Source organism: Streptomyces sp. NPDC020362 (assembly GCF_040642095.1).
In the GTDB taxonomy this organism is placed as follows: domain Bacteria; phylum Actinomycetota; class Actinomycetes; order Streptomycetales; family Streptomycetaceae; genus Streptomyces.
Genome location: NZ_JBFAET010000015.1, coordinates 1 through 57,029, shown reverse-complemented (window position 1 = coordinate 57,029; position 57,029 = coordinate 1). Strand labels below are relative to the sequence as shown.

General features: G+C 71.7%; 51 protein-coding genes, 1 pseudogene and 1 riboswitch (1 of these 53 running past the window's edge). Of the genes and pseudogenes, 32 read left to right on the top strand and 20 right to left on the bottom strand.

The features are described from left to right. A protein-coding gene (locus AB0H32_RS09375; protein WP_361116743.1) for a neutral zinc metallopeptidase crosses the window boundary here: on the top strand, positions 1–327 show its final stretch. 564 nt of this gene lie to the left of the window's left edge; 327 of the gene's 891 nt are visible here — the last part of the coding sequence; its start codon lies beyond the left edge, outside the window; its stop codon occupies positions 325–327. A gap of 67 nt (positions 328–394) precedes the next feature. Next, positions 395–805 carry a VOC family protein gene (locus tag AB0H32_RS09370; protein ID WP_361116740.1) on the top strand — a complete coding sequence of 137 codons (411 nt, stop codon included), beginning with the start codon at positions 395–397 and terminating at the stop codon, positions 803–805. A 25-nt stretch (positions 806–830) separates the two neighbouring features. On the opposite strand, the gene AB0H32_RS09365 is transcribed toward AB0H32_RS09370, so the two are convergent. From AB0H32_RS09365 to AB0H32_RS09355, 3 genes are all read right to left on the bottom strand, one after another. After that, positions 831–2,150: a hypothetical protein gene (locus AB0H32_RS09365; protein ID WP_361116737.1), complete on the bottom strand. Its 1,320-nt coding sequence runs from the start codon at positions 2,148–2,150 to the stop codon at positions 831–833. A gap of 332 nt (positions 2,151–2,482) precedes the next feature. After that, a complete protein-coding gene (locus AB0H32_RS09360; protein ID WP_361116734.1) occupies positions 2,483–3,610 on the bottom strand; it encodes an alpha/beta fold hydrolase in 1,128 nt (375 codons plus the stop codon). Between the two features lie 116 nt (positions 3,611–3,726). Continuing rightward, positions 3,727–4,395, bottom strand: a complete 669-nt coding sequence (locus AB0H32_RS09355; protein WP_361116731.1) for a class II aldolase/adducin family protein — start codon at positions 4,393–4,395, stop codon at positions 3,727–3,729. 567 nt (positions 4,396–4,962) lie between these two features. Here AB0H32_RS09355 and AB0H32_RS09350 point away from each other — a divergent pair. After that, positions 4,963–6,210 (top strand): inorganic phosphate transporter, encoded by a 1,248-nt coding sequence (locus tag AB0H32_RS09350; RefSeq protein ID WP_361116728.1) that lies wholly within the window; start codon positions 4,963–4,965, stop codon positions 6,208–6,210. A gap of 34 nt (positions 6,211–6,244) precedes the next feature. Next, entirely contained in the window at positions 6,245–6,472 is a 228-nt protein-coding gene (locus AB0H32_RS09345; protein ID WP_361116725.1) for a hypothetical protein, read from the top strand. A gap of 112 nt (positions 6,473–6,584) precedes the next feature. Here the strand turns inward: AB0H32_RS09345 and AB0H32_RS09340 are convergent, their stop codons facing one another. Next, positions 6,585–6,938 (bottom strand): CU044_2847 family protein, encoded by a 354-nt coding sequence (locus AB0H32_RS09340; protein ID WP_361116722.1) that lies wholly within the window; start codon positions 6,936–6,938, stop codon positions 6,585–6,587. A 206-nt stretch (positions 6,939–7,144) separates the two neighbouring features. After that, positions 7,145–7,287, top strand: a riboswitch (cobalamin riboswitch). 101 nt (positions 7,288–7,388) lie between these two features. Between AB0H32_RS09340 and AB0H32_RS09335 the strand changes: the two genes are divergently transcribed. From AB0H32_RS09335 to cobI, 7 genes are read left to right on the top strand one after another with little or no spacing between them, the layout of a single operon-like run. Beyond that, entirely contained in the window at positions 7,389–8,333 is a 945-nt protein-coding gene (locus AB0H32_RS09335; protein ID WP_361116719.1) for a cobalamin biosynthesis protein, read from the top strand. After that, on the top strand, positions 8,330–9,862 hold the full coding sequence (locus tag AB0H32_RS09330; RefSeq protein WP_361116716.1) for a cobyric acid synthase: 1,533 nt from the start codon (positions 8,330–8,332) through the stop codon (positions 9,860–9,862). Before AB0H32_RS09335 ends, AB0H32_RS09330 begins: the two co-directional genes overlap by 4 nt. Then, on the top strand, positions 9,859–13,527 hold the full coding sequence (cobN, locus tag AB0H32_RS09325) for a cobaltochelatase subunit CobN (RefSeq protein WP_361116713.1): 3,669 nt from the start codon (positions 9,859–9,861) through the stop codon (positions 13,525–13,527). The genes AB0H32_RS09330 and cobN overlap by 4 nt, the downstream gene beginning before the upstream one ends. After that, the gene (locus AB0H32_RS09320; RefSeq protein ID WP_361116710.1) at positions 13,524–15,515 is read left to right on the top strand and encodes a putative cobaltochelatase; all 1,992 of its coding nucleotides are present in this window, start codon (positions 13,524–13,526) and stop codon (positions 15,513–15,515) included. Before cobN ends, AB0H32_RS09320 begins: the two co-directional genes overlap by 4 nt. Continuing rightward, positions 15,515–16,123: a cob(I)yrinic acid a,c-diamide adenosyltransferase gene (cobO, locus tag AB0H32_RS09315; RefSeq protein WP_361116707.1), complete on the top strand. Its 609-nt coding sequence runs from the start codon at positions 15,515–15,517 to the stop codon at positions 16,121–16,123. Before AB0H32_RS09320 ends, cobO begins: the two co-directional genes overlap by 1 nt. Next, entirely contained in the window at positions 16,117–17,523 is a 1,407-nt protein-coding gene (locus AB0H32_RS09310; protein WP_361116704.1) for a cobyrinate a,c-diamide synthase, read from the top strand. Before cobO ends, AB0H32_RS09310 begins: the two co-directional genes overlap by 7 nt. Then, entirely contained in the window at positions 17,520–18,251 is a 732-nt protein-coding gene (gene cobI, locus AB0H32_RS09305; protein WP_361116701.1) for a precorrin-2 C(20)-methyltransferase, read from the top strand. The genes AB0H32_RS09310 and cobI overlap by 4 nt, the downstream gene beginning before the upstream one ends. 14 nt (positions 18,252–18,265) lie before the next feature. Here the strand turns inward: cobI and AB0H32_RS09300 are convergent, their stop codons facing one another. Then, on the bottom strand, positions 18,266–18,997 hold the full coding sequence (locus tag AB0H32_RS09300) for a ZIP family metal transporter (protein WP_361116698.1): 732 nt from the start codon (positions 18,995–18,997) through the stop codon (positions 18,266–18,268). A 118-nt stretch (positions 18,998–19,115) separates the two neighbouring features. On the opposite strand from AB0H32_RS09300, the gene cobM reads away from it, so the two are divergent. From cobM to cobC, 6 genes are read left to right on the top strand one after another with little or no spacing between them, the layout of a single operon-like run. Beyond that, complete coding sequence (cobM, locus tag AB0H32_RS09295) at positions 19,116–19,934, top strand: precorrin-4 C(11)-methyltransferase (protein ID WP_361116695.1); 819 nt, start codon at positions 19,116–19,118, stop codon at positions 19,932–19,934. Continuing rightward, positions 19,931–21,163: a precorrin-6y C5,15-methyltransferase (decarboxylating) subunit CbiE gene (gene cbiE / locus AB0H32_RS09290; protein ID WP_361116692.1), complete on the top strand. Its 1,233-nt coding sequence runs from the start codon at positions 19,931–19,933 to the stop codon at positions 21,161–21,163. Before cobM ends, cbiE begins: the two co-directional genes overlap by 4 nt. Next, positions 21,160–22,887, top strand: coding sequence for a precorrin-3B C(17)-methyltransferase (gene cobJ / locus AB0H32_RS09285; protein WP_361116689.1), 1,728 nt, complete (start codon positions 21,160–21,162; stop codon positions 22,885–22,887). The genes cbiE and cobJ overlap by 4 nt, the downstream gene beginning before the upstream one ends. Further along, positions 22,884–23,483: a precorrin-8X methylmutase gene (locus AB0H32_RS09280; RefSeq protein WP_361116686.1), complete on the top strand. Its 600-nt coding sequence runs from the start codon at positions 22,884–22,886 to the stop codon at positions 23,481–23,483. The genes cobJ and AB0H32_RS09280 overlap by 4 nt, the downstream gene beginning before the upstream one ends. Continuing rightward, positions 23,480–24,409, top strand: a complete 930-nt coding sequence (locus AB0H32_RS09275; RefSeq protein WP_361116684.1) for a sirohydrochlorin chelatase — start codon at positions 23,480–23,482, stop codon at positions 24,407–24,409. Before AB0H32_RS09280 ends, AB0H32_RS09275 begins: the two co-directional genes overlap by 4 nt. Further along, entirely contained in the window at positions 24,399–25,472 is a 1,074-nt protein-coding gene (gene cobC / locus AB0H32_RS09270; protein ID WP_361116681.1) for an Rv2231c family pyridoxal phosphate-dependent protein CobC, read from the top strand. Before AB0H32_RS09275 ends, cobC begins: the two co-directional genes overlap by 11 nt. A 287-nt stretch (positions 25,473–25,759) precedes the next feature. On the opposite strand, the gene AB0H32_RS09265 is transcribed toward cobC, so the two are convergent. The 3 genes and pseudogenes from AB0H32_RS09265 to AB0H32_RS09255 all read right to left on the bottom strand — a co-directional run bounded on the left by AB0H32_RS09265 (position 25,760) and on the right by AB0H32_RS09255 (position 28,656). Then, the gene (locus tag AB0H32_RS09265) at positions 25,760–26,707 is read right to left on the bottom strand and encodes an SCO1860 family LAETG-anchored protein (protein ID WP_361116678.1); all 948 of its coding nucleotides are present in this window, start codon (positions 26,705–26,707) and stop codon (positions 25,760–25,762) included. Positions 26,708–26,873: 166 nt separating this feature from the next. After that, entirely contained in the window at positions 26,874–27,965 is a 1,092-nt protein-coding gene (locus AB0H32_RS09260; RefSeq protein ID WP_361116675.1) for an amidohydrolase family protein, read from the bottom strand. Between the two features lie 104 nt (positions 27,966–28,069). Beyond that, positions 28,070–28,656: pseudogene (locus AB0H32_RS09255) on the bottom strand (transposase family protein). 242 nt (positions 28,657–28,898) lie between these two features. Here AB0H32_RS09255 and AB0H32_RS09250 point away from each other — a divergent pair. Both AB0H32_RS09250 and AB0H32_RS09245 read left to right on the top strand, forming a co-directional pair. Continuing rightward, positions 28,899–29,219: a PadR family transcriptional regulator gene (locus AB0H32_RS09250; protein WP_069782265.1), complete on the top strand. Its 321-nt coding sequence runs from the start codon at positions 28,899–28,901 to the stop codon at positions 29,217–29,219. After that, the gene (locus tag AB0H32_RS09245; RefSeq protein WP_361116672.1) at positions 29,216–30,061 is read left to right on the top strand and encodes a hypothetical protein; all 846 of its coding nucleotides are present in this window, start codon (positions 29,216–29,218) and stop codon (positions 30,059–30,061) included. Before AB0H32_RS09250 ends, AB0H32_RS09245 begins: the two co-directional genes overlap by 4 nt. 350 nt (positions 30,062–30,411) lie before the next feature. Here AB0H32_RS09245 and AB0H32_RS09240 read toward each other — a convergent pair whose 3' ends face one another. The 4 genes from AB0H32_RS09240 to AB0H32_RS09225 form a co-directional block, all read right to left on the bottom strand. Next, positions 30,412–32,907: a DUF6185 family protein gene (locus tag AB0H32_RS09240; RefSeq protein WP_361116669.1), complete on the bottom strand. Its 2,496-nt coding sequence runs from the start codon at positions 32,905–32,907 to the stop codon at positions 30,412–30,414. A gap of 222 nt (positions 32,908–33,129) precedes the next feature. Next, positions 33,130–33,924: an amino acid ABC transporter ATP-binding protein gene (locus tag AB0H32_RS09235; protein WP_361116666.1), complete on the bottom strand. Its 795-nt coding sequence runs from the start codon at positions 33,922–33,924 to the stop codon at positions 33,130–33,132. After that, a complete protein-coding gene (locus AB0H32_RS09230) occupies positions 33,921–34,754 on the bottom strand; it encodes an amino acid ABC transporter permease (RefSeq protein WP_361116663.1) in 834 nt (277 codons plus the stop codon). The genes AB0H32_RS09235 and AB0H32_RS09230 overlap by 4 nt, the downstream gene beginning before the upstream one ends. Next, positions 34,751–35,596, bottom strand: a complete 846-nt coding sequence (locus AB0H32_RS09225; protein ID WP_361116660.1) for a transporter substrate-binding domain-containing protein — start codon at positions 35,594–35,596, stop codon at positions 34,751–34,753. Before AB0H32_RS09225 ends, AB0H32_RS09230 begins: the two co-directional genes overlap by 4 nt. A 199-nt stretch (positions 35,597–35,795) precedes the next feature. Between AB0H32_RS09225 and AB0H32_RS09220 the strand changes: the two genes are divergently transcribed. The 5 genes from AB0H32_RS09220 (at position 35,796) to thpD (ending at position 40,304) form a co-directional block, all read left to right on the top strand. Then, entirely contained in the window at positions 35,796–36,896 is a 1,101-nt protein-coding gene (locus AB0H32_RS09220; protein ID WP_361116863.1) for an aminotransferase class V-fold PLP-dependent enzyme, read from the top strand. 254 nt (positions 36,897–37,150) lie between these two features. Next, positions 37,151–37,669 carry a diaminobutyrate acetyltransferase gene (gene ectA / locus AB0H32_RS09215; RefSeq protein ID WP_361116657.1) on the top strand — a complete coding sequence of 173 codons (519 nt, stop codon included), beginning with the start codon at positions 37,151–37,153 and terminating at the stop codon, positions 37,667–37,669. A 13-nt stretch (positions 37,670–37,682) separates the two neighbouring features. After that, positions 37,683–38,954: a diaminobutyrate--2-oxoglutarate transaminase gene (gene ectB, locus AB0H32_RS09210; RefSeq protein WP_361116654.1), complete on the top strand. Its 1,272-nt coding sequence runs from the start codon at positions 37,683–37,685 to the stop codon at positions 38,952–38,954. A gap of 52 nt (positions 38,955–39,006) precedes the next feature. Then, positions 39,007–39,411, top strand: coding sequence for an ectoine synthase (locus AB0H32_RS09205; RefSeq protein ID WP_361116651.1), 405 nt, complete (start codon positions 39,007–39,009; stop codon positions 39,409–39,411). Positions 39,412–39,416: 5 nt separating this feature from the next. Next, entirely contained in the window at positions 39,417–40,304 is an 888-nt protein-coding gene (gene thpD, locus AB0H32_RS09200; RefSeq protein ID WP_361116648.1) for an ectoine hydroxylase, read from the top strand. A gap of 177 nt (positions 40,305–40,481) precedes the next feature. Here thpD and AB0H32_RS09195 read toward each other — a convergent pair whose 3' ends face one another. From AB0H32_RS09195 to AB0H32_RS09180, 4 genes are all read right to left on the bottom strand, one after another. Next, on the bottom strand, positions 40,482–41,543 hold the full coding sequence (locus tag AB0H32_RS09195; RefSeq protein WP_361116645.1) for an aminotransferase class V-fold PLP-dependent enzyme: 1,062 nt from the start codon (positions 41,541–41,543) through the stop codon (positions 40,482–40,484). A gap of 97 nt (positions 41,544–41,640) precedes the next feature. Further along, on the bottom strand, positions 41,641–42,357 hold the full coding sequence (locus tag AB0H32_RS09190; protein WP_361116642.1) for a DsbA family oxidoreductase: 717 nt from the start codon (positions 42,355–42,357) through the stop codon (positions 41,641–41,643). Positions 42,358–42,432: 75 nt separating this feature from the next. Next, a complete protein-coding gene (locus tag AB0H32_RS09185; RefSeq protein ID WP_361116640.1) occupies positions 42,433–42,936 on the bottom strand; it encodes a GNAT family N-acetyltransferase in 504 nt (167 codons plus the stop codon). Further along, positions 42,933–43,979 carry a helix-turn-helix domain-containing protein gene (locus AB0H32_RS09180; protein ID WP_361116637.1) on the bottom strand — a complete coding sequence of 349 codons (1,047 nt, stop codon included), beginning with the start codon at positions 43,977–43,979 and terminating at the stop codon, positions 42,933–42,935. Before AB0H32_RS09180 ends, AB0H32_RS09185 begins: the two co-directional genes overlap by 4 nt. 49 nt (positions 43,980–44,028) lie before the next feature. On the opposite strand from AB0H32_RS09180, the gene AB0H32_RS09175 reads away from it, so the two are divergent. Continuing rightward, on the top strand, positions 44,029–45,414 hold the full coding sequence (locus AB0H32_RS09175; protein WP_361116634.1) for an MFS transporter: 1,386 nt from the start codon (positions 44,029–44,031) through the stop codon (positions 45,412–45,414). Here the strand turns inward: AB0H32_RS09175 and AB0H32_RS09170 are convergent. After that, on the bottom strand, positions 45,374–45,982 hold the full coding sequence (locus AB0H32_RS09170) for a DUF1349 domain-containing protein (protein ID WP_361116631.1): 609 nt from the start codon (positions 45,980–45,982) through the stop codon (positions 45,374–45,376). The two genes, AB0H32_RS09175 and AB0H32_RS09170, sit on opposite strands and share 41 nt — an antisense overlap. A 101-nt stretch (positions 45,983–46,083) precedes the next feature. Then, a complete protein-coding gene (locus AB0H32_RS09165) occupies positions 46,084–47,613 on the bottom strand; it encodes an aldehyde dehydrogenase (NADP(+)) (protein WP_361116628.1) in 1,530 nt (509 codons plus the stop codon). A 140-nt stretch (positions 47,614–47,753) separates the two neighbouring features. Here AB0H32_RS09165 and AB0H32_RS09160 point away from each other — a divergent pair, with 140 nt between their 5' ends. The 5 genes from AB0H32_RS09160 to AB0H32_RS09140 all read left to right on the top strand — a co-directional run bounded on the left by AB0H32_RS09160 (position 47,754) and on the right by AB0H32_RS09140 (position 53,577). Further along, positions 47,754–48,527, top strand: coding sequence for an IclR family transcriptional regulator (locus tag AB0H32_RS09160; protein ID WP_361116625.1), 774 nt, complete (start codon positions 47,754–47,756; stop codon positions 48,525–48,527). A gap of 503 nt (positions 48,528–49,030) precedes the next feature. Beyond that, on the top strand, positions 49,031–49,990 hold the full coding sequence (locus AB0H32_RS09155) for a hypothetical protein (protein ID WP_361116622.1): 960 nt from the start codon (positions 49,031–49,033) through the stop codon (positions 49,988–49,990). Continuing rightward, positions 49,987–51,231: a histidine kinase gene (locus AB0H32_RS09150; RefSeq protein WP_361116619.1), complete on the top strand. Its 1,245-nt coding sequence runs from the start codon at positions 49,987–49,989 to the stop codon at positions 51,229–51,231. The genes AB0H32_RS09155 and AB0H32_RS09150 overlap by 4 nt, the downstream gene beginning before the upstream one ends. Before the next feature lie 191 nt (positions 51,232–51,422). Further along, entirely contained in the window at positions 51,423–52,067 is a 645-nt protein-coding gene (locus AB0H32_RS09145; protein ID WP_361116859.1) for a response regulator transcription factor, read from the top strand. Positions 52,068–52,122: 55 nt separating this feature from the next. Further along, complete coding sequence (locus AB0H32_RS09140; protein WP_361116616.1) at positions 52,123–53,577, top strand: penicillin-binding transpeptidase domain-containing protein; 1,455 nt, start codon at positions 52,123–52,125, stop codon at positions 53,575–53,577. 95 nt (positions 53,578–53,672) lie between these two features. Here the strand turns inward: AB0H32_RS09140 and AB0H32_RS09135 are convergent, their stop codons facing one another. Next, positions 53,673–55,124, bottom strand: coding sequence for an NCS2 family permease (locus tag AB0H32_RS09135; protein ID WP_361116613.1), 1,452 nt, complete (start codon positions 55,122–55,124; stop codon positions 53,673–53,675). A 132-nt stretch (positions 55,125–55,256) separates the two neighbouring features. Here AB0H32_RS09135 and AB0H32_RS09130 point away from each other — a divergent pair, with 132 nt between their 5' ends. After that, a complete protein-coding gene (locus AB0H32_RS09130) occupies positions 55,257–55,730 on the top strand; it encodes a cytochrome P450 (protein WP_361116611.1) in 474 nt (157 codons plus the stop codon). A gap of 52 nt (positions 55,731–55,782) precedes the next feature. Beyond that, positions 55,783–55,923: a hypothetical protein gene (locus AB0H32_RS09125; RefSeq protein WP_361116608.1), complete on the top strand. Its 141-nt coding sequence runs from the start codon at positions 55,783–55,785 to the stop codon at positions 55,921–55,923. Positions 55,924–55,935: 12 nt separating this feature from the next. On the opposite strand, the gene AB0H32_RS09120 is transcribed toward AB0H32_RS09125, so the two are convergent. After that, entirely contained in the window at positions 55,936–56,733 is a 798-nt protein-coding gene (locus AB0H32_RS09120; protein WP_361116605.1) for an HAD family acid phosphatase, read from the bottom strand. Between the last annotated feature and the right edge of the window lie 296 nt (positions 56,734–57,029).

Genomic DNA, 57,029 nt, shown 5'->3' with positions numbered 1-57,029 from the left:
CGCTCCCAGGAGGGGCCGGCCGGCGCGAACAGCAACTCCGTGCGGACCGAGCTGCAGGCGGACTGCTACGCCGGGGTCTGGGCGCGGCACGCGACGACGACGCCGGACGAGTCGACGGGGCGGCCGCTGATCACCAGCCTGGACACGGCCGACATCCGCGACGGTCTGGACGCGGCGGCGGCCGTGGGCGACGACCGGATCCAGGAGCGGTTCCAGGGGCGGGTCACCCCGGAGACATGGACGCACGGCTCGGCGCTGCAGCGGCAGCAGTGGTTCCAGCAGGGGTACCGGACCGGGGACCCGGCCCGCTGCAACACATTCCGCTGAGGCGTTGTCAGTGGTGCCTGCAAGACTCGGAGCCACGGCAGGACCGACGCACGAAGGAGTGATCGGCATGGCAGGCACGGGCGGACGGCCGAGCATCTACCCGTCGCTGTTGTACGCGGACGCGAAGGCGGCGATCAAGCAGCTCACGGAGGCGCTCGGCTTCACCGAGCTGTCGGTGTACGAAGGGGCGGACGGCACGGTGATGCACGCCGAGCTGGTCCAGGGCAACGGCGCGGTGATGATCGGTTCCAAGGGCCGCGGCGGCCGGTTCGACGCGGCGATGAAGGACGCGGGGCCCGCGGGGGTGTACGTCGTCGTGGACGACATCGACGCCCACCACCAGCGGGCCGTCGAGCACGGTGTGGAGATCCTGATGCCCCCGACGGACCAGGACTACGGCTCGCGGGACTACATGGCCCGGGACACCGAGGGCAACATCTGGAGCTTCGGGACGTACGCCCCCGAGATCGGCGCCTGAGCGGTCCGCTCCCGCCGGCCGCGGGCTATCCCCCGGTGTGCACCTGGAAGGCGGCCCGGCGCACGGCCTTGGCCAGGGCGGGGTCGGGGTGGGCTGCGGCGAGCGCGACCAGGACCTGCACGGTGCGCGGGTGCCCGACGGCACGGACCTCGTCCAGCAGCGCCGGGACGGTGGGCTGCACGGCGGCCTCCAGATGCCGTACCAGCATCTCTGTCTCGCCGTGGTCGGAGACGGCGGCGGCGGTGTCGACCCACAGCCAGGTGGCCTCCTCGCGGGTGAGGACCTCGTGGGCGTCCTCCGGGTCGACGCCGTCGTGCTCGGCGAGCCACAGCAGGGCGTACGGGCGCAGGGCCGGCTCGTCCACCACCGCGTGCACATCGGGCTCGGCGGGGGCACCGACGACGCGCAGCACCTCGAAGGCGAGACCGCGCAGCAGGGCGTCCTCACCGCGGGCGGCGCCGAGCAGCTCGGTGACGGCACTGCCGACAGGGCGGGCGGCGAGCCAGGCGCGGTACTCGGCGCGGGCCGCGTTGGGGCGCAGCTGGGCGCAGCCGCGGAGCATGTCCTCGGCGGACTGCTCGATGTTGCCGGCGGGGCTCTGCGCGGCCACGCAGATCTGCTCCAGCTTGACCCAGACCGCCCAGCTGCCCAGCGGGGTGAGCGTGCCGTGGCCGTCGCCGTAGGTCAGGGCGCCGACGGAGGCGAGGGCCTTGAGGGCCCAGTCGAGGAGGGGAAGGAGAGGGGCGAGGGGGGCGTCCCCGGCAGGGGTGCCCTGCACCGGGCCCAGAATCCCGGCAGGTGTGCCGCGCGCCGGGCCCGGAGTCCCGGCAGGCGCCGCAGACCCGGCGGGGCCGGGCTCGTAGGAGACCTCGCAGCGCTCGGTGCGCAGTTCGATGACCCGCTGCTGGAGCAGGTCGAGCAGCTGCTCCACCGGGACGGGACCGGCGGACAGCTGGAGGAAGGAGAGGACCTGGGGCATCGCCGAGACGACCTCGGCGACGGCGGCCGGCTCCTGGTCGGCCGGTTCCCGGTAGGCGAGCGACCAGGCGTCGAAGAGGGCGACCCAACCGCGCAGTACGGCGCTGTCGTCGCGGTCCCAGGCACGCAGTCGCCAGCCGGGGCGCGCACTGTCCCCGTGCACCTCGATCAGTCCCGCGAGGCGCGCGGTGTCCCAGTCGGCGCGGACCTGCGCGGCACTCAGGCCGAGGTCGGCGGCGGCGCGCTCCGTGGTCACGTCGGAGAGGGTGGCCTTGCCGTCGGTGGTGGCGCCGTTGCGGCCGGGGCCGAGGGCTGCGTCGGCCCAGCGGGCGACGCGGACCGCGCCGGCCAGGCCGGTGCGCGCCATTCTGGCCAGTTCACCCGGGGCCGGGGTGCCCTCCGGCGGCCGGGGGGCGGGGCGGCGTGGGCGCCGCTGGTTCACAGCTCGGGGGGCGGCGGCCAGGGGTCGCGGTCGGACGAGTCGAAGCCTGGAGTCGCGCGGGATACGGGACGTCACGGGTGCAGTCTTCCGGTTGACGGTCCGAAAACCCAAACGGAATGTCACGGGGGGCGACGGGGCTGGCCAACGCACGGGTTCCGACGCCGGGCGAAGAGACATGTTCAAGCCAGTCGTACACACTTAAACGGAATGGCTGGAACCGGGGCTTCCACCTTGTGCCGGTGAGGTCGGGGGCGCGCTCACATCAGCGGGGTCAGGAACCGGCGCAGGCGCTCCTCGTACTCCTCGGGGTCCGCGTTCCACATCGCCCCGTGCGGGGCCCTGGCCACGGTGTGCAGGGCGACGCGGTCGGGGCGGCGGGCGGCCAGGCGGCGGGAGTACTCCCACGGGGCCACCGAGTCGTCCGGGCCGTGGACGATCAGGGTGGGCACGGCGAGCCGGTCGGGGTCGGTGAGCTCCGCGAGCCCGTCGGGGTGCAGCCCGGCCCGGCCCTGCGCGGCCCGCACCGCGAGCGGCAGCAGCGGCTCGGGGGTGTGGCGGGCCTGGGCGAGGGCGCGCAGGGTGGCCTGCCAGCTGAGCACCGGCGAGTCGAGGATCAGTCCGGCGACGCGCTCGCGCACGGCGGAGTGCTCGGCGGCGCGCAGGGCCATGGTGGCGCCGGTGGACCAGCCGAGGAGGACGACCCGGCGGGCGCCGTAGCGGACGGCGTAGCGGATCGCCGCGTCCACGTCGCGCCACTCGGTCTCGCCGAGGTGGCCCAGCCCGTCCGGCGGGCGCGGGGCGCCGAGGTCGCCGCGGTAGGCGAGCGCGAGGACCGGCAGGCGGCGGCGGTGCAGGAACTCCATCACGTTCATGGCGTGCTCGCGGGTGGTGCCGAGGCCGTGCACCGCGATCACCCAGGTGTCCCGGTAGCCGGGCACGAACCAGGCGGGCAGGGCCCCGAGTTCGCCGGGCACGTCGATGTCGGAGTGGTCGAGGCCGAGGGCGGCGCCCGGATTGCCGACGTAGAGGTTCGGGGTGAGCCATACGGCGTCGCCGGGGGCGAGGGTGCCGTGCGTGACGCGTACGAGACGGCGTACGACGGCGTCGGCGGTGTGCTCGGCAGCCTCCAGGACGGGGCCGACGACCGCGTGGGAGCCGTCGCCGGCCAGACCGTAGGTGCCGGGGCGCAGGGAGGCCAGGTCGCGGGTGAGCGCGATACGGCCTGCGGCGGTGCCGTGCACGGTGAGCCGGGGTTCGGTGGGCAGGGGACGCCCCGCCGGCGCCTTCAGCGCGGCGTCGCTGGCCAGGCGGCCGGCGGCCACGGATGCCGCACCGGCGGCCAGGACGGCGGTGAGTGCGGCGGCGGTCGCTTTGACGGTGCGCACGCATCCAGTGTCGTGGGGGTTGCCGGTACGGGCCAGCCGAACGGGTGATCAGGCACCGGCGGAAGCAGGAAGGCGCCGGCCGACGGGGCGGAACGAGGGGACCCGCGGCGCGGGGGTCACCGCTGTTGACCGTACCCCTTCAAGCGCGCCCCCGCCTCCGCCATCTGTTCCTCCGTCAGCAGGGAGGGCGCCCGTCCCGGTAGCGCCGAAGCCGTCAGCCACAGGTGGCACATCCACTCCAGCTGGGCGGTGCGGTCGTAGGCCTGGTCGAGGGTGGTGCCGTAGGTGATCATGCCGTGGTTCTGCAGGAGGCAGCCGGAGCGGCCGGCCAGGGCGCGGAGCATGTTCTCGGCCAGTTCGTCCGTGCCGTACGCCGCGTACCGGGCGACCCGCACGGGGCCGCCCAGGGCCGCGGCCATGTAGTGGACCGGGGGCAGCTCGGTCACGAGGGTGGAGACGGCCGTGGCGTGCACCGCGTGGGTGTGGACGACGGCACGGGCGTCGGTGGTGCGGTAGACGGAGAGGTGCATGGGCAGTTCACTGGTCGGCACGAGCGCGCCGAGCACCTGCCGCCCGTCGAGGTCGACGCCGGTGATGTCGTCCGGGGTCAGCCGGTCGTAGGGCACGCCCGACGGGGTGACCAGCACGAGGTCCCCGACGCGCGCCGACACATTGCCGGAGGTGCCGACGACCAGCCCGTCCGTCACGGTCCGGCGGGCCGTTGCGACCACCCCCTCCCAGACACGCGCCTCTTCCTCGTTCGGGTCCCGCAGTTGTCCGGCCATGCGGGGATCCTGCCAGCCGCAGGGGCACCGAGCGGTGTGGTCGCACAGATCGGACCGGAAGCCGCACCGCCGAGCAGCCGAGCAGCCGAGCAGCCGAGCAGCCGAGCGTCACCGCAGAACCGATGAAACGGGATCACTCCGTCCACCAGGGCCACGTCGACCGGCCTGGCACCCGCTCGCACGGCGCAGGGTTCGCCCGTCCACACCACCGCCCGGCGGCGGAGGCCTGCACCGGGGTCGCGCGTTGCCCTCGGACCGTCTCCCGTGGATCGCCCGTCACCGCGCGCCGGCCCCTGGGCCGCCGCCCGGCGGCCGGTCCTCCCGGACCTCGTGGCAGTACGCCGCCGGGGGCGGCCGGCCAGGTGACCGGAATCTCTTTCACGGGCCCCCGGACCGGCTGCGGGCCTACTCGCGAGGCCGGTGGCCAAGGGGCGTCTGAGGCTTCGATTCCGGACAGAACCCCGGACTCTCCCTGTCGATACCCCGACGCCTGCTCCAGTTCACCTTCCGTTCACCCAGGTTGCCTACGGTCCAACAACCAATGACCTCGAATGATTGCCTGGGTAAATGGAAAGCTTCTCGCTGATCCTCGCGATTGTGGTCGTGACCGCACTCGCGTTTGATTTCACGAACGGTTTCCACGACACCGCCAACGCGATGGCCACGACCATCTCGACCGGTGCACTCAAGCCCAAGGTCGCGGTGGCCATGTCCGCCGCCCTCAACCTTGTGGGCGCTTTCCTCTCCGTGGAGGTCGCCAACACGATCTCCAAGGGTCTCGTCGATGAGAACGGCATCCGTCCCGAGGTCATCTTCGCCGCCCTCGTCGGCGCGATCCTCTGGAACCTGGTGACCTGGCTCGTGGGCCTGCCCTCCAGTTCCTCGCACGCCCTGATGGGCGGCCTGATCGGCGCCACCGTCGCCTCCGCGGGCTTCGGTGCGGTCCACGGTGACGTCCTGGTCACCAAGGTTCTGCTGCCGGCGGTCGCCGCCCCGGTCGTGGCCGGTCTCGCGGCGCTGCTCGCCACCCGGTTCTCCTACGGCATCGGCCGAGGCGCCGAGGGCGAGGCCACCCGCAAGGGCTACCGCGCCGGACAGATCGCCTCCGCCGGCCTGGTCTCGCTCGCCCACGGCACCAACGACGCCCAGAAGACGATGGGCATCATCACGCTCGCGCTGATCGCGGGCGGTGCGATCGCCCCCGGCTCCAACCCTCCCACCTGGGTGATCCTCTCGGCCGGCCTCGCCATCGCGCTCGGCACCTACATCGGCGGCTGGCGCATCATCCGCACCATGGGCACGGGGCTCACCGACCTGGAGCCGCGACAGGGCTTCGCCGCCCAGACCAGCGCGGCCACGGCCATCCTGGCCTCCTCCCACCTGGGCTTCTCCCTCTCCACCACCCATGTCGTCTCCGGCTCGGTGATGGGTGCGGGCGTCGGCCGCAAGGGCGGTGTGGTCCGCTGGTCCACCGCGACCCGCATGGCCGTCGCCTGGGTGCTCACCCTCCCGGCCGCCGCGCTGGTCGGCGCGGGCGCCGAGTCCCTGACAGACCTGGGCGACTGGGGCACCGCGGTCGTCGCCGTCTTCCTCGTCGGCACCAGCGCCGGGATCTGGAAGCTGTCCCGCCGCGAGGTCGTCGACCACACCAACGTCGTCGCCGACGACGCCGATCCGGCCGGCGTGGTGACCACCGCCATCGCCGCGGTGACCCCGCCCCCCGCGGGCGTCGTCACCGAGGACCTGACGGCCACCATCCCGGCTCCGGCCGCCACCGACCCGGCCCCGGCGACGCCTCCGGCCGCCACCGTCTGACCCCGAGCACCCGGTAACTGAAGGAAGCATCCCCATGAAGATCGACTGGGCGGCCCTCGGCTCCGTCTTCGGCGTCAGCCTCGTGTTCGCGGTGGGCCTGGTGACCCTGTTCACCCTCGGTGTCAACGGCCTGTCGCGGCGCGAGAAGGCCGCCGCGCAGGGCGGATCCGCGGCACTGGCCGTGACGGGTGCGTACGTGTGCTTCGCGGCCTGTGCGGCTGCGGTGGCGTACGGGATCTATCTGATCGTGGCCAAGGCCTGACACCCGAAGGCCAGGGCCTGACTCCCGAAGGTCGACGCCCGGCCCTCGAAAGGTCCGATACCGCCCTGCCGGGGCCCCTCACGGGTGCCCGGGCAGGGCGGTCGCCCGTTCGTCAGGGGCGTCCTTCACCGCCACGCTGGCCCGGGATGTCGGACCCGTCCTGGCCCGACCAGTGCATGGTCACCGTGAAGTGCGCCTCCGCGGACCCCTGGGCCACGACCACCCCCGCCTCCGCGCTCACGGTGATGCCGAACTCGACCGTGACCTTCTCCGGCGGTCTCGTCAGCCCGCGGGCCTCGTGCACCAGCGCGCCCAGCGCCGGCCGTACCCGGGCGAGCGCCTGCTGGAGGGTCTCCTCCGCCCCGCCGCCCCGCGAGACCCGCTGCACTCCGGCGGGCCCTTCGCCCGCCACCTCCAGCAGGACGACCTGACCGTCGTCCAGCAGCATCTCGCCCACGTACGCCACCGTGCGTCTCCTCCCGCGTCCGTTCCATCCCGTATGACACGTACGCGCTATTGCAGATCCTCACGGTCCGTGAGCACAAGGAGGCGCCCCGAATGCCGCCCGGGCGACGGGGAATTCACCGCAAGCCGGTCGTCCGGCGCCGCCCGGCGTGTCGGCGATGTGGGCCTCAGCACAGTCCACCGTTGCTGGTCAAAGGCAAGTTGACGGCCCTTCCGGGTGCGTGGTGGACTGCCCGGGCCATGTACGGCGGCAGAAGAGGAAGCCGGTGCGAATCCGGCGCGGTCCCGCCACTGTCACCGGGGAAGAACACCCCGGGAGCCAGGAACTCTCACCGCCGGTCTCGTCGAACCAGGGCGCGGACACCCTGAGTGAGGACACATATCGTCATGCTCGGCCGCCGATCCAGGACCAGTACCAGGCCCGCCCCTGAGCCCACGGCCGGCTGAGCCGATGGGTGCCGATCGCTCATACGCGTACGGCGCCGCAGCCGGCCTTCTCGGTGATCTGCTCCTCGGCGATCCGCGCCGCGGGCATCCGGTCGCCGTGTTCGGGCGTACGGCCGCGGCCGTGGAGCGGGTGCTGTGGCACGACCACCGTGGCTGGGGCGCGCTGCACACCGCTGTGTGCGCCGGCGGCGCCGTCGCCCTCGGCGTCGTCGCCGAACGGGCCGTACGCCGCTCCCCCGTCGCCTCGGCCGCACTGGCCGGTGCCGCCACCTGGGCGGTCGTCGGGGGCACTTCGCTGGCCCGGGAGGCCCGGACCATCGGGCGTGCCCTGGAGGCCGGGGACGTCGAGGCGGCGCGGGCGCGGCTGCCGCATCTGTGCGGCCGGGATCCGCAGGCCCTCGACGCCGACGGGATCGCCCGGGCCGTCGTGGAGTCCGTCGCCGAGAACACCTCCGACGCCGTCGTGGGCGCGCTGGTGTGGGGTGCGGTGGGCGGGGTGCCGGGGCTGCTCGGGTTCCGGGCCGTCAACACCCTGGATGCGATGGTGGGTCACAAGTCGGCCCGCTTCCGGCGCTACGGCTGGGCCTCCGCCCGCCTCGACGACGTCGCCGGCTGGCCGGGGGCGCGGCTGACCGCCGTACTCGCCGCCGCGGCCGGGCCCGATCCCCGCGGCGCCCTGCGCGCCTGGCGGGCCGACGCGCGCAGGCATCCGAGCCCCAACGCCGGGCCCGTCGAAGCCTCGTTCGCGGGTGCGCTCGGTGTGCGGCTGGGCGGGACGCTGTCCTACGGCGGGCGCGTCGAACACCGGCCCGTCCTCAACGGGAACACCGGGCGGTCCGTCCAAATCACCGACATCGACCGGGCCGTACGGCTCTCCCGCCGCATCGGCCTGCTCGCGCTCGGCGTCTCCGTCGCCGCGCGCCGACTCGTGAAGGGACGTGCGAAGTGAGCGGTGGTCTCCTCGTCGCCGGCACCACCTCCGACGCCGGCAAGAGCGTCGTGACGGCCGGGATCTGCCGGTGGCTGGTGCGCCGGGGCGTCAAGGTCGCGCCCTTCAAGGCGCAGAACATGTCCCTCAACTCGTTCGTGACGCGTCAGGGCGCGGAGATCGGGCGGGCGCAGGCCATGCAGGCCCAGGCCTGCCGGATCGAGCCGACCGCGCTGATGAACCCCGTGCTGCTCAAGCCCGGTGGTGAGCGCAGCAGCCAGGTGGTGCTGCTGGGCCGGCCGGTGGGCGAGATGAGCGCACGCGGCTACCACGGAGGGCGCCAGCAGCAGTTGCTGGGCACGGTCCTGGACTGTCTGGCCGAGTTGCGGGGCACATATGACGCGGTGATCTGTGAGGGGGCGGGTTCGCCCGCGGAGATCAATCTGCGGCGGACCGACATCGTGAACATGGGGATCGCGCGGGGCGCGCGGCTGCCCGTGCTCGTCGTCGGCGACATCGACCGGGGCGGTGTCTTCGCCTCCTTCTTCGGCACGGTCGCCCTGCTCTCGCCCGAGGACCAGGAGCTGGTCGCCGGGTTCCTGGTGAACAAGTTCCGGGGGGACGTCTCCCTGCTGGAGCCGGGCCTGGACATGCTGCACGGGCTCACCGGGCGGCGCACGTACGGGGTCCTGCCCTTCCGGCACGGGCTCGGCATCGACGAGGAGGACGGACTGCGGGTGTCCCTGCGGGGCACGGTCCGGGAGTCGTCCGTGGCTCCCCCGGTCGGCGAGGACGTCCTGCGGGTCGCCGTCTGCGCCATCCCGCTCATGTCGAACTTCACGGACGTGGACGCGCTGGCCGCCGAACCGGGCGTCGTGGTCCGGTTCGTGGACCGGCCGGAGGAACTGGCGGACGCCGACCTCGTGGTGATCCCGGGGACGCGCGGGACCGTACGGGCGCTGCAGTGGCTGCGCGAGCGCGGGCTCGCGGACGCGCTCGTTGGGCGGGCCCGCGAAGGCCGCCCGGTCCTCGGCATCTGCGGCGGCTTCCAGATCCTCGGCGAGCACATCGAGGACGACGTCGAGTCGCGGGCCGGCGCGGTCCCCGGGCTCGGTGTGCTGCCCGTGCGGGTGCGGTTCGCCCGCGAGAAGACCCTGACGCGGCCCACCGGCAAGGCCCTCGGCGAGCACGTCGAGGGGTACGAGATCCACCACGGGGTCGCCGAGGTGACGGGCGGCGACCCGTTCTTCTGCGACGACGCAGGCCGCAGCCTGGACGGCTGCCGGGTCGGCCAGGCCTGGGGCACCCACTGGCACGGCTCGCTGGAGTCGGACGGCTTCAGGCGGGCCTTCCTCGGGGAGGTGGCGGCCGCCGCGGGCCGCCGCTTCGTACCGGCCCCCGACACCTCGTTCGCCGCGCTGCGCGAGGAGCAGCTCGACCGGCTCGGCGACCTGATCGAACAGCACGCGGACACGGACGCGCTCTGGCGGCTCATCGAGTCGGGCGCGCCGCAAGGACTGCCTTTCATTCCACCGGGAGCGCCCGCATGAGCACAGTGTTGTTGTTGTCGACCGCCGACACCGATCTGCTGGCGGCCCGCGCCTCCGGCGCCGCGTACCGGATCGGCAACCCGACCCGGGTGGACGTGGCCGCCGAGCTGCCCGGCCTTGTCGAGGGCGCGGACCTCGCCGTGGTACGGCTGCTGGGCGGCAAGCGCGCCTGGGAGGACGGACTCGCCGCGTTGCGGGCGTCCGGGATCCCGACCGTGCTGCTGGGCGGCGAGGCCGTGCCGGACGCCGAGCTGATGGCCGAGTCGTCCGTTCCGGCGGGTGTCGTGGCGGAGGCGCTGAAGTACCTGGTCGAGGGCGGGCCCGCGAACCTGACCGAGCTGGCCCGGTTCCTGTCCGACACCGTGCTGCTCACCGGTGAGGGGTTCGAGGAGCCGCAGAAGATGCCGGAGTACGGGGTGCACGGCGAGCGTGCCCTCGTCGAGGGCCGCCCCACCGTCGGCGTGCTCTTCTACCGGGCCCACGAGCTGAGCGGAAACACCGCCTTCGTCGACACGCTGTGCGACGCGATCGAGGCGCACGGCGCCAACGCCCTGCCCGTGTACTGCGGTTCCCTGCGCGGTGCGGACGCCGGGCTGTACGAGATCCTCGGCCGGACCGACGCCCTGGTCGCCACCGTCCTCGCCGCCGGCGGCACGCACGCCTCGCAGGCCTCGGCGGGCGGCGACGAGGAGGCCTGGGACATCGGGGCCCTCGCCGATCTGGACGTCCCTGTGCTGCAGGGGCTCTGCCTCACCTCCTCGCAGGCCGCCTGGGACGAGTCGGACGCCGCCCTGTCCCCCATGGACGCGGCGATGCAGGTCGCCATCCCGGAGTTCGACGGGCGCCTGATCACGGTGCCGTTCTCCTTCAAGGAGCAGGGCCCGGACGAGGTCCCGGTGTACGTCGCCGACCCCGAGCGGGCCGGGCGCGTGGCCGGAATCGCCGTACGGCACGCGCGGCTCGGGCACAAGGCGAACGCCGACAAGAAGCTCGCGCTCGTCTTCACCGCGTACCCGACCAAGCACTCGCGGGTCGGCAACGCGGTCGGCCTCGACACGCCCGCGTCCGCGGTGCGTGTCCTGGACGCCCTGAAGGAGGCCGGGTACGCCCTCACCGACTACCCGGACAACGGCGACGAGTTGATCCACCGGCTCATCGGGGCCGGCGGGCACGATGTCGAGTGGCTCACCGAGGAGCAGCTGGCCGCGGCGCCCGCCCGCGTGCCCCTGGCCGACTACCGGGCCTGGTTCGACAGGCTCGATCCGGAGCTCAGGGACGCCATGCTCGAGGCGTGGGGCGAACCGCCGGGCAGCCTGTACGTGGACGGCGACGACATCGTGCTGGCCTCCCTGCAGTTCGGGAACGTCGTCGTGATGATCCAGCCGCCGCGCGGCTTCGGCGAGAACCCGATCGCGATCTACCACGATCCGGACATGCCGCCCTCGCACCACTACATGGCGGCCTACCGCTGGCTGGAGGCCGCGACGTCCGAGGGGGGCTTCGGGGCCGACGCGATCGTGCACATGGGCAAGCACGGCACGATGGAGTGGCTGCCGGGCAAGGGGCTCGGCCTCTCCCGGGGCTGCGCGCCGGACGCCGTCCTCGGCGATCTCCCGCTGATCTACCCGTTCATCGTCAACGACCCCGGCGAGGGCACCCAGGCCAAGCGGCGCGGGCACGCCACGGTGGTCGACCACCTCGTGCCGCCGATGGCGCGTGCCGACACCTACGGCGACCTGGCCAAGCTGGAGCAGCTGCTGGACGAGTACGCGCTCGTCTCCGACCTGGACCCGTCGAAGGCACCGGCGGTGCGGGCGCAGATCTGGACCCTGGTCAAGGCGGCCGAGCTGCACCACGACCTGCACGTGGACGAGCAGCCGGGCGACGACGACTTCGACGAGTTCGTCATGCACATCGACGGCTATCTGTGCGAGATCAAGGACGTGCAGATCCGGGACGGTCTGCACATCCTGGGCGGCGGGCCGGTCGGCGAGCCGCGGGTGAACCTGGTCCTCGCCGTGCTGCGCGCCTCCCAGGTGTGGGGCGGGCAGGCGAACGCCCTGCCGGGGCTGCGGGCCTCGCTGGCCGAGCACTTCGGGCTCGTGGAGAAGGAGTTGCTCGCCGAGCCGGGCGCGCCGGTGAAGGTGCCGGTCGAGCTGACGGACCTGGTCGAGGGGCCGTCCCGTACGGCCGCCGACGCGATCGACCTGCTGGAGCAGCTGTGCCGGCGGATCGCGGAGGGCATGGAGGCCCGCGGCTGGACGGTGGCCGAGAGCGCGCCGCTGGTCCGCGAGGTCCTGGGCACCGGACTCCCGGACGCGGTGGCCGTGGTGGAGTTCGCCTGCACCGAGGTGGTTCCGCGTCTCGCCCGCACGACCGACGAGATCGGGCACATCCTGCGCGCGCTGGACGGCGGTTACGTCCCGGCGGGCCCGTCCGGTTCGCCGACCCGCGGCCTTGTCAACGTGCTGCCGACCGGTCGCAACTTCTACTCCGTCGACCCCAAGGCCATCCCCTCCCGGCTGAGCTGGGAGGTCGGCCAGTCGCTCGCCGACTCCCTGGTACAGCGGTATCTGCAGGACACCGGGGAGTACCCGAAGTCGGTCGGCCTCACGGTCTGGGGCACCTCGGCGATGCGCACCCAGGGCGACGACATCGCCGAGATCCTGGCGCTGCTGGGCTGCCGCCCGGTCTGGGACGACGCCTCGCGCCGGGTGACGGGCTTCGAGGTGATTCCCCTGGCCGAGCTGGGCCGGCCGCGCATCGACGTCACGGTCCGCATCTCCGGCTTCTTCCGGGACGCGTTCCCGCATGTGGTCGGGCTGATCGACGACGCGGTGCGGTCGGTGGCCGAACTGGACGAGCCCGCCGGGCAGAACTTCGTGAAGGCGCACGCCGACGAGGACACCGCCGGGCACGGTGACCGGCGGCGCGCGACGGCCCGTGTCTTCGGCTCGAAGCCGGGGGCGTACGGCGCCGGTCTGCTGCCGCTGATCGACGCCCGCAACTGGCGCTCCGACGCCGACCTCGCCGAGGTGTACGCGGTGTGGGGCGGGTACGCGTACGGGCGCGGGCTCGACGGGCGGGCGGCACGCGGGGACATGGAGACCGCGTTCAAGCGGATCGCGGTCGCCGCGAAGAACGTCGACACCCGCGAGCACGACCTGGTCGACGCCGACGACTACTTCCAGTACCACGGCGGCATGGTCGCCATGGTCCGCCACCTGACCGGCGCCAACCCCGAGGCCTACGTCGGCGACAGCGCCGTACCCGACCAGGTGAGGACGCGCACGCTCGGCGAGGAGACGCACCGCGTCTTCCGGGCCCGCGTGGTCAACCCGCGCTGGATGGCGGCCATGCGCCGGCACGGCTACAAGGGCGCCTTCGAGATGGCGGCGACCGTGGACTACCTGTTCGGCTACGACGCGACGGCGGGCGTGGTCGACGACTGGATGTACGAGAAGCTCAGCGCGGAGTACGTCTTCGACCCGGAGAACCGGGACTTCATGAAGAAGTCCAACCCGTGGGCCCTGCGCGGGATCACCGAGCGGCTCCTCGAGGCGGCGGACCGCGGGCTGTGGGCCGAGCCGGACGCGGACACGCTGGAGCGGCTGCGCGCCACCTATCTGGAGCTGGAAGGCGACTTGGAGGGCGACGAGAAGTGAGTACCCCGTTTCCGTTCACGGCCGTCGTCGGCCAGGACGACCTGCGGCTCGCGCTGCTGCTGAACGCCGTGTCGCCGGCGGTCGGCGGTGTGCTGGTGCGCGGCGAGAAGGGCACTGCCAAGTCGACGGCGGTGCGGGCCCTTTCCGCGCTGCTGCCGGAGGTGTCCGTGGTCCCCGGGTGCCGTTTCTCCTGTGACCCGGCGGCGCCGGACGCGTCCTGTCCGGACGGGCCGCACGAGGCCGGGGCCGGTGCGTCGCGGCCCGCGCGGATGGTCGAGCTGCCGGTCGGCGCCTCCGAGGACCGGCTGGTCGGCGCGCTCGACATCGAGCGGGCGCTCGCCGAGGGCGTGAAGGCGTTCGAGCCGGGCCTGCTGGCCGACGCGCACCGCGGGATCCTCTACGTGGACGAGGTCAACCTCCTCCACGACCACCTGGTCGACCTGCTGCTGGACGCGGCGGCCATGGGCGCCTCCTACGTCGAGCGGGAGGGTGTCTCGGTACGGCACGCGGCCCGGTTCCTGCTCGTCGGCACGATGAACCCGGAAGAGGGCGAGCTGCGGCCGCAGCTGCTCGACCGGTTCGGGCTGACCGTGGAGGTCGCGGCCTCGCGCGAGCCCGACCAGCGGGTGGAGGTCGTACGGCGCAGGCTGGCCTACGACGACGACCCGGCCGGGTTCGCCGCGCGGTGGGCGCAGGAGGAGGCCGCCGTGCGGCAGCGGATCGTGGCGGCGCGGCAGTTGCTGCCACAGGTACGGCTGGGCGACGGGGCGCTCAGGCAGATCGCGGCCACCTGCGCGGCCTTCGAGGTCGACGGCATGCGCGCCGACATCGTGATGGCACGTACGGCGACCGCGCTGGCCGCGTGGGCCGGGCGGACCGATGTGCTCGCCGAGGACGTGCGGCAGGCCGCGCTGCTCGCGCTGCCGCACCGGCGGCGGCGGAACCCCTTCGACGCGCCGGGTCTTGACGAGGACAAGCTGGACGAGACGCTGGAGCAGTTCTCCGGCGAGAGCGACGACGATCCGGACCCCGACGGGCCCGGCGGCGGCGGGCGTCCGGCGCCCGACAGCGGCCCGCAGGACGACGGCGGCGGCGCCGCTCGGCCCGAGACCGGTGAGGGCGGTCAGCCGCAGGCCTCCGGCGCCGAGGAGCAGCAGGCCGTACGGGCGGCCGAACCGTTCCGTACGAAGGTGCTGAGCGTGCCGGGCCTCGGTGAGGGTGCCGCCGGGCGGCGCTCGCGGGCGCGGACCGAACACGGGCGCACCACCGGGGCCCGCAGGCCCCGGGGCACGCTGACCAAGCTGCACCTGGCGGCCACCGTGCAGGCCGCCGCCCCGCACCAGCGGGCGCGCGGGCGGTCCGGGCCGGGGCTGGTGCTGCGCCGGGACGATCTGCGGCAGGCGACGCGGGAGGGGCGCGAGGGCAACCTCGTGCTGTTCGTGGTCGACGCCTCCGGGTCGATGGCGGCGCGGCAGCGGATGAGCGCCGTCAAAGGTGCTGTCCTGTCCCTGCTCCTTGACGCCTATCAGCGGCGGGACAAGGTGGGTCTGGTGACCTTCCGGGGCGCCGCGGCGGACGTCGCGCTGCCGCCGACCTCGTCCGTGGACGCGGCGGCGGCCCGGCTCCAGTCGCTTCCGACGGGCGGTCGTACCCCGCTCGCGGCCGGACTGCTCAAGGCGCACGAGGTGCTGCGGGTGGAGCGGCTGCGGGATCCGGCGCGGCGGGCGCTGGTCGTGGTGGTGACCGACGGGCGGGCCACCGGCGGCCCCGAGCCGGTCGCACTGGCGGGCCGGGCGGCCCGGCTGTTCGCGGCCGAGGGTGTCGCCTCGGTGGTCGTGGACTGCGAGTCGGGGCCGGTGCGGCTCGGGCTCGCCGGGCAGCTCGCGGGTGAGCTGGGCGGCACGGCCGTCACGCTGGACGAGCTGCGGGCCGACTCGATCGCCGGGCTGGTCAGGGACGTGCAGGGGACTTCGAGGAGGGCCGCGTAATGCCGCAGGGACAGCCGAGTGTGGTGCCGGACGACGGGCTGACGACCCGGCAGCGGCGCAACCGGCCGCTGGTCGTGGTGCACACCGGGATCGGCAAGGGCAAGTCGACGGCCGCCTTCGGCCTGGCGCTGCGCGCCTGGAACCAGGGCTGGCCGATCGGGGTGTTCCAGTTCGTCAAGTCGGCGAAGTGGAAGGTCGGCGAGGAGAACGCGCTGCGGGTGCTCGGCGCCTGTGGCGAGGGCGGGACCGTCGACTGGCACAAGATGGGCGAGGGCTGGTCGTGGGTCCAGCGCGACATCCAGGGTGACAACGCGACCAACGAGGAGAAGGCCCGGGAGGGCTGGGAGCAGGTCAAGCGGGACCTGGCCGCCGAGACGTACCGGCTGTACGTGCTGGACGAGTTCGCGTACCCCATGCACTGGGGGTGGGTGGACACGGACGAGGTCGTGGAGGTGCTGCGGAACCGGCCGGGGACGCAGCATGTGGTGATCACCGGGCGGAACGCGCCCGAGAAGCTGGTGGACTTCGCCGACCTCGTCACCGACATGTCCAAGGTCAAGCACCCCATGGACGTGGGGCAGAAGGGCCAGAAGGGCATCGAGTGGTGAGTTCCGTCCCCCGGCTGGTCATCGCCGCGCCGTCGTCCGGCAGCGGCAAGACCACCGTCGCCACGGGGCTGATGGCCGCGTTCGCCGCGCGGGGGCTAGTCGTGTCCCCGCACAAGGTCGGACCGGACTACATCGACCCCGGGTATCACACGCTCGCGACCGGGCGGGTGGGGCGCAACCTGGACGCGTACCTGTGCGGGCCGGAGCTGGTCGCTCCGCTGTTCCTGCACGGGGCGCAGGGGTGTGACCTCGCGGTCGTCGAGGGTGTGATGGGGCTGTACGACGGGGCCGCGGGCGAGGGGGAACTCGCGTCCACGGCCCATGTCGCCAAACTGCTCGGGGCGCCGGTGGTGCTGGTCGTGGACGCGTCGTCGCAGTCCCGGTCGGTGGCGGCGCTGGTGCATGGGTTTGCTTCCTGGGATCCGCAGGTGCGGATCGGGGGCGTGATCCTGAACAAGGTGGGGTCGGACCGGCACGAGTCGCTGTTGCGGGAGGCGCTGGATGCCTCCGGGGTGCCTGTGCTCGGGGTGTTGCGGCGGGTGCCTCAGGTGGATACGCCGTCTCGGCATCTGGGGTTGGTGCCGGTTGCCGAGCGGCGTTCGGCTGCGGTCGAGGCCGTTGCTGCGATGGCTGCGCAGGTGTCGCGTGGTTGCGACCTGGCCGCGCTGGAAGCACTTGCCCGTGCTGCCGGTCCCGTACCAGGGGGCTCCGCCCCCTGGACCCCCGCCTCGCCCACCCCCCACCCGACTCGGTCGGCCGAGAAGCAAGCCAACCCGGCTCGGGCGGGTGCGGGGCGGGGGCCTGTCGTTGCGGTTGCCGGTGGGGCCGCCTTCACCTTCTCCTACGCCGAGCACACCGAGCTGCTCACCGCCGCCGGTGCCGAAGTGGTCACCTTCGATCCGCTGCGGGACGAGCAACTGCCCGAAGGGACGGCAGGGTTGGTCATCGGGGGCGGATTCCCCGAGGTCTACGCCGGTGAGCTGTCCGCCAACGAGCCGCTCCGCAAGGCGATCGCCGAGCTGGCCCTCTCCGGTGCTCCCGTGGCCGCCGAATGCGCCGGGCTGCTCTACCTCTGCCGGGAGCTGGACGGCCGGCCCATGTGCGCGGTCCTGGACGCCACCGCGCGGATGACGGAACGGCTCACGCTGGGCTACCGGGACGCGGTGGCCGTCGGGGACAGTGTGCTGGCGGTCGCGGGCACGCGGATGCGCGGGCACGAGTTCCATCGCACGGTCGTCGAGCCCGGCGCCGGTGCGGCTCCCGCCTGGGGTCTGCGGACCCCGGTACGGCGGGTCGAAGGTTTTGTACAGCAGGGTGTGCACGCGAGTTATCTGCACACGCACTGGGCGTCCGAGCCCGGTGCGGCCCGTCGGTTCGTGGAGAGGTGCCGGACGTCATGAGCAGCAGGCTGGTCGGTGTCGGGGTCGGTCCCGGTGACCCGGAGCTGGTGACCGTCAAGGGGGTCAACGCGCTGCGCGCGGCCGAGGTCGTCGTCGTCCCCGTGATGGACACCGGGGAGCGGGGGCGGGCCGAGGCGACCGTGTTGCACTACGTGCCCGCGGAGAAGGTCGTCCGGGTGGTGTTCGCGCTGAACGAGCGGACCGACCGGGCGCGCCGGGAGGCGGCCTGGGACGCGGCGGGCGAGCGGGTCGCGGGGCTGCTGCGCGCGCACGGCTCCGTCGCCTTCGCCACCATCGGGGATCCGAACGTGTACTCGACGTTCACCTATCTCGCGCAGACCGTCGCGGAGCTGGTGCCGGGCACCGTGGTGGAGACCGTGCCCGGGATCACCGCCATGCAGGACCTGGCCGCGCGGTCGGGGGCCGTGCTCACCGAGGGCACCGAGCCGCTGACGCTGGTGCCGGTGACGGCGGGGGCTGCCGTGCTCAAGGAGGCGCTGGCCGGGCCGGGGACCGTCGTGGCGTACAAGTTCGGGCGGCAGGCCGCCGAGGTCGCCGAGGCGCTGCGGGAGACCGGGCGGATCGGGGACGCCGTGTGGGGGTCGGCGCTGGGGCTGCCGGAGGAGTCGGTGCGGCCGGCCGCAGAGCTGGACGGGGAGCCGCTGCCGTACCTCTCGACGCTGATCGCGCCGCCGCGGCGTGACAGCGGGCGGGGCGGGAAGCTGTGAGAGGGCCCGTGCGGTCAGCCGCCGGAGATGCCGACCACCAGCCAGATGAAGGCCGCGCCCGCCACCGTGCACAGCAGGGTGGAGCGGGCCGGGTGCTCGTGGTGGGCCTCGGGGAGGATCTCTGCGGCGGCGAGGTAGAGCAGTACGCCGCCGAAGAGACCGAGATAGCCGCCGAGAACCGGTTCCGGGATGTGGAAGAAGACGGTCGACAGGGCGCCCGCGAGGGGGGCGCAGGCGTCGGCGACCAGCATGCCTATCGCCCGGCGGCGCTCGTTGCCGTACAGGCTCGTGATGGTGAAGGTGTTGAAGCCGTCGGCGAAGTCGTGTGCGATCACGGCGAGCGCGACGGACGCGCCCATGCCACCGCCCACCTGGAAGGCCGCGCCGATCGCCACGCCGTCCATGGCGCTGTGGCCGACCATCGCGGCGGCCGCCGTCAGGCCCACCTCGGGCGCCCGGTGGTTGTGCTCGGCCCCGCCGTGGGCCGCCTGGCGCGCGGCCAGCGTGCGTTCCACCAGATGGGCCACCAGGAAGCCGGCCACGAACAGCAGCAGCGCAGCGGGTACGCCGAAGATCTCGCGGTCGGCCGCGTGCAGCGCCTCCGGCAGCAGATCCAGGCCGACCACGCCGAGCATCAGACCGCCGGCCAGTCCCAGGACGAGATGGCGACGGTCGGTCACGCGCTGTGCCGTCCAGCCGCCGGCCAGCGTCATCAGGAACGCGCCGAGCGCGACAAAGACCGCCATAGGCCCTTGCTATCCGATGGAAGCGCCTTCGCGCACATCCAGCGCCTTCCGCATTCCCCCAGACCCTGACATTCCACCCCCTTACGCCTTGCGTTTCCGTACGAGAGGACCCCTTCCCATGGCCGATGCCCCCACCGGCAAGGTGACGTTCGTCGGTGCCGGCCCCGGCGCCGCCGATCTGCTGACGTTCCGCGCCGCGCGCGCGATCGCCGAGGCCGACGTGGTGATCTGGGCCGCGAGCCTGGTCCAGGCGGAGGTCCTGGAGCATGCGCGCGAGGACGCGGAGATCCTGGACTCGGCGGCCATGTCCCTGGAGGACGTCGTCGCCGTGTACGAGCGGGCCCGCACCGAGGGGCTGAAGGTGGCCCGTATCCACTCCGGCGACCCGGCGCTGTGGGGCGGCACGCAGGAGCAGGTGGACCGGTGCGCCGAGATCGGGATCGGGACGGAGATCGTGCCCGGTGTCTCGTCCTTCTCCGCCGTCGCCGCGCTCGCGCAGCGCGAGCTGACCGTCCCGGAGGTCGCCCAGTCCGTGATCCTGACCCGGCTGGGCGGCGGCAAGACGCCGATGCCGCCCGGCGAGGAGGTGCGCGAGTTCGCCCGCCACGGCACCACCATGGCGGTCTTCCTGTCGGCGGCGCGCAGCGGCCAGCTGGTGCGCGAGCTGCTGGAGGGCGGCTACCCGACGGACACCCCCGTGGTCGTCGCGTACCAGGCGACCTGGCCCGAGGAACTGGTCGTGAAGTGCACGGTCGGCACGCTGGAGGAGACGGTCAAGGAGCACAAGCTCTGGAAGCACACGCTCTTCCTGGTCGGCCCGGCGCTGGACGCCCACGGGACGCGCTCGCACCTGTACCACCCCGGTCACTTCCACGGGTACCGCAAGGCCGACCCCGAGGCGCGCCGGGCGCTGCGCGAACGGGGTGCGAGCAGTTGATCACCGTCGTCGGTACGGGAACGGGCACACCGGTCCCCCAGGACGTCCTCGCCGGGGCCGCTCTGGTCGTCGGCGGGCGGCGCCATCTGGACGCCGTGCGGCTGCCCGAGGGCACGGAGCGGGTCGTGCTCGGGCCGCTGGGACCCGCCCTGGACGTGATCGGGGAGTACGTCGGCAAGGAGCTGCCGGTACTCGTGCTGGCCTCCGGGGATCCCGGGTTCTTCGGGATCGTGCGGGTGCTGGCCGAGCGGTTCGGGGCCGGGCGGCTGGACGTGCGGCCCGGGGTGTCGTCGGTGGCCACCGCGTTCGCACGGATCGGGCTGCCCTGGGACGACGCGGTCGTGGTCAGTGCGCACGGGCGGGACCTGCGCACGGCCGTCAACGTGTGCCGGGCGCACCCGAAGGCGGCCGTGCTGACCGGGCCGGGCGCGGGCCCCGCCGAGCTGGGGGCCGCGCTCGGCGCGGGCCGTGTCCTCGTCGTGGCGAGCGCGCTCGGCGATCCGGAGCGCGAGCGCGTGGAGCGGGTGACGCCCGCCGAGGCGGCGGCCCGGGACTGGGGTACGGCGGTGAGCGTGGTGCTGTGCCTGGACGAGGAGCGGGCGCTCGGTGCCGTGCGCACGGTCGCGGGGGTGCCCGGGCGGCCGGCCGGCTGGGCCCTGGACGAGAGCGAGTTCGTGCACCGGGACTCGATGATCACCAAGTTCGAGGTGCGGGCCCTGGCACTCGCCCGGCTCGGGCCGCGCCCGGGCGACCTGGTGTGGGACGTCGGCGCGGGCTCGGGTTCGGTGGCCGTGGAGTGCGCACGGCTCGGCGCGGCCGTGGTCGCCGTCGAGAAGGCCGCGGACGGGGTGGAGCGGATCCGTGCCAACGCACACGCCCACGGTGTCGACGTGGACGTGGTGCACGGCGCGGCACCGGCCGCGCTGGAGGGGCTCGACGATCCCGACGCCGTGTTCGTCGGCGGCGGGGGGCGCGAGCTGCCCGCCGTCGTGGGCGCCTGCGCACGCCGGGCGCGGCGGACCGTCGTCGTCGCGATGGCCGCACTCGACCGGGTGCCGGCGGCGCGCGAGGCGCTGACGGGTGCCGGGTTCACCTGTGACGGGGTGCTGGTGCAGTCGTCGCGGCTGGCGCCGCTGCCGGGGGACGTGACCCGGCTGGCGGCGACCAATCCCGTTTTCCTGCTGTGGGGCGTCAGAGCCCCGTCCTCCAGTGAAGGAGTAGCTCAGTGATCGGCCTCATTTCCGCCACCGCGGCGGGGGCGGCGGCGCGCGACCGGCTGGCCGCGGCCTGGCCGGACCGCACGCGGGTGTACGACGGCCCGGTCGGGGAGGCCGTCCGGGCCGCGTTCGCCGACTGCGAGCAGTTGGTGTGTTTCCTGGCGACGGGCGCGACCGTACGGCTGCTCGCGCCGCTGCTCGGCGACAAGGCGGCGGACCCGGGCGTGGTGTGCGTCGACGAGGGCGGCCGGTTCGCGGTGTCGCTGGTCGGCGGGCACGGCGGCGGCGCCAACGAACTCGCCCGCGAGGTGGGCGCGTTGCTGGGGGCCGAGCCGGTGGTGACGACCGCGACGGACGCGGTGGGGCTGCCGGGCCTGGACACCCTCGGTCTCCCGTACGAGGGGTCGGTGGCGACGGTGTCGCGGGCCCTGCTGGACGGCGAGGCGGTCGTCCTGGAGGCCGAGGTGCCGTGGCCGCTGCCGCCGCTGCCGACCGCGCCGCAGGGGCCGTACACGATCCGGCTCACGGACCGGGCCGTCACGCCGGGCGAGCAGGAGGTGCTGCTCCGGCCGCCGTCCCTGGTGGTCGGGGTCGGCGCCTCCAGGGGCGCGCCGGCCGAGGAGGTGCTCGGGCTGGTCGAGGAGGCGCTCGGGGAGGCGGGGCTGTCGGCCCTGTCGGTGGCCGAACTCGCCACCGTGGACGCCAAGTCCGAGGAGCCCGGCATCGTCGCCGCCGCCGAGCGGCTGGGGGTGCCCCTGGTGACGTACCCGGCCGAGGAGCTGGCGGCCGTGGCGGTGCCCCACCCCTCCGACGCGCCGCTCGCGGCCGTCGGCACCCCGTCCGTCGCCGAGGCGGCCGCGCTGGTGCGTGGCGGTGAACTCCTCGTGCCCAAGCGGAAGTCCGTACGGGCGGACGGGCAGCCCGCGATGGCGACCTGCGCCGTCGTACGGCGTCAGGGGCGCGGGCGGCTCGCGGTGGTCGGTCTCGGCCCGGGCGCCCGCGACCTGCTCACCCCGCGTGCGGAGGCCGAACTGCGCCGGGCCTCGGTGCTGGTGGGGCTCGACCAGTACGTCGACCAGATCCGCGACCTGCTGCGGCCCGGCGCCCGGGTGCTGGAGTCGGGGCTCGGCGCGGAGGAGGAGCGGGCCCGCACGGCGGTCGCCGAGGCCCGCAAGGGGCATGCGGTGGCGCTGATCGGCAGCGGGGACGCGGGCGTGTACGCCATGGCCTCCCCCGCGCTCGCCGAGGCGTCCGACGACATCGACGTGGTCGGCGTGCCGGGCGTGACGGCCGCGCTGGCGGCCGGGGCGATCCTGGGCGCGCCGCTGGGCCACGACCACGTGTCGATCAGCCTGTCCGACCTGCACACGCCGTGGGAGGTCATCGAGCGGCGGGTGCGGGCGGCGGCCGAGGCGGACATCGTGGTCACCTTCTACAACCCGCGGTCCCGGGGCCGCGACTGGCAGCTGCCCGAGGCGCTCACGATCCTCGCCGGGCACCGGGAGCCGACGACGCCCGTCGGTGTCGTCCGCAACGCCTCGCGGCCGGACGAGTCGAGCCGGCTGACGACACTGGCCGCGCTCGACCCGGCGACGGTCGACATGATGACGGTCGTGACCGTGGGCAACACGGCGACCCGGGACGTCGCGGGGCGCATGGTGACCCCGCGCGGCTACCGCTGGCAGGAGGCCACATCGACGAGCGGCTCCGCCGCAGGGCAGGAGGACGCCCGGTGAACCCGGAGGCCCGTGTGGTCCATCCCATCGAGCAGGAGTCCTTCCGGCGGCTGCGCACGCGGCTGGACACCTCGCACTTCCCGCCGCTGACCCGGGCGGTGGTGGAGCGGATCATCCACTCCGCCGCCGACCTGGAGTACGCGACCGACCTCGCCATGGACGAGGGCGATCTGGTCACGGCGCATGCCGCGCTGCACGCCGGGGCGCCCGTCGTCGTGGACGTGGAGATGGTCGCGGCCGGTATCACCCGGCGGGAGACCGTGTGCCGGCTGAAGGACGCCGTGTCCGGCCCCGGGCTGACGCGTTCGGCGCATGCCGTCCGGCTCGCGTACGAGCAGGTCGGTCCGGGCGCGCTGTGGGTGATCGGCTGTGCGCCGACCGCCCTGGAGGAGCTGCTGACGCTGGACGCCTCCCCCGCGCTCGTCATCGGCCTGCCGGTCGGTTTCGTCGGCGCGGCCGAGTCCAAAGAGGCGCTGCGCGCGAGCGGGCTGCCCGCCGTGAGCAACGTGTCCGAGAAGGGCGGGTCGGCGGTCGCCGCCGCCGCGCTCAACGCCCTGCTGTACCACCCCCTTTCGCATTCCGAGGAGCAATCGTGACCACCCCGCCGCCCGCCCTGCTCATCGCCGGTCACGGCACCCGGGACGAGGCCGGAGCCGAGGCGTTCCGCGACTTCGTACGGGAGCTGGGCCGGCGCCACCCGGACCTGCCCGTCGCGGGCGGCTTCATCGAGCTGTCCCCGCCGCCGCTGGGAGAGGCCGTCACCGAACTGGTCGAGCGGGGCGTACGACGGTTCGCGGCCGTCCCGCTGATGCTGGTCTCCGCCGGGCACGCCAAGGGGGACATCCCGGCGGCGCTGGCCCGCGAGAAGGAGCGGCACCCGGGGATCTCGTACACCTACGGGCGTCCGCTCGGTCCGCACCCGTCGCTGCTGAACGTGCTGGAGCGGCGGCTGGACGAGGCCCTCGGGGGCGGCGCCCGTACGCCCGAGGACCGGGCCGACGTGACCGTGCTGCTGGTGGGGCGGGGCTCCACCGACCCGGACGCCAACGCCGAGGTGCACAAGGCGGCGCGGTTGCTGTGGGAGGGACGCGGGTACGCCGGGGTGGAGACGGCGTTCGTGTCGCTGGCGGCTCCTGACGTGCCGAGCGGGCTCGACCGGTGCGTGAGGCTGGGGGCGCGCAGGATCGTCGTCCTCCCGTACTTCCTGTTCACCGGGATCCTGCCGGACCGGGTGCGGCAGCAGACGGAGGGCTGGGCGGCCGCGCACCCGGAGGTCGAGGTGCGCTCGGCGGACGTCATCGGGCCCGAGCCGGAGCTGCTGGACCTGGTGATGGAGCGGTACGAGGAGGCCGTCAAGGGCGATCTGCGCATGAACTGCGACTCCTGTGTGTACCGGATCGCGCTGCCGGGCTTCGAGGACAAGGTGGGGCTGCCGCAGCAGCCGCACTTCCACCCGGACGACGACGACCACCACCACGGGCACCATCACCATGGGGGGCACTCGCACAGCCATGCGCACTGAGGACACCGGGGGCACCGGAGACATCGGAGACGACCTGCGCCATCACGGGGACGTCGAGGTCCGTGACGACGGGGCCGGGCTGGTCGACCTCGCGGTCAACGTCCGCGCGGACACTCCGCCGGCCTGGCTGCGGGAGGAGATCACCCCGTCCCTGTCGTCGCTCGCGGCCTACCCGGACGGGCGGGCCGCACGGGCGGCGGTGGCGGCGCGGCACGGGCTGCCGGTGGAGCGGGTGCTGCTGACGGCCGGAGCGGCGGAGGCGTTCGTGCTGCTGGCACGGGCGCTGAAGGTGCGGCGGCCGGTGGTGGTGCATCCGCAGTTCACCGAGCCGGAGGCGGCGCTGCGGGATGCGGGGCACACCGTGGACCGGGTGCTGCTGCGGGAGGCGGACGGCTTCCGGCTCGATCCGGCGGCCGTCCCGGAGGACGCCGATCTCGTGGTGGTCGGGAACCCGACGAACCCGACGTCGGTGCTGCATCCGGCTGCCGCGATCGCCGGACTCGCCCGTCCGGGGCGGACCCTGGTGGTCGACGAGGCGTTCATGGACGCGGTGCCGGGTGAGCGGGAGGCGCTCGCCGGGCGCACCGATGTGCCCGGGCTCGTCGTGCTGCGGAGCCTGACCAAGACATGGGGACTGGCCGGGCTGCGGATCGGGTACGTGCTGGCTCCTTCGGAGATCATCGCCGAGTTGGAGCGGGCCCAGCCGTTGTGGCCGGTGTCGACGCCGGCGCTGGCCGCGGCCCGGGCGTGCATGGCGCCGCGGGCGTTGGCGGAGGCGGCGCATGCGGCGCACCGGATTGCCGCGGACCGGGCCCATCTGGTGGCGGGGCTGTCCGCGTTCGCGTCCCGCGGGGTGCGGGTGGCCGAGCCTGCGGAGGGACCGTTCGTGCTGGTCCGTATGCCCGATGCCGCTGGAGTACGGCGGCGGCTGCGGGGCCTGGGTTACGCGGTGCGGCGTGGGGACACGTTTCCGGGGCTCGGTGAGGGATGGGTGCGGGTGGCTGTGCGGGACCGGGCTACGGTGGGCGGGTTCTTGCAGGCACTGTCGGCTGCCCTGCCGTAGTTTTTCCAGCCCGCCCGTCCCGGTCAGCCGAAGAGGCACCGTCCAAGTCCCCCCGGCCTTCCTCGGCTGAGGAGGCACCGTCCCCAGCCGACTCGGCCGGCCTCGGCGGAAAAGGCACCGTCCCAGCCGGCTTTCGGCCCGCCTCGGCCGGGAACGCGCCGTCCGAGCCGACTCGGCCGGGACCGGTTGAAAAGGCGCCGTCCTGACCGACTCGGCCCGCCTCGGCCGAGAGGCGCCGTCCGTGGGGGCTTGGTCGGGACGGGCGGCGCCTGGGGGTCTGCCGCTCGTCAGCTCCTGCGGCGGCGTGCCACCGCCACCGCTCCGCCGCCCACCAGCACCAGCACCAGCGCGCCGCCCGCGATGTACGGCGTCGCCGGGTTGCCGCCCGTCTCCGCAAGGTCGGCACGGGAGCCCTGGGGCTTCGTGCCGGGAGCCGTGTCGGCCTTCGCGGGAGCGTCCTGGGGCTTGGTGCCGGCGGCCGGGTCGTGGCTCGGCACCGGGTGCCCGGTGGGCGGGGCCGAGGGCGACTCGCAGGTCGCCTTGGCCAGAGTGATCGTTCCTTCAACCTCGGCCACGTTGAGCCTCAACGGGTTGACGGAGACCTTGAGTTCGAGGGCGGTCGCGGCTGCCGTGCGGGATGTGCTGCTGCGCCGGGAGAGGTCGAGGCGGACCTCTCCGACGCCGGGCACCTTCACGTCGGTCGGCCCGCCGGCGGTCAGCGTGACGCGCTTGCCGAGGACCGTGACGGTGCCGAGGACGTTCGCGGCAGCGACCGGCCGCTTCCCCGCCGCACAGGTCGCCTTCGCGGTGACCGTGCCGACCTCCACGAGGGAGAGCAGGGGCAGGCCGGGGACGTGCAGCCTGGCGTGGGCGACGCGGACCGAGCCCTCGGCGAGCCTGCTGTTCACCGTGGCTCTGGACTGCGCGACCTCCGCGCCGAGGACCGTGAACGGCCTGCCGCCGTTCACGCCGTCGAGCCGGGCCGTCAGCGCGGTCTTCTCGGCGCTCTCGGGTGCCCGGACCTCGTCGAGGGTGACCGCGAGCGGGACGTTCACGGTCTTGTTGAGCAGGGACACGTCGAGCCCGGTACGAAGCACGACGGCGGAGGCGCGACCGTGGTCACCGGTCGCGTGCGCGGCGCCCGCGCCCAGGACCGCGGGACCTGCGGCCAGGGCGGTGACCGTCGCGACCGTGGCGAGACGGCGTGCGGGCATGCGGAAGTTCTTGCTGTTCAAGGCGGGGACCCCCAGACGGAACATGCTTGGGACCCGTCAACTTTGTACGCACTGTGGGTGAACGGTCAGCGATCCTGCGTTACTTCACTCCATCGTGGAGATTCCGCACGGGTTTTCGGAACACGGGGCACATGCGTTCCTCCGGCCCGCCCGGCGCATCCCCCCGCTACTCCACCACTCGGCCGTTCAGCACCACCCGGCGCGGCGCCGCCAGCACCCGCACGTCGGCCCGCGGGTCGGACTCGTACACCACCAGATCGGCCGGTGCACCCTCCTCCAGGCCCGGGCGGCCCAGCCAGGCCCGGGCGCCCCAACTGGTTGCCGACAGCGCCTCGACGGGCGGGATGCCCGCCGTGACGAGTTCGGCAACCTCTCCCGCCACCAGGCCGTGGGCCAGCGAGCCGCCCGCGTCCGTGCCGACGTAGACCGGGATGCCTGCGTCGTACGCGCCGCGCACGGTGTCGTAGCGCCGATCGTGGAGCCGGCGCATGTGCGCCGACCAGCGCGGGTACTTGGTCTCGCCGCCGGCCGCCAGCTGCGGGAACGTGGCGATGTTGACCAGGGTCGGGACGATCGCGACGCCACGCTCGGCGAACAGCGGGATCAGGTCCTCGGTGAGGCCGGTCGCGTGCTCGATGCAGTCGATGCCCGCCTCGACCAGGTCGCGCAGGGAACTCTCGGCGAAGCAGTGCGCGGTGACGCGGGCGCCGAGGCGGTGGGCCTCGGCGATCGCCGCCCCGAGCGCCTCGCGCGGCCAGCAGGCGGAGAGGTCGCCGAGGTCGCGGTCGATCCAGTCGCCGACCAGTTTGACCCAGCCGTCGCCGCGCCGGGCCTCCTGGGCGACGTACGCGACGAGGTCGTCCGGCTCGATCTCGTGGGCGTAGTTGCGCATGTAGCGGCGGGTGCGGGCGATGTGCCGGCCGGCCCGGATTATCTTCGGGAGGTCGTCGCGGTCGTCGACCCAGCGGGTGTCGGAGGGCGAGCCCGCGTCGCGGATCAGCAGGGTGCCGGTCTCCCGGTCGGTCAGCGCCTGCTTCTCGGCGGTGGCCGCGTCGACCGGGCCGTCCGCGCCCAGGCCCACATGGCAGTGGGCGTCGACCAGGCCGGGCAGGGCCCAGCCCTCGACGGTCCGGATGTCACGGACGCCGGCGGGGCGGTCGTAGGAGACGCGGCCCCCGACCACCCACAGCTCGTCGCGGACGTCCTCGGGTCCCGCGAGGACCCGGCCCTTCACGTGCAGCACCGCGTGATCGCTCATACCAGGCACCTTAGTGAGCCGGGGCCCGGTCCGGTGAGGGAGCCTGGCGGTTTGGTTCGGATCATCCGATCGTCGGTCCAGGCATGCCGTCGAGTGAAGCTTTCTCATCCTGATCGCCAGGCGGTCTCGATGGTGTGAACGGCGGCGACGGTCCGGCTGATCCGGTTCGGGCTGCAGCGGGCCTTGCGGAAGATCCACCATTGCTCTGGACGGGCGAGGGCTCGCTCGCCGGGTGCCCGCAGCCGAGCGTGGTCCCGGTTGAACCGGGCGCACTTCTCGGGTGGGTCGCGGCCGTAGGGGGTGCGGACCGTTGCGCCGGCCCCGCGGTACGCGCGGTCGGCGAGCACCAGGATCTGCCTGGTCAGGTCATGGTGGTGCAGCGCGTCCAGCAGGGTGGGAGCGTGATCGGCCAGGACGTCGACGGCCTCGGTCACATACCGGCCGACGGTGGCCGTGGAGACGCCGAACCCGACTCCCACCTGCTGCAGTGTCTCGTTCTTGCGCAGGTGCACCAGCACGAGGGCGGCTTGCCGGAAGCAGCTCAGCCGCCGCCAGCGCGAGCGCAGTTCACGCCTTCCGGCGCAGATGAGCCAGGAGACGTACTCGACGACCTCGTGCGGGACGTCGAGCATGGCTCGATACGGGACCAACAGGGCTCCGCTGTCCGGGCGTTGATGAGTGGGATCATCAGCCGGACGACCAGGAGCCCTGCCACGTCACGAACCCCCATCAGCCCCGAACCTCGGGACGAGAAGGGTTTCACTGAGGCGGCACGCCGGGGGCCAGGTGGATCTGCCGCTGGTCAGCGAGGCCTCCACGGTGGGCGGGGCGCCGCGAGAGTCATCGCGCCCGGGTCCTGCCGGACTCGACTAGTACTACGTACGACGCAGTATCGTATAACGTAGTAGTCGGGGGGGATGAAGGAGGTGCCTGATGCCGCGTCAACGGGACCGTGTCGGATGGGCGGAACCCGCGTTGCTGATCCTGGCCAGCCTGGCCGACGGCCCCAAGCACGGCTACGCGATCACCAAGGACGTCGAGGAGCAGACGTCCATCAGGCTGGGGCCGGGCACGTTGTATGCCGCCATCGCGCGGCTGGAGGAAAGCGGCCTGGTCGCGCCGCTGGACGAGGACGAGCGCCGGCGGCCCTACCGCATCACCGCGGAAGGCCAGACCGTGCTCGACGACAGGCTCCGGGCGATGGCTCGCTTCGCACGCACCGGGTTGACCCGACTGGGGGTGGCAAACGCGTGATCAACATGGCGGCCCGGGTGGCTCTGCGGTCATACCCTCCCTCGTTCCGGGAGCGCTACGGTTGCGAGCTCGAAGCACTGGTCGAGGACACCGGCGCCGGCCCGAGCATCGTCGCGGACCTTCTTGTCGGCGCGCTGCGGGCATGGCTTCGCCCGGTGATGCCCGAAGAGTCCGCCGAACGGCGCCGGCGCCGCATGCAGGCAAGCGTCGCCACCACCTGGGTCACCTGGTGCGCCGCACTGTATGCCCTGCCGATGCTGGGCTTCATCCTGTCCGAGGAACCCAGGCTGACTCCGGACCTGGTGCGCCGACTGCTCGACGTTGCTCAGTACGCCATGTACGGCGCTGGGCTCATCCTGCTGGCCGGCGCCCTCGCCCTCCTCGCGGAAACCTCCAGAACCGGCAACCGGGCCGCGTGGCGCCCGCTGGTGGCTCTTGCCCCGACGCTGCCCACGTGGCTGATCGCGCCGCTCCTCCTGGCGTACGCCTCCATCGACCCGATCTCCTATTGGGTCGGAGCCTTGGCGGTGCTCGGGCCGGCAGCGTTCCTCATCACCATGGCGGTGGCACCGGCCGTTGCCGTCACCCGGTGCCGACCATCTGCCAAGGTCTTGCGGCTGCTTGCCCTGTCCGGGGTTGCGGTGGCGTTCGCCGTGACGACGACAGGCATCGCCTGCGTCGCGGCGTTGACCATGAATACCGATGACGCGGCCCAGCTGGTCACGATGCCCATACTCGCCGTCACCGTTGCCGCTTCCACAGCAGCCCTGGTCAGCTCCGGTCGCGGCGCCAAGGCCGCACTCCACAAGGAGCACCCGGTGGATCTTGGTGGTGACGTGTGAGTGACGCTGCGATGCTCCCGCTCCAGGGCGTGCGACGAGTCCTTTTCGCTTTCTGGCCCGAGACGCCATCCGCCTGTCGTTCACGGGATCGTCAGGGGTCTGGCGCTTTCCGGACGACTGTCTGACCGATACGGGACCAACAGGGCTCCTGCGTCCGGGCGTTGATGAGTGAGATCACCAACCGAACGACCAGGAGCCCTGCCGCGTCACGCCCCCACCAGCCCATCGTCATCAGCCTTGAACCACAGGATGAGAAGGGTTCAGTGACGCACAGCGGGCTGGAATCGAGCCCTTGCTTCCCGACAATCGGCTGCGGATGCCGGCCGCCGACGGCACGTGGGAGCGGGTGTTCACCGCGGAGGCGGCGCCATGGGGCCACCTTCTCGGAGGGTCTTCCAGACTGTGGCGAGAGCCACGAGCTGCGCGAGGAAGAACGCCACCGAGGCAATACGCATCTGGTAGATGTACATGATGAGGCTTGCGCTGGTGGGCCAGTACCGCCGGTCGCTCTGGAATGTTTGCACATCCATGATCAAGCCGGTGAATGTCATCACCGACGTGAAGGTGGCAATAGTGGCAATCGCTCCCTGAACGCTCTGGCCGATGAGCCCACTGAGGAGCCAGTGAACACAGATGGGGATTGCGAACACGATAGCGACATAAAATGCCTTCGTCGGCCCGTGACGGCCGGGCAGGGTACGCCAGAGTGCACCGAGGAAGAAACCACCGACCACCCAGGTGATATGCACCAAGAAGATTTCTTGAACGACTGAAAGAAATCCGACCGAGTCTTGCACATTGGTTGCCCAAGCACTATTTCTGACCAAGTCGATCCAATACATCAGCCCGGTAGCAGGCAGGCCGACTACGCAGGCGATGATCGCACACCTGCAGGCATTTTCCCACCACGTGGCCATGGGGCCGCACGCGAAGGCTACGTCAATAGGCCTCACCCCTTCGGGCAAGCACTGGTCGAGCTGATCGATTTCCCGCTCGATCGATTCGCGAGTTACCGCAGGGTCGGCGGAGCTTCCCGAGCCGGCATGATGAAGCCGATCCTGGAGTTCCCGATAATGCCGCACCATGCGCAACACTTCTGATCGATCGGTCTCCGCAATTACTTGCCCCAGGGGGCGGTCGCCTGCGGAGGGTTGCTGCAGTACCGCCTTGGCCCCCGAAAAGGAGAGCAGCGCCCAGGCGGAGAAAAGACCGAGAATCAAGGTGAGAATGTAGCCAGAGATTCCGAAGTACTGATTGAAACCGGGAAGCACGACCAGCACAAAGAGAACCACGAGGATAAACTTCTCCGACTCGGTCGGCGTGAACGAACTCCCCTCCTTTCGTTCGGTGCGGCATACGCGAAGGGCTCCGAACAGCGCCAGCGTAGTCAAGGCGAGCGAGACGCAATCCGACAGAATCGGCAGTGCACGCCCCGGGAAGTCCCACCACCACAAATCGTATTGTGCATGCAGGCTGTACGTGTAGGTCGACCATTTGGTATCAGCAAGCCAGCTAATTCGATCCCAGTCTCGCCAAAAGGCAAGAAATACCCACAGGATGGTCAGCACCGAAAAACCAGCAGAAATCGCTGCCGCGGGCCATGACAGTGGCCCACCCACATTCATTAACAGGACCCGTCGCCCGGCCGAGATTGCACCCACACAGACCACGAAAATCGCCGCCACATACGCGATCATCACAAGCCAGGACCCGGTCGAGGAAAGCACAACATCACTTACGGGCAACAGTGCATATTCTGACACTTCAGAAGCGATGGAAATACCGGCAATAGCGAAGACCAGCAGGCAAGCAACGGCAACCAAGGACTTCTGCGGCTTCCCGAAGAGGCACAAAATGAGCCCGACGAGCATCAGTGAGAACAAGTACATGGTCGTCGAGTAGTCATGGAACCACGAAAAACGATCGACCACGAAGCGAAAAATATTGTCACCCATGTAGACGAGCACCCCGAGGAACACCTGCAGGAACGCCAATGAGCGCATTGTCGCGAAGGTCTTTTCCTCGTCACCGGTCGGATGTTCCCCAGCCCCCTGTCGAAGCCTTCTGGCCGCGACGAGCAGGAGAACACCTGTAGCGACGTAAAAGACTACCGATGACGCACTGAAGAGTCCCAGGGCCTCCCAAGCCTGATTCTCTGAAAGTGTGAGCGCGTCCCACTGCTGGGCCGTAGGTGGGCGAAATCGGACCCTGAAGCCGGTCGGTTTCTTGTTGTGCCAGCTCAGTAAGGTGCCGTCTTTGCCGGTGGCGGAGGCCGGGGTGACGGAGGTCGCCCTGGGCCCGCCCGTGCGGACCTGCACATCTTCCCATGCCGCCCGGGAAAGACTCGCCGGGGGCTCCAATTGGATGTCCCAAAGCCCCTTTCCCGCCACCAGTTTCCACGGTCCGACCCGATACGTGTCGAGGGTTTGCACCCATGCGACAGCCTCGTAGTGAACCACCACCTCTTTTCCATCCGCATTCACCGATAGTGGCTTCAAGCGCAACTCGTCCGGGTCATAGAAAACGTCTTCCGAAACCTTCCCTAAAAGGCAGCGCAGCACTTGACGATAGCGAGACGCGTGAGTGTCCAGAAGTAGATCCGATGCGCGTCCCCAACCCGCCGGGATCTTGATTTCCATCACGCTTGTGACCGAGCTGTAGTCACGGCCTCGGTGATCGAATTCCGCCGATGCGGTGACGTGGACGCCACGAAGCCGCTCAACACCGCAGGATTCAGCCTGATATGCCTCTGCGGCATACGGACGACCCGCACCGGTGGCCCCGAAAAGGACAGTCAGCAGGAGCACTGACAGCAGGATCGGCACGGAACGTCTGCGGCGGGTCACCACCCCAGGATCTTCCTGCCGAAGTCGTCGGGCTTTCGGTGGCGCGGCAGGACCAAAGAGGTTCACTCCGACAGCGGATGCCGCCCACCCGCGACAAACGGCACTCACGCGCACCGAACCGCCGGCCTTTCGATGCCCCCATCCGCCGTGTCCAAATACCGCACGCGGGCCGACGGCGACCTGCAAACAGGCCCCTGGAAACGGGCCCCTGGAAGTAACGCCCTAGGCCTCGGTCCGGCCCGCCCGGTCCGCGGCCCCCTCCTCCACCTCGGCCATCGCCGGGTCGAGCAGGCGGGACAGGAAGTGGCGGGTGCGCTCGTGCCGGGGGCTGCCGATGACCTGGTCGGGGGCGCCGTCCTCGACGATCACGCCGCCGTCCATGAAGACGACCCGGTCGGCGACCTCGCGGGCGAAGGTCATCTCGTGGGTGACGACCATCATCGTCATGCCCTCCTCGGCGAGCCTGCGCATCACCGCGAGGACGTCCCCGACCAGCTCGGGGTCGAGCGCGGAGGTCGGCTCGTCGAAGAGCATCACCTCGGGGCCCATGGCGAGCGCCCGCGCGATGGCCACCCGCTGCTGCTGGCCGCCGGACAGGGAGGACGGGTAGGCGTCCGCCTTCTCCGACAGGCCGACGCGGCGGAGGTTCTCGGCGGCGGTCTTCGCCGCGCTCGCCCTGTCCCGCTTGAGGACCCGCCGCTGGGGCAGCGTGAGGTTCTCGGTGACGCTCAGGTGCGGGAAGAGGTTGAACTGCTGGAAGACCATGCCGATGCGGCGGCGTACGGCGTCGATGTCGACGTCGGGGTCGGTCACCTCGGTGCCGCCGACGAAGACCTGGCCCTTGGTGGGCTCCTCCAGCAGGTTGACGCAGCGCAGCAGGGTCGACTTGCCGGAACCGGAGGGGCCGATGACGCAGACGACCTCGCCCTGGCCGATCTCCAGGTCGATGCCGCGCAGGACGTGGTTGTCCCCGAAGGACTTGTGCAGGTCGCGTACCTGGATCTCCGGGCGGCTCACCGGATCGCCTCCTGGGACTTGGACTCCATGCGGCGCACGACGAAGCTGAGCGGGATCGTGACCAGCAGGTAGCACAGGCCCGCGACCAGGATCGGCGTGGAGTTGGCGGTCGTACTGGCCAGATCGCGGCCGTACTTGGACAGTTCGCGCTCCTCCAGGGTGACGCCGAGGAAGAGCACCAGCGAGGAGTCCTTGAAGAGCAGGACGAGTTCGTTGGTCAGCGGGGGCAGGATGATCCGGAAGGCCTGCGGCAGGATGATCGAGACCATGGCCCGGGCGGGCGAGAAGCCCAGCGAACGGGCCGCCTCCATCTGCCCCTTGGGCACGGCCTGGATGCCTGCGCGGATCGTCTCCGCCATGTACGCGGCCGAGACCAGGCCGAGTGCGAGGGCGACCTTGCCGTAGGTGCCGCCGGGGATCTCCGTGCCCGGGAAGGCCAGGGGCACGGCGACACCGACGAAGATGAAGATCAGCAGGGCGGGCAGGCCGCGGAAGATCTCGATGTAGACGCTCGCGACCCAGCGGTAGGGCCCCACCGAGGACAGCCGCATCAGCGCGATGGCCATGCCGAGGACGAGCCCGACGACGAAGCCGGACAGCGTGTAGAGCACGGTGTTCTTCAGCGCCAGCGTGATGACGTCCGGGAACATCTGCCTGGCGATGGCGCCCTGCGCGAACTGGTTCTGCAGCCGGCCCCAGTCCGCCGTAACCGCGAGGGCAATCACGGCGGCGGCGAAGACGACGTACTGCACGCCACGGGACAGCCGGCGCTTCTGGCGCCGGGTCAGTCCCTTCTTCGTCGGCTGGAGTCGTACGTCGGTTTCGGTCATGAGGCGGCGGGAGAAGCGGCGGAGGCGTTGTACGGGCCGATCCACTGCTCGTAGATCTTCTTGTAGGTGCCGTCGGCCTTGGCCTGCTTGATGGCCTTGTTGATGGCGTCACGCAGGGCGGTGTTGCCCTTCTTCACCGTGAAGCCGTACTGCTCGCCGGTCTTGAGGTTGTCGACGACCTTGAACGCGTCCGCGTTGGCCTTGTCCTTCAGCCAGCCCTGGACGACCGGGTAGTCGATGACGACCGCCTGGACCTGGCCGGTGCGCAGGCCGTTGAGGACCGCGTCGGAGGACTCGAAGGAGATCGGGTCGAAGCCCTTGCCCTTGACGTAGTCCTCGCCGGTGGTCTGCGCCTGGGCGCCGAGCTTCTTGCCCTTGGCCTTGACGTCCGCGAGGGAGGTGATGCCGCTCTTCTTGTCGACCAGGACGGCCTGGGTGGCCTCGAAGTACGGGTCGGAGAAGTCGACGTTCTTCTTGCGCTCGGCGGTGATGGTCATGCCTGCGGCGGCCAGGTCGCACTCGCCGGAGTTCAGGAACGCGCCCGTCTTGAAGTTCTCGAACGGCGTGTCGAGGATCTGCTGCTTGACGCCCAGGTCCTTGGCGACCAGGTCGATCAGGGAGACGTCGAAGCCCTGCACCTTGCCGTTGATCTCCGACTGGAACGGCGGGTAGGGCAGGTGGGTGCAGGTGGTCAGCCGACCGGCCTTGGCGAGGTGGACCCCCTTGACGGTGGTCTTGCCGCTCCCCCCGTTGTCCGAGGAGCAGCCGGCCACGAGCGCGAGCCCGGCCGTCACGGTGATGGCTGCCAGAACGCGGGTCCGGCGCCCGAGGAGCGTTTTCATGGAGGGGATCTCCCTGTGGGGGACTGTGGGTTCCGATTATAAGGAGATGTTTGAGTTCCTCAAACCAATCCCATGGCTTCGAGGCTGCCCGACCTAAGAACTCGCCGTTCTCCGGGGCGATCGAGGGCGGGAGTTACGCTCGTCACCGTCGGCCCCGGGCCGGCTCCCGTGGACCCTCGTGAGCGAAGAGAGCACCGCTGTGACGCACCCGTTCCTCGACCTGCCCCCACTGAGTGCCGAGCGCTTCGCCGCCATCGCGGACCGGGTGGCCCGGCTGCTGGACACCCGGCAGGACGTGGTGATCACGCAGGGCGAGGCGCTGCTGCCGCTGGAGGGTGCGATCCGCGCGGCGGCCGGTCCCGGCACGACCGCACTGAACGTGATCACGGGCCCGTACGGGCAGACCTTCGGCGACTGGCTCCGGGACTGCGGCGCGACGGTGCACGACCTGTCCGTCCCGTTCCACACGGCGGTGACGGCCGAGCGGATCCGGGAGGCCTTCGCCGAGCACCCGGAGATCGACTTCGTCTCGCTCGTCCACGCGGAGGCGGCGACCGGCAACACCAACCCGGTCGCGGAGATCGGCGAGGCGGTGCGGGAGCACGGCGCGCTGTTCTACCTGGACGCGGTCGCCTCCGTCGGGGCGGAGCCGGTGCTGCCGGACGCGTGGGGTGTGGACCTGTGCGTGATCGGGGCCCAGAAGGCGATGGGCGGCCCGGCGGGCGTGTCGGCGATCTCGGTGAGCGAGCGGGCGTGGTCCCGCATGGCGGCCAACCCGAACGCCCCGCGCCGCTCCTACCTCTCCCTCCTCGACTGGAAGGAGCGCTGGATCGACGGCGGCCGCAAGGCCCTGCTGCATGCCCCGGCCCAGCTGGAGATGCTGGCCCTGGAGGCCTGCCTGGAGCGGATCGAGGCGGCGGGCCTGGAGACGGTGATGGCCCGGCACCGCGGCGCCGCACTGGCGGTGCGCGCCGGCGCGGTGGCTCTGGGCGGCGGCCTGGAGCCGTACGTGCACGAACAGAGCGAAGCGGCGCCGGTCGCGACGACCCTGCGCGTCCCTGCCGGGCTCGTGGCCTCCGAGCTGGTGGCCCGGGCCCTGGAGAGCGACCCGACGCTGCCGCTCGCCGCGGGCGGGGGCGCCCTGGCCAAGGAGATGATCCGGGTCAACCACTACGGCCCCGACGCCGCCCCGGATGCCGTGCACCGCTCCCTGTCGGCCCTGGGAACCGCTCTCGCCGAGCGCGGGCTGACGGTGGACCTGGAGGGGGCGCGTCGCGCGGCGGACGGCGCCCGGCAATAAACGACTCGAATTCAAATCGGATTCACAATTCCTGCGAATTCATTGGGTGATAGCTCCCCGTATTCTTCTGCCCGCTTTTTGCGAGGCTAAACAACAAGGTTTCGCATGGATTTACCGGGCTGTGACGCACTCCACAACAGGGGTGTTTTGTCATGATTTACCATGGGCCATCTCGGACATATCGTTAACCTCGACTCCCATCACGGTCCTCCCCGCCGTGCATTTCTGAATTTGCCTCGCTAAATTCGTGCCGCATGACTGCCGCACAAGCAGACCTGTTCATCGACCGACCGACGGTGGCCGACGGGGCCGCGCTCTGGCGCATGGCCAAGGACTCGAAAACCCTCGACCTGAACTCCTCGTACAGCTATCTGCTGTGGTGCCGGGACTTCGCCGCCACCTCGGCGGTGGCGCGCGGCACGGACGGCGAGCCCGTCGGTTTCGTCACCGGGTACGTGCGGCCCGACCGTCCCCGCACCCTGCTCGTCTGGCAGATCGCCGTCGACGCCGCCCACCGGGGGCGCGGCCTCGCCGCCGCGCTGCTGGACGGGCTGACCGCCCGGCTCGCCGGCGAGTACGGGATCACCGGGGTCGAGACCACCATCACCCCCGGCAACACGGCCTCCGAGCGCCTGTTCACCTCGTTCGCCGCCCGGCACGGCGCGGACCTCGACCGCGAGGTGCTGTTCCCGGCCGACCTGTTCCCGGACGGCCCGCACGATCCCGAAGTCCTGTACCGCATCGGCCCGCTGACACCCTCCACCGCCCTCTGAGGAGCGATTCACCGTGACCATCACCCAGCCCGACCTCAGTGTCTTCGAGACCGTCGAGTCCGAGGTGCGCAGCTACTGCCGCGGCTGGCCCACCGTGTTCGACCGTGCGCTGGGCAGCCGGATGTACGACGAGGACGGACACGCGTACCTCGACTTCTTCGCCGGTGCCGGCTCACTCAACTACGGCCACAACAACGCGGTCCTGAAACGGGCGCTGATCGACTATCTGTTGCGGGACGGGGTGACCCACGGCCTGGACATGTCGACCACGGCCAAGCGCTCCTTCCTGCAGACCTTCCAGGACCTGGTACTGCGCCCGCGCGACCTGCCGTACAAGGTCATGTTCCCGGGCCCGACCGGCACCAACGCCGTCGAGTCGGCGCTGAAGCTGGCCCGGAAGGTGAAGGGCCGGGAGGCGATCGTGTCGTTCACGAACGCCTTCCACGGGATGTCGCTGGGTTCCCTCGCCGTCACCGGCAACGCCTTCAAGCGGGCCGGCGCCGGTATCCCGCTGGTGCACGGCACGCCGATGCCCTTCGACAACTACTTCGAGGGCACGGTGCCGGACTTCCTGTGGTTCGAGCGGCTGCTGGAGGACCAGGGCTCCGGCCTCAACAAGCCGGCCGCGGTGATCGTGGAGACCGTGCAGGGCGAGGGCGGCGTCAACGTGGCGCGGCCGGAGTGGCTGCGGGCGCTCGCCGGCCTGTGCGAGCGGCAGGACATGCTGCTGATCGTCGACGACATCCAGATGGGCTGCGGCCGCACCGGTGCCTTCTTCTCCTTCGAGGAGGCGGGCATCACGCCGGACATCGTCACGGTCTCCAAGTCGATCAGCGGCTACGGCCTGCCGATGTCGCTGTGCCTGTTCAAGCCCGAGCTCGACGTCTGGGAGCCGGGCGAGCACAACGGCACCTTCCGCGGCAACAACCCCGCGTTCGTCACCGCCACCGCGGCCCTGGAGACGTACTGGGCCGACGGTTCCGCCATGGAGAAGCAGACCCGGGCCCGCGGCGAGCAGATCGAGCAGGAGCTGATCTCGATCACCGAGGAGAACCTCGCCGACGTGAAGGAGTACCGCGGGCGCGGTCTCGTGTGGGGCCTGGAGTTCCACGACAAGGCACGGGCCTCGCGGATCGCCCGGCGGGCCTTCGAACTCGGGCTGCTCGTCGAGACGTCCGGCCCCGAGGGCGAGGTCGTCAAGCTGCTGCCCGCGCTCACCATCACCCCCGACGAGCTGGACGAGGGCCTCAGCACCCTCGCCCGGTCCGTCCGCGAGACCGCCTGACGCGGGCCGCCGAGACCGCCTGCACCATCCACCTAGGAGGAAGCACAGCACCGTGATCGTCCGATCGTTCAAGGACATCGAAGGCACCGACCGGCATGTGAGGGCCAGGTCCGGCACCTGGGAGAGCAAGCGGATCGTCCTGGCCAAGGAGCGGGTCGGCTTCTCCCTGCACGAGACCGTCCTCTACGCCGGGACCGAGACGTCGATGTGGTACGCGAACCATATCGAGGCCGTCGTCTGCACCGAGGGCGAGGCCGAACTGTCCGACCACGAGACCGGGAAGACGTACACGATCACTCCCGGCACCATGTACCTCCTCGACGGGCACGAGCGGCACACGCTGCGCGTCAAGGAGGACTTCCGCTGCATCTGCGTGTTCAACCCGCCCGTGACCGGACGGGAGGACCACGACGAGAACGGCGTCTACCCGCTGCTCACCGAGCCCGAGGAGGTGTGACACCCATGACCAGCGTCACCGACCTGTACCCCAGCCGCGGCACCCACGAGGTGACCGTGCCCCGCATGGACCCGGTCGTCTGGGGCTCCCCGGACGCGGCCGGCCCGATCCCGGCGGCCGACCTCCGGTCGTACGAGCGCGACGGCTTCCTCGCCATCGACCAGCTGATCGCCCCGGACGAGGTCGAGGTGTACCGGCGTGAGCTGGAGCGGCTGGTCACCGACCCGGCGATCCGCGCCGACGAGCGCTCCGTCGTCGAGCCGAAGTCCAAGGAGATCCGCTCGGTCTTCGAAGTGCACAGAATCAGCGAGGTGTTCGCGAACCTGGTGCGCGATCACCGGGTGGTCGGCCGGGCCCGGCAGATCCTCGGCTCCGACGTGTACGTCCACCAGTCCCGGATCAACGTCAAGCCGGGCTTCGGCGCGAGCGGCTTCTACTGGCACTCGGACTTCGAGACCTGGCACGCCGAGGACGGCCTGCCGAACATGCGCACGGTGTCCGTCTCGATCGCGCTGACCGAGAACCACGACACCAACGGCGGGCTCATGATCATGCCGGGCTCGCACCGGACGTTCCTGGGCTGCGCCGGAGCCACGCCCGAGGACAACTACAAGAAGTCGCTGCAGATGCAGGACGCCGGCACGCCCTCCGACGAGGCGCTGACCGCGTTGGCGGGCGAGCACGGCATCAAGCTGTTCACCGGCAGGGCGGGTTCGGCGACCTGGTTCGACTGCAACTGCATGCACGGGTCCGGCGACAACATCACGCCGTTCCCGCGCAGCAACGTGTTCATCGTGTTCAACAGCGTGGAGAACACGGCGGTCGACCCCTTCGCGGCCCCGGTACGGCGGCCGGAGTTCATCGGGGCGAGGGACTTCACCCCGGTGCGGTGAGCCGGACCCGGCATGACGTACTCCGTTCCAGGGGCCTCCACGCGGCAGCCGGAGGCCCCTGGCGCATGTCACAGCGCCGGGGGGGCCGGCCGCGGCCGAGCGCGAGCACCTGCTGACCCTGCTCGGCCGGGTCGGGGCCAACCTGTGCGGGAGGGCCGTGCAGACGCCCTGACGGGGTCAGCCGGACAGCACAGTCAGCAGACGGTCCACGTCCGCGGGCGTGTTGTAGAGGTGGAAGGCCGCGCGCAGGTTGCCCGCACGGTTGGAGACCTCGATGCCGGCATGGCTCAACTCGGGCTGGCGGTCGCCGAGTCCGGGGACCGACACGATCGGCGAGGCGGGGGCGGGCAGGGGTTCGTGGCCCAGGGCCGCGAGTCCTTCCCGGAACCGGTCGGCGAGGGCCAGGTCGTGGGCCTGTACGGCAGCCACGCCGAGTTCCTCGATCAGGGCCAGCGAGTGGCGCACCCCGGTGTAGGTGAACAGGGCGGGGCTGACGTCGAACCGCCGTGCGGAGTGGGCGAGTTCGGTCACCGGGCCGTAGCAGCTGCTCCACGGCTCCTCGGCCGCGACCCAGCCCGCCAGCAGCGGGCACACCCCGCCGTGGTCCTCGGGGACGACGAGGAAGGCCGCCCCGTGCGGGCCGAGCAGCCACTTGAAGGTCGTGGAGACGGTGAAGTCGTTCGCCTCGGCCTGCATCGGCAGCCAGCCGGCGGCCTGCGAGTAGTCGACGTAGGTGCGCGCCCCGTGGGTCCGGGCGGCCTCGCGCAGGGCGGGCAGGTCGGCGATCCGGCCGTCGGCGGACTGGGCGGCACTGACCGCGACGAGTGCGGTGCCGGGCCGCACGGACTCGGCGAGCCGCTCCAGCGGGACGGCCCGCACCTTCAGGTCGCCCCTGGCGTAGAAGGGGTTCACGACCGAGGTGAAGTCGCCCTCGGCGGTCAGGACTTCGGCGCCGGCGGGCAGGGAGGTGGCGACCAGGGCGGTCTGGGTGGACACCGAGGGTCCCGCCGCCACCCGGGCCACCGGCACTCCGGCGAGCCGGGCGAACGCGGCCCGGGCCAGCTCGACGTCTTCGAACAGCGGATCGAGCGGCCTGCCCTCCGCCCGGACGGCCACCGCCTCGCGCAGCGCGGCGACGGTACGAGCGGGCAGCAGGCCGCTCGTCGCGGTGTTCAGGTAGGTGTTCTGCGGGGCGAACTCGGCGCGGACGAGGCTCGCGAACGTCTCCGTGGTCTCCATGGGTCCACTCTGCGGCCCCATGAAGTCCCAGTCCATTGCGGATTTTTACGTGGATCGGCTTAGGAGTGCTTATACGTCCGCGCCGACCTGCGGTTTCTCAGTGCTGCGGCACCGCGCACCCGTCGGGGCCGCACGCGTCGGCATCACCCTGGTCCACCAGCTTCAGCGGGGAACGCTCACCCCAGGCCTGGGTCAGCGCCTGCGTGAAGACCTCGGCGGGCTGGGCTCCGGAGACGCCGTACGTGCGGTCCAGGACGAAGAAGGGGACCCCGTTGGCGCCGAGCTGGGCCGCCTCGCGCTCGTCGGCGCGGACCTCGTCGGCGTAGGCGGCCGGATCCGCGAGCACCGCACGGGCTGCCCCGGCGTCCAGCCCGGCCCGGTCGGCCAGCTCCACCAGGCGCTCGTCGCCCTCGGTGAAGACGGACCGCTCCTCGGCGAAGTTGGCGCGGTACAGGATCTGGATCAGCTCGTCCTGCCTGCCCTGCTCCTTGGCGAAGTGCAGCAGGCGGTGCATGTCGAAGGTGTTGCCGTGGTCACGGCCCCGGGTCCGGTAGTCCAGGCCCTCGGCGGCGGCCTGGGCACCCAGGTTGTCCTCGCCGGCCTGGGCCTGCGCCTCGCTCATGCCGTACTTCCTGGTGAGCATGGTGATCACCGGCTGCGCATCGCCCTTGGCGCGGCCCGGGTCCAGTTCGAAGGAGCGGTGCACCACCTCGACCTGGTCGCGGTGCGGGAAGGCAGCCAGCGCCTTCTCGAAGCGGGCCTTGCCCACGTAGCACCAGGGGCAGGCGATGTCGCTCCAGATCTCGACGCGCATGTCTTTGGTTCTCTCCAGGTCGTACGGGCGCGGAGGCTCTCTCCGGGCAGTACGTGAACGTTCAAACAGCAACGTTCATTCCCCGGGCAGGGAGAACCGCAGGAAGAGGCGCCGGCCGCCCTCGGCGGGCGGGTTCTCCGGGTCGGGGATCCAGCCCTGACGGGCGTAGAAGGCCTGGGCGCGCCGGTCGTCCGCGTGCACGTCGAGGACCGCCGTCCGTCTGCCGTCGGCCCGCCACTCCTCCACGCAGGCCGCGTGCAGGGCCGTACCGATGCCGGCGCGCCGGTGGCCGGGGTCGACATGGAACCCGAACAGCCTGACCGTGTCCGCGGGTGCGCCGTCCGGGGTGCGGAACGAGGCGATGCCGACGATCCGGGACTGCTCGACGGCACACAGCACACGGGTGTCGGGGCGTTCGATGGCGGAGCGCCAGTCCTCGGCCGGGTCGGCGTCGGCCCGGGGGACGCCGCCCGGGCAGTACGCCGAACGGGCCCGGACGTGCAGATCGGCGATGACCTCGGTTTCGGCGGACAGGGCGGTGCGGATCACCAGGGCGCCGGTCACACGATCACAGATCATGCAACGGAGGACGTGGCGGCTCCGCTTCCGGTTCCATGGTGATCCGTGCGCCTCCGGCGCGCCCCTTCGCGCCCCCTCGGCTCGTGCCGGCCGAACTGGGCGCGGTAGGCGCTCGGCGTGAGACCGGTCCGGCGGACCAGGTGGGCACGCAGCGAGTCGGCGGTGCCCAGGCCGCAGGCCGCGGCCACCTGGTCCATCGGCAGGGCGGTGGTCTCCAGGAGTTCCTTGGCTCGCTCGATGCGCTGGTGGAGCAGCCACTGCAGCGGGCTGACCCCGCTCTCGGCGTGGAAGCGGCGGGTGAGGGTGCGCACGCTGACACCGGCGTGCCGGGCCAGGTCGGTGAGGGTGAGCGGCTTGTCGAGGTTGCGCATGGCCCAGCCCCGGGTGTCGGCGCAGACGGTGCCCCGCTCGGGCGGCAGCGGGGTCTGCGTGAACTGGGTCTGGCCGCCCGGGCGGACCGGCGCGACCAGGGCGAGCCGGGCGACCTCGTTGGCGACGGCGGCGCCGTAGTCGGTGCGGATGATGTGCAGGCACAGGTCGATGCCGGCGGCGTAGCCGGAGGAGGTCAGAAACGGCCCGTCCTGGGCGTAGAGGACGTCTCCCTGGACCTCGATGTCGGGGTGGCGCCGGCGCATCTCCTCGGCGTGGGCCCAGTAGGTGGTCGCCTTGCGGCCCTTGAGCAGACCGGCTTCGGCGAGCGAGAAGGCCCCGGAGCAGATGGAGGCGATGCGCAGGCCCGCCCCGGCGGCCTCGCGCAGGGCCTGCACCACGCGCGGGTCGGGCGAGAAGGGCTCCCCGGTGCCCGCCACGATCACCGTGTCGGCCTCCCGCAGCGCCTCCAGGCCGTGCGGCACCTGGAGGCCGAGCGCTCCGGTGGTGGGCACGTGCCCGGGATCGGGGGCGCAGATGACCACCTCGTACCCGGGCTGCCCGGCCACCTGGACCTTCTCGAACAGCAGCTCGGGGATGGCGAGGTTGAACATCGACACGGGGGGCGACGCGACGACGGCGACACGGAGCATGGCCAGAACCTCCGGATGCATGGCATTCAGGCCACTACTGTATGCCGGAAAAGATCAGCAGCATGGAGCCATGCCTACGAAAGAGACCGTCAGCAATCCTGAACTCTCCGCCATTGAGGGCGAGTTGAAGGGCCATCACTCCCCTGCCCTGGTCCTCTTCGCCGCTCTCCTCGGCTTCGCGCTGATCACCCTCGACGCGTCCGTGGTGAACGTGGCCCTCCCGGCGATCGGCTCCGCGCTCGGCGGAGGGCTGTCCGGGCTCCAGTGGGTGGTGGACGCCTACACCCTGGCCTTCGCCGCCCTGATGCTCTCCACGGGTGCCTTCGCGGACCGGGCGGGGGCGAGCCGGGCGTACGCCCTCGGCATCGCGGTGTTCACGCTGGCCTCGGCGGCCTGCGGCCTCGCGCCGGACCTGCCGGCGCTGATCGGCGCGCGGGTGGTGCAGGGCGCGGCGGCCGCCGCGGTGCTGCCGGCCTCGCTGTCCCTGGTGCGCCAGGCGTACACCGATCCGGCGCGACGGGCCCGGGCGGTGGCCGCCTGGGCGGCCGGGGGATCGGTCGCGGTGGCGCTGGGCCCGGTGGCGGGCGGGGCACTGACCACGGCCTGGGACTGGCGGGGGATCTTCTTCATCAATCTGCCCCTCGGCGCGGTCGCCCTCGCCCTGCTGCTGCGGGCGCCGCGCTCGCAGCGCAGGCCCGCACCGCTCGACCTGCCGGGCCAGCTGACGGCCGTGCTCGCCCTGACGGCTCTCACCTTCGCGGTGATCGAGGGCGGTACGGCGGGCATCGCGGCCTTCGTCGTGGCGGTCGCCGCCGCCGTCCTGTTCGTGCGGGTCGAGAGGCGGCAGCCGCACCCGGTCGTCCCGCTGGGCCTGTTCCGTGACCGGGCGGTGCGGGTGGCGGTCGCGGCGGGCGCGGCGTGCAGCGTGGCGTTCTACGGCATGGTGTTCGTCTTCTCACTCTTCTTCCAGCAGGTGCAGGGCCGTTCCGCGCTGTACACCGGGCTGATGTTCCTGCCGATGTCCGGGCTGATCGCGGTCACGAACGTGGTGTCCGGAAAGCTCGCCGGACGCTACGGCCCGCGCCTGCCGATGCTGCTCGGGCAGGCGCTCGCGCTGGTGGGCCTGCTCGGGCTGCTCCGCGTCGACGCGGGCACACCCGCCGCCGCGGTGGCCGCACTCCTCGTACCGATGGCTCTCGGCTGCGCGCTGACCGTTCCCCCGCTGACGGCCGTGATGCTGGACGCCGTGCCGGCCGAACGTGCCGGTCTTGCGGCCGGAGTGCTCAACGCGGCACGGCAGGTGGCCGGGGGGCTGGGCATCGCGGTGTTCGGCGCGCTGGTGGCCGGCGGTTTCGTCGCCGGTCTGCGGGCGAGCCTGATCCTGGGCGCGGCCCTGTTCGCGGTGACCTTCGCGCTCAGCTTCCGTCTCGCAGGTCGTCCGGCCAGGCGGGCCTGAACTCGATGTGGTCGTAGGTGACCACGCACCCCTCCCCCATCGGCGACTGCGTCATGAAGCCGACCAGGGCCGCGCCGGTCTCCTTCTCCTCGCCCAGCGTGAACAGCCGGACGAAGGTCCAGCGCCCGCCGTCCCGGGAGGCGTGGAAGGCGAGGACGCGTCCGGTGCGACTGACCCGCAGCCACACCGAACTCCCCTCCACGGTGAGGGAGTTCGCCTCGTCGGAGTGTCCCCGGGTGACCACCGAGCAGACGGTGGGCACGTCCGGGGAGTACTCCAGGCAGAGCTTGGCCCAGGCACGGTCGCCCACGTGGACGTAGAGCACTCCGGCGTCGAAGGAGGCACCGAACCCGACGCTGACCCGAGCGATCAGCTGGAAGTCGCCCTCGGGCGCCCCGAGCAGCCGGGGCGCGTCGGAGGCGGGGTCCAGAGCCTCCCCGGCGGGCGTGACGAACCGGTCCTGCCGGGGCCCGGCCCACCCGGTGAGCACACCCCCCTCATACGACCAGTTGCCGTCGGGACCGTAGGTACGCAGGGGGAAGGGCAGCTCGGGAAGCTCTATGTCCATCACCCGATTCTCGCAGGGCGACCGGACCCACCGAAGGGGCGCGGGGAACTGCGCTACGGGCCACATGCGGCGGATCGCCCGTGAACCGGACCCCCGCGACGCTACCGCTCCAGCACCCCGTCGAACCGCCGAGGAAGCCCCAGCGGATTCTCGTCCCGAAGCTCCTTGGGCAGCAGAGCCTCCGGCACCCCCTGATAGACGACGGGCCGCAACCACCGCTCGACGGCCGTACCGCCCACCGACGTGGACGTGGAGGTGGTCGCGGGGTACGGCCCCCCGTGATGCTGCGCAGGCGCCACGGCAACCCCCGTCGGCCACCCGTTCACCAGCACGCGCCCGGCCAGCGGCGTCAGCTCCGCGAGGATCTCGGCCCCCCGCCCCTCACCGGCGGCCTCCTCGGCGGACAGATGGACCGTCGCCGTGAGATTGCCGGGCAGCCGCGACAGCACCGCCCTCGCCTCGCCCTCGTCCTCGTACCGGACCACCACGGTCACCGGCCCGAAGCACTCCTCCAGCAGCAGGTCGTACGCCCCCTCCGCGGCCAGCCTCGCCGCCGCGACCGTGAGGAAGCCCGCGCTCACCGTGTGCTCGCCCCCCGCACCCGGCGTGACCGGAGTGTCCACCTCGGACAGCCGCATGCGCTCGCAGACACCGGTGAGGAAGTTGTCCCGCATGCGGTGGTCGAGAAGGACACCCGCCTCGGTGTCGCTCACGGCGTCCGTGAGCGCCTTGACGAGGCCGTCGCCCGCCGCGCCGGACGGCACCAGCACCAGGCCGGGCTTGACGCAGAACTGGCCGACGCCCAGGGTCATGGATCCGGCGAGCCCGGAGCCGATGGCCTCCGCCCGCTCGGCCGCGGCCGCCTCGGTCACCACGACCGGGTTCAGCGAGCCCAGCTCGCCGTGGAAGGGGATCGGCACCGCCCGCGCGGCGGCCGCGTCGAACAGGGCCCGCCCGCCGCGCACGGAACCGGTGAAGCCCGCGGCGGTGACCCGCGGGTGCCTGATCAGTTCGATGCCGGCGTCGAAACCGTGCACGAGGCCGACGACGCCCTCGGCGATGCCGTGTTCGGCGGCGGCCCGGCGCAGCAGCTTCGCGACCAGCTCGGACAGGGCCGGGTGGTCGGGGTGGGCCTTGACGACCACCGGGCAGCCCGCGGCCAGCGCGCTCGCGGTGTCGCCGCCGGCGACGGAGAAGGCGAAGGGGAAGTTGGAGGCGGAGTAGACGGCCACGACGCCCAGCGGGACCTTGTAGCGGCGCAGGTCCGGGATGGGCGGGGTGGCGGTGTCGTCCGGGTGGTTGATGATGACGTCCAGGAAGGCGCCCTCGTCGACCATGTCGGCGAAGGCCCGCAACTGGTAGGTCGTGCGGGCGAGTTCACCGGTCAGCCGGACCGGGCCGAGGGCGGTCTCGGCGTCGGCGGCCTCCACCAGGCCGTCCCGGGCCGCGTCCAGGCCGGCCGCGGCCGAGCGCAGAAAGGCCGAGCGGACCGAGCGGTCGGCGAGCCCGGCCCGGACGGCGTGTGCCGCCTCGACGGCCGCGTCCACCTCCTGGGCTGTGGCCTCCACCGCAACCTGTTCACGCTGCTTCCCGGTGCGCGGGTCGACGCTCCAGACTGGTGCTGCTGCCACCGCGGATCCCTCCAAGTAAGGCCGCACTTTCGAGGTCAACCATCAGCGGCGTTCGATATACTGAACGCTGTCTCTGATGATGAATACGCTGCTCGGAGACTATATATCCAGGTCGTCGTCGAACGAAGGGGTCAAGGGCGATGTCGGCAGGCGAGACAGGCGGCGGAGCGCAGGTCAAATCCGCGGTGCGGACCGTCGAACTGCTGGAATACTTCGCGGGCCGTCCCGGTATGCACTCCCTCGCGGACGTACAGGAAGCCGTGGGCTACCCCAAGTCCAGCCTGTACATGCTGCTGCGCACGCTCGTGGAGCTGGGCTGGGTGGAGACCGACGCGACGGGCACGCGCTACGGGATCGGGGTGCGGGCGCTGCTGGTCGGCACGTCCTACATCGACGGCGACGAGGTGGTGGCGGCCGCCCGCCCGACGCTCGACCGCCTCTCGGACGACACGACCGAGACGATCCACCTGGCCCGGCTCGACGGCACGAACGTCGTCTATCTGGCCACCCGCCAGTCGCAGCACTACCTGCGCCCCTTCACCCGTGTCGGCCGGCGCCTGCCCGCCCACTCCACCTCCCTCGGCAAGGCGCTGCTGGCGACCCACACCGACGAACAGGTCCGCAAGCTCCTCCCGGAGACCCTCCCCGCTCTGACCGAGCACACGATCACCGACCGCGAGAAGCTCATCGAGGAGCTGCACCAGGTCCGCGAGCAGGGCTTCGCTGTCGACCGCGAGGAGAACACGCTGGGCCTGCGCTGCTTCGGCGTCGCGATCCCGTACCGCACCCCCGCACGCGACGCCATCAGCTGCTCGGTCCCGGTGGCCCGTCTGACCCCGGCCCACGAACAGATGATCAAGGATGCGCTGTTCGACGCGCGAGACCGGCTGACGCTGGCGACGCGGAGGCTGTAGCCCGCAGCGTTCCGGGGCCCGGCCCCGACCCGACCGGGTCGGCCACCGCCGGGCTCCACCGCTGCAGTTGCCCGCCGTCGCGGCGGATCGAGGAAGGCGACGGCACCTGATTCCGCCAGGGCGGGACGCGGCCGCCGGCGCCGCTTCAGCCCGGCGGGGCGGGGCACGGCCGTCGTCAGCGCTTCGTCCATCGGCGCCCCGAAGGCTGTGACCCGCAGCAGTCCGGGGCCCGGCCCCGACCCGACCGGGTCGGCCACCGCCGGGCTCCACCGCTGCAGTTGCCCGCCGTCGCGGCGGATCGAAGGAGCCGGCGGTGGTTGATTCGGCCACGGCGGGGCTCGGCCGGGCGCGGCGCAGGGTTTTGCCGGTGCGGCGGTCGGGTGCGGTGGTGGTGGGCGGTGGTGTCTCATCCGCCTCGGGGCCCGGTGTCTCCCCCGAGCGGCGGAGGTGGATCGTCGTCACGCAGGAAGTGAACGGCCCGGTGCCCACGGCAGCGTTGGGGCATGACCTCCTCGACCGCTGCCGCTCCGGCCGCGCACGTCACCGGCTCGCGGCGACGCTCCCTGCTACGGACCGTCGTCATCGCCGCCTGTCTGCCGTATCTCTGCCTCAAGATCGCCTGGATCGCCGGAAGCCGTCTGGGCATCCCGGCCGGAAGCCCGTTGCTGGACCACCGGATGATCATGGCTGTCGGCAACGGGCTCACCGTGGTGATGGACGCGGCCGTCATCGTGCTGGCTCTGATGCTGACCCGGCCGTGGGGACGGCGGGTGCCCGCGTGGCTGCTCGCGGTGCCGATGTGGGTGGCCACGGGGCTGCTCGCGCCGATCATGGTGGGCTTCCCGCTGCAGGCGGTGACGGGCGGGAGCGGGGGAGGCCACGACGACCGGCCGTTCCTCCACCCGTGGGTGTTCGACGTCGTGTACGGCGGGTTCATCCTGCAAGGGCTCGCGCTCGGCGCACTGTTCGCCGGGTACGCGCGCGAGCGGTGGGGGCATCTGTGGCAGGGCCGGGTGCGCGAGCTGCCCGAGCCGGGCGCCGCGGCCGCGCAGCGGATGACCGCCGTGACGGCCGCCCTGCTCACCCTGGTCCCGGGCGTACTCCGGCTCCTGTGGGCCTGTGGGGTCACGGCCGGGCGGAGCACCGGCGGCGGCCGGCTCATGGAACTGGTCTTCGTCGGATTCCTGGCCGCCGCCGTCACCGGCGCCTGGCAGCTCGCCTTCCGCCGCGGCGGCGCGCTCGCGGTCCTCGTGCCGCTCGCCCTGGCCTGGGTCGGCTCCGGCGCGGCGGTCTGCTGGGGCGGCTGGATGTCACTCGCCGCCCTGGTGACGTCCCGCAGCCTCGGCGTCCGCCCCGCACCGGCGACGAGCCTCACCTACGCTGTCCAGATGATCGTCGGCTTTCTCGTGGTCAGCGTCGCCGCCCACCACTTCGCGGACCGGTCCGCCAAGGTCCCCCGGTGACCGAGGCGTTGCGGTTCCTGTTCGGCGGGCGGGCCCGGCGGCGCTGGATCCATCTCATCCTCGGCGGCGCACTCGCCGTGCCGTACACGCTCGTCGGCTCGGTGATCGTGGGGCCGTTCACCGGCGTGGACAACGTCTTCGGGTCCCTGCCCCTCCAACTCGGCTCGTTCGCCGTCGGGTTGCCGATCGCCGCCGTCACCTCGCTCTTCCCGCTGACCCGGCCGCTGGAGTCCGGCGCCGCCCGCGCGCTGTGCGGCGTCGAGGCGGAGGCCCTCGCCCACGGCCCGGCCCGGACGCGGGCCGAACGAAGGCGCACGGCGGCGTGGTTCACGCTGCATCTCGGGCTGGGCGGGATCATCTCCGGGATGTCGCTGTCCGTACCGCCGTTGGCGTTCGTGCTCATCGTGCTGCCCCTGGTCGCCTGGCTGCGCGACACTCCTCTCGGGCTGCCCGGGATCCTCGATCACTCCTGGGCGCTGGCCCTGTCACCGGTCGCGGGCCTCGCGATGCTGCTGGCCCTCTCCGCCTGCGCCGCCGGCTGCGGATCCCTGCTCGCCCGCTGGGCGCCCGCCCTGCTCGGGCCCACACCCGAGGACAGGCTCGCCGCGGCCGAGACCCGCGCCGCCGACCTCGCCGTACGCAACCGGCTCGCCCGCGAACTGCACGACTCCGTCGGCCATGCGCTCAGCGCCGTCACCCTCCAGGCGAGCGCCGCCCGGCGGGTCCTCGACACCGATCCCGAGTTCGTCCGCGAGGCGCTCGCCGCGATCGAGGACACCACCCGGCGCACGGTCGGTGAACTCGACGCGGTGCTCGGCGTGCTGCGTGACGGCGACGGGCCGGGCACCGCGCCGGCGCCGACCCTCGCGGCCGATCTGGACGGGCTGCTGCGCCGGACCCGGGCGGGCGGACAGCGCGTGACGGCCTGCGTCGGCACCGATCCCGCCACCCTGCCCCCGCTGGTCTCCCGTGAGGCGTACCGCATCGTGCAGGAGGGCCTGAGCAACGCCCTCAAGCACGCCGGCGAGCCGGTCGGTGTCCGCATCTCGACCACCGACGGCCAGTTGGAGATCACCGTCGAGAACCCCCTCGGCGCCCGCCCCGCTCCGCGCCCCGGCGGCGGCCACGGCCTGCGCGGCATCGCCGACCGGGTCCGGCTGCTGGGTGGTACCTCGCAGGCGGGCGCGTCCGACGGCGCCTGGCGCCTGCACGTCCGGCTGCCGCTGAAGGGATCCGGGTGACCGACGAAGAGATCCGCACGACCGACGACCCGATCCACGTGACCGACGAGGAGACCGTGACCGACGACCCGATCCACGTGACCGACGAGGAGACCGTGACCGAGGAGGGGGTCCATGTGGCCGACGAGGGGATCGTGAGCGACGACAGGGGCCACGTGAACTCTGACGGGACCGGCACGGCGCGGTCCGCGATCCGGGTCGTCCTCGCCGACGACGAGCGCATGGTCCGCACCGCCCTGCGGGCCATCCTCTCCGCGGAGCCCGGTATGGAGGTGGTCGGCGAGGCGGCGACCGGAGCCGAGGCCGTGTCCGTCGTGCGGGAACTGCGGCCCGACGTGGTGCTGATGGACGTCCGCATGCCGGAGGTGGACGGCATCCGGGCCACGGAGCAGATCCTCGCCACCCTCGACGAGCCGCCCCGGGTCGTGGTGGTGACCACCTTCGAGAACGACTCGTACGTGTACGACGCGCTGCGCGCGGGGGCCGCCGGTTTCCTGCTCAAGCGGGCGGAGGCCGACGCGCTCGTCCAGGCGGTGCGGCTGGTCGCGCGCACCGACAGCCTGCTGTTCCCGTCGGCCGTGCGGGCCCTGGCGGCCGAGCACGCACGCGGGAGGGCCGCGCCCCCGGCGTGGGTGAAAAGGCTCACGGGACGGGAGAGCGAGGTGCTGCGGCACATGGCCGCCGGGCTGACCAACGCGGAGATCGCCCGGCGCATGGACGTCGGCCCCGCCACCGTGAAGTCGCACGTCGCGGCGGTGCTGGCGAAGACGGGCACCCGGGACCGGACACAGGCGGTGATCGCCGCGTACGAGGCCGGTTTCCTGAAGGTGCGATGAGAAAAGGGGGCGTACGGGAACGATTGCCCCCGTCTCGATCGTCCTCATGGGCGGGATGAACAAGACGATCAGGCGAGCGTCCGTCTTCACGCTGCTGCTCGTGCTCGCCCTGCTGGTCAGGGCGACCTGGGTGCAGTACTACGACGGCAAGGCCCTCGCGGACGACAACGACAACCGACGGAACGTGATCGAGACGTACTCGCGCCCGCTCGGGAACATCATCGTGGCCGGGAACTCGATCACCGGCTCGGCACGGACGAAGGGCAGCGACCTCGCGTACAAGCGCACGTACACGAACGGCAAGCTGTACGCGTCGGTGACGGGATACGCCTCGCAGGCCTACGCCCCGACGCAGCTGGAGGGCATCTACAAGGACCTGCTCAACGGCACGGACAGCCGGCTGAAGACCGTGATGGACACGGTCACCGGCCGACGCGCCGACCCGGGCAACGTGCTCACGACGATCGACCCGGCGGTGCAGAAGGCGGCGTACGAGGCGCTGGGCGACAACAAGGGCGCGGCCGTCGCGATCGACCCGAAGACCGGCCGGATCCTCGCGGTGGTCTCGACGCCGTCGTACGACCCCGCGCAGCTCACCGACGCGAACACGGCCGGTGCGGACTGGAAGCGGCTCAACGCGGACAAGGACAAGCCGCTCACCAACCGGGCGCTGCGCCAGCCGCTGCCGCCGGGCTCGACGTTCAAGCTGGTCGTGGCGGCGGCCGCGCTGGAGAGCGGGCTGTACAAGAACGTGGACGACCCCACCCGCAGCCCCGACCCGTACGTCATGCCGGGCACGACCCGCCCGCTGGAGAACGAGAACAAGTCGGCCCCGTGCAAGGACGCCCCGATCCGGGTCGCCCTGCGCTACTCCTGCAACAACGTCTTCGGCAAGATGGCCGTCGACCTCGGCCAGGACAAGGTGAAGGCGATGGCCGAGAAGTTCGGCTTCAACGACGACGCGCAGGACGTGCCCGTGCGGGCCTACGCCAGCGTGTACCCCTCGGACATGGACAAGGCGCAGACCGCCCTCTCCGGCATCGGCCAGTTCGACGTCACCGCGACCCCGCTCCAGATGGCCATGGTGTCGGCGGCCATAGCAAACGGCGGCAAGCTGGTCTCACCGCACATGGTGTCGAAGACCACGGACAGTGATGGTGACGCGGTGACGGACTATGACGACAGCGCGGACACCAAGCAGGTCGTCGGCTCCGGCACGGCCGAGCAGTTGCAGTCGGCGATGGAGACGGTGGTGAAGGACGGCACCGGTACGAACGCGCTGATCGACGGCGTGACCGTGGGCGGCAAGACCGGTACGGCCCAGCACGGCGAGAACAACAGCAAGACGCCGTACGCCTGGTTCACCTCGTACGGCAAGTCGGACAGCAGCGGCAAGGAGGTCGCCGTCGCGGTGATGGTCGAGCAGTCGGACGCGGCCCGGTCGGAGGTCAGCGGCAACGGCCTGGCGGCACCGGTGGCCAAGGCGATGATGCAGGCGGCGTTGAAGTAGAGCGCCCCGAAGGCGCGCGGGGCCGTATCGGTGATGCGGCCCCGTCGCGTGGGCCTGACCAGCCACGGACCTCCCGGCCGGTGGCGCGGCGTCCCTCACTTCACCCCGAGAATCTGCTCCACGGGGTCGATCGCGAAGTACACCAGGAACAGCACCGAGACGCCCCACAGCAGCCAGTTGACCTCCCTGGCCTTGCCGAGGACCGTCTTGATGAGCACGTACGACAGGAAGCCCGCGCCGATGCCATCGGTTATCGAGTAGGTGAACGGCATGGCGGCGATGGTGAGGAACGCCGGGACGGCGATCTCGTAGTCGTCCCAGTCGATGTGCTTGACGTGGGTCATCATCAGGAAGCCCACCGCGATCAGCGCGGGTGCCGCCGCCTGCAGCGGGACGATCGTGAGCAGCGGGGCGAAGAAGAGCGCGAGCCCGAAGAGGCCGCCGGTGACCAGGTTGGCGAAGCCGGTGCGGGCGCCCTCGCCGACGCCGGCCGCGGACTCGATGTAGGCGGTGTTGGAGGAGGCGGAGCCGACACCGCCGGCGACTGCGGCGGCACCGTCGATGAACAGGACGCGGCCGATGCCGGGCACCTGCCCCTTCTCGTCGAGCAGTCCGGCCTCGGCGCTGATGCCGACGATGGTCCCCATGGCGTCGAAGAAGTCGGACAGGATCAGGGTGAAGACCAGCAGGACGGCGGTGAGGACGCCGGCCTCGGCGAAGCCGCCGAACAGGCTGAAGTGACCGAGGAGTCCGAAGTCCGGGGCGGCGACGATCCTGTCCGGGACCTTCGGGGTGGTCAGGCCCCAGCTCTTGATGTCGGCGACGGCGTCGATGAGGATCGCGACGACGGTCATCGCGACGATGCTGATGAGGATCGCGCCCTTCACCTTGCGGGCCAGCAGCGCGACGGTCACCAGCACGCCCAGGCAGAAGACCAGGACGGGCCAGCCGGTCAGCCGTCCGGCGGCGCCGAGTTGTACGGGCACGGTGGTGTTCGCGGCGTCGGGGATGCGGCTGACGAACCCGGCGTCGACGAAGCCGATGAAGGCGATGAACAGGCCGATGCCGACGCCGATGGCCTGCTTGAGCTGCTGCGGGATCGCGTTCATGATCGCTTCTCGGAGTCCGGTGAGGACCAGGACGCAGATGAGCAGGCCTTCGAGGACGACCAGGCCCATCGCGTCGGACCAGCTCATCAGCGGGGCCAGCTGGAAGGCGACGACGGCGTTGAGGCCGAGGCCGGCGGCGATCGCCAGGGGGAGGTTGCCGCCGACCCCCATCACGATCGTCATCACGCACGCCACCAGCGCGGTGGCGGTGACGAGTTGGCCGGTGTCGAGGGTGTGGTGGAACTTGTCCTTGGCGCTGCCCAGGATGATCGGATTCAGGACGAGGATGTAGGCCATCGTGAAGAACGTGGCGAAGCCGCCCCGTATCTCCCGGCCGAAGGTGGAGCCCCGTTCGGAGATTCTGAAGTACCGGTCGACGCCGTTCCCGGCAGGTGGGGCGGCACCCGGCCGCCGGTCCACCTTCTGCGTCTCGGACATGGTCGTACTCCTCGTCGCCGGATGAGCGTGCACGGATGCTGGCTGGATTGTTCCCCCGCTCAACCGACTTCAGGTTTTTTCCGTGTTACGGAATCGGGTTCGGCCTGCCGCGCGGCATCCGGCTCCCCGGACATGACGGCGGCCGATCTCCCGCGGCTGCAGGTCACCGAGGCCGTGGTGAAGGAGGCGCTACGGCTGTATCCACCGTTGTGGTACCTGGAGCGGGTCGTCGAAGAGCCGGACGTCCTCGATGGCGTTGCGCTGCCGCCGGGACAACGAGTCGCGGTCAGTCCCTTCGCGCTGCACCGGGATCCGGCGTTCCACGACGAGCCGTCGGCCTTACGCCCGGACCGCTGGATCGACCGCGCCGCGGCCCCACGGGTGCCCGGATACACGTATGTTCCCGTCGGCGGCGGCCCGCGCATGTGTCTGGGTGCGCACTTCGGGACGGTCGCGATGGTCATCGCCACCGCCACGGTCCTCGGCCGCCACCGGCTCTCCCCGGCGCCGGACTGCACGCCCGTGTTCCACACGCGCACCATCCTGCAGCCCGAGGGGCTGGTCCTGGACGTCGCCGGCCGCGAACCCGCGACGGCAGCCCGCTGACCGGGGCTGTCGGCGAGACTCGCTGCGAAAGGAGCCGTCCGCCGTCGCCGAGTTGCTGTTGCGTACCCACCAGGAGCTGAAGGACACCGTGCCTGCACCGTCGGGTCACGCTCTGCAGGCCGGCCCCCGCCACGGCACGGTGCTGCCGGTGACGGGGGCCGGGTACGAGCGGCTGCTCAGGACCTACGGATGACCACCGGGGTCGTCAGGAGACGAAGTAGGTCGGGTTCGGCAGCTTGTACGTGCGGTCGGCGTAGCCGCCGTCGAGGTCCGAGTACTGGTCGCCGAAGTTGGCGATGACCTCGTACCCGAGGTCGTCCTCGATGTGCTTGCGGGTGCCGGACTTGTACTGCACCGTCGTGCAGTTCCAGGTGCCCGGGATGGCGCAGTCGCCCAGGTAGGCCGGCGGGTTGGCCTTGTCCTTGAGGAACATGTGGTCGGCGTCGAGGTTCACATCGGCGCCGATCTTCTTCAGGTTCTCGACGGCGGCGGTGCGCTGCGCCTCGCTGAGACCGGAGTTGTAGAAGACCTCGACGCCCTTGGACTCGGCGTACCGGACCAGCTCGGGGCTGCCGAACACCGCCGGGCGGTCGGCCTTGTTCACGTAGTCGTTCCACGTGGTGGGGTTGTACGTGTAGTTGTAGCGCTTCTCGTAGTCGAGGCTGAGCAGCAGCGTGTCGTCGATGTCGAAGACGACGGCGGGCTTCTCGCCGTGACGGTGCGCCTTGCGTGCCGCGCGGTCGATGTAGCGCCTGGCGTCGGCGTCGATGTGCCTCAGGTCCTTGGCGTACGGGCTGTCCGGGGACGCCTGGTAGACGCCGTTGCTGTCGGCGGTCGTGCCGTAGTAGGTGTCGATGTCCTTCACCAACTGCCCGATGTTGTAGGGCTCGTGGGTGGAATTCGCCGTCCTCTGGCCGGCGGTGGCCGCGCCCGCGCCGTACAGCGCAACGCCGGCGAGGGCACAGGCTGCACCCGCGGCAACGACTCTGTGGGACTTCCGCATGGATTCTCCGGATCTGCTGAATGAGAGTGATGTACCAGGTCAGAGACTGTCTACGCGCATAACACCAGCCCCTGCGAGGGCTGTTATCCGATCGATACGCAACTTCTCACTCGGCGCATTGCCCTCACGTGACCAAGTCATGGGTTTTCCTTGACCCGTGCCCCCTAGGGTCGGAATCCGCATGTGCGAACGGGGGTTCATCGATGGGCGACGGCAAGGTCCCCGGCAAGGTGCTGGACATCAAGACCGCCGACATCAAGGCGGCGGCACCGGCCTTCCACCAGGGAGCCATCGAT

What these genes read in the sequence shown, in the direction of transcription:
- AB0H32_RS09370 (WP_361116740.1), top strand. Translation starts at nt 395, where the DNA reads ATGGCAGGCACGGGCGGACGGCCGAGCATCTACCCGTCGCTGTTGTAC.
- AB0H32_RS09365 (WP_361116737.1), bottom strand. Translation starts at nt 2,150, where the DNA reads ATGGCGCGCACCGGCCTGGCCGGCGCGGTCCGCGTCGCCCGCTGGGCC.
- AB0H32_RS09355 (WP_361116731.1), bottom strand. Translation starts at nt 4,395, where the DNA reads ATGGCCGGACAACTGCGGGACCCGAACGAGGAAGAGGCGCGTGTCTGG.
- AB0H32_RS09350 (WP_361116728.1), top strand. Translation starts at nt 4,963, where the DNA reads ATGGAAAGCTTCTCGCTGATCCTCGCGATTGTGGTCGTGACCGCACTC.
- AB0H32_RS09345 (WP_361116725.1), top strand. Translation starts at nt 6,245, where the DNA reads ATGAAGATCGACTGGGCGGCCCTCGGCTCCGTCTTCGGCGTCAGCCTC.
- AB0H32_RS09335 (WP_361116719.1), top strand. Translation starts at nt 7,389, where the DNA reads ATGGGTGCCGATCGCTCATACGCGTACGGCGCCGCAGCCGGCCTTCTC.
- cobN (WP_361116713.1), top strand. Translation starts at nt 9,859, where the DNA reads ATGAGCACAGTGTTGTTGTTGTCGACCGCCGACACCGATCTGCTGGCG.
- cobO (WP_361116707.1), top strand. Translation starts at nt 15,515, where the DNA reads ATGCCGCAGGGACAGCCGAGTGTGGTGCCGGACGACGGGCTGACGACC.
- cobI (WP_361116701.1), top strand. Translation starts at nt 17,520, where the DNA reads ATGAGCAGCAGGCTGGTCGGTGTCGGGGTCGGTCCCGGTGACCCGGAG.
- AB0H32_RS09300 (WP_361116698.1), bottom strand. Translation starts at nt 18,997, where the DNA reads ATGGCGGTCTTTGTCGCGCTCGGCGCGTTCCTGATGACGCTGGCCGGC.
- cobM (WP_361116695.1), top strand. Translation starts at nt 19,116, where the DNA reads ATGGCCGATGCCCCCACCGGCAAGGTGACGTTCGTCGGTGCCGGCCCC.
- cobC (WP_361116681.1), top strand. Translation starts at nt 24,399, where the DNA reads ATGCGCACTGAGGACACCGGGGGCACCGGAGACATCGGAGACGACCTG.
- AB0H32_RS09260 (WP_361116675.1), bottom strand. Translation starts at nt 27,965, where the DNA reads ATGAGCGATCACGCGGTGCTGCACGTGAAGGGCCGGGTCCTCGCGGGA.
- AB0H32_RS09250 (WP_069782265.1), top strand. Translation starts at nt 28,899, where the DNA reads ATGCCGCGTCAACGGGACCGTGTCGGATGGGCGGAACCCGCGTTGCTG.
- AB0H32_RS09230 (WP_361116663.1), bottom strand. Translation starts at nt 34,754, where the DNA reads ATGACCGAAACCGACGTACGACTCCAGCCGACGAAGAAGGGACTGACC.
- AB0H32_RS09225 (WP_361116660.1), bottom strand. Translation starts at nt 35,596, where the DNA reads ATGAAAACGCTCCTCGGGCGCCGGACCCGCGTTCTGGCAGCCATCACC.
- ectA (WP_361116657.1), top strand. Translation starts at nt 37,151, where the DNA reads ATGACTGCCGCACAAGCAGACCTGTTCATCGACCGACCGACGGTGGCC.
- thpD (WP_361116648.1), top strand. Translation starts at nt 39,417, where the DNA reads ATGACCAGCGTCACCGACCTGTACCCCAGCCGCGGCACCCACGAGGTG.
- AB0H32_RS09195 (WP_361116645.1), bottom strand. Translation starts at nt 41,543, where the DNA reads ATGGAGACCACGGAGACGTTCGCGAGCCTCGTCCGCGCCGAGTTCGCC.
- AB0H32_RS09190 (WP_361116642.1), bottom strand. Translation starts at nt 42,357, where the DNA reads ATGCGCGTCGAGATCTGGAGCGACATCGCCTGCCCCTGGTGCTACGTG.
- AB0H32_RS09185 (WP_361116640.1), bottom strand. Translation starts at nt 42,936, where the DNA reads ATGATCTGTGATCGTGTGACCGGCGCCCTGGTGATCCGCACCGCCCTG.
- AB0H32_RS09180 (WP_361116637.1), bottom strand. Translation starts at nt 43,979, where the DNA reads ATGCATCCGGAGGTTCTGGCCATGCTCCGTGTCGCCGTCGTCGCGTCG.
- AB0H32_RS09175 (WP_361116634.1), top strand. Translation starts at nt 44,029, where the DNA reads ATGCCTACGAAAGAGACCGTCAGCAATCCTGAACTCTCCGCCATTGAG.
- AB0H32_RS09170 (WP_361116631.1), bottom strand. Translation starts at nt 45,982, where the DNA reads ATGGACATAGAGCTTCCCGAGCTGCCCTTCCCCCTGCGTACCTACGGT.
- AB0H32_RS09160 (WP_361116625.1), top strand. Translation starts at nt 47,754, where the DNA reads ATGTCGGCAGGCGAGACAGGCGGCGGAGCGCAGGTCAAATCCGCGGTG.
- AB0H32_RS09155 (WP_361116622.1), top strand. Translation starts at nt 49,031, where the DNA reads ATGACCTCCTCGACCGCTGCCGCTCCGGCCGCGCACGTCACCGGCTCG.
- AB0H32_RS09140 (WP_361116616.1), top strand. Translation starts at nt 52,123, where the DNA reads ATGAACAAGACGATCAGGCGAGCGTCCGTCTTCACGCTGCTGCTCGTG.
- AB0H32_RS09135 (WP_361116613.1), bottom strand. Translation starts at nt 55,124, where the DNA reads ATGTCCGAGACGCAGAAGGTGGACCGGCGGCCGGGTGCCGCCCCACCT.
- AB0H32_RS09130 (WP_361116611.1), top strand. Translation starts at nt 55,257, where the DNA reads ATGACGGCGGCCGATCTCCCGCGGCTGCAGGTCACCGAGGCCGTGGTG.
- AB0H32_RS09120 (WP_361116605.1), bottom strand. Translation starts at nt 56,733, where the DNA reads ATGCGGAAGTCCCACAGAGTCGTTGCCGCGGGTGCAGCCTGTGCCCTC.